Origin of the sequence: Bacillus cereus group sp. N31 (assembly GCF_016483245.1) — a bacterium.
Lineage (GTDB): Bacteria > Bacillota > Bacilli > Bacillales > Bacillaceae_G > Bacillus_A > Bacillus_A toyonensis.
In genome coordinates, this window is record NZ_JAEHCH010000001.1 from 573,230 (window position 1) to 629,909 (window position 56,680).

Sequence of the window (56,680 nt, forward strand, 5' to 3'; positions counted from 1 at the left end):
ACATGAGAAGATGGTGGCGTTCGTAAATGGGTATCTAAAATAACGCGAATAGAATGTTTCCCGCCATTTGGAATTCTTGTTGTTAAATGTGGATTGTCGGCTATAACTGTATTCACTCCAACAAGAATTGCATCATGTGTATGGCGATATTGGTGAACGTCAGCGCGTGCTTCTGCACCAGTAATCCACTTACTTTCACCAGTTACAGTGGCTGTTTTGCCATCTAAGCTCATCGCGGTCTTTATCGTGACAAATGGGCGTTTCGTTTTCATGTAGTGAAAAAAGTAGCGATTTAATAAAACTGCTTCCGTTTCAAGAACACCCGTAGTTACTTCGATTCCTGCCTCTTCTAATTTCTTTTTTCCATTACCAGAAACGAGCGGGTTGCAATCAAGGGTAGCAATGACAATGCGCTTAACTCCCTTTTCGATGAGTAATTCACAGCAAGGTGGTGTTTTTCCAAAGTGGCTACACGGCTCAAGTGTTACATAGACGGTAGCGTTTTTGGCTTTCTCACCAGCCATATGAAGGGCATGAACTTCCGCGTGTTCTTCACCAGCACGTAAATGAGCGCCCATTCCGACGATGTTTCCATCTTTTACAACAACAGCACCAACCATAGGATTCGGACTCGTTTGTCCTGATGTCCCCTTAGCTAATTGCAAGGCAATCCTCATATATTCTTGATCAGTCATTCTCTTCACCTCTCCTAAAAAAATCAAAAAACCCCAAGGATTTAATATCCTTGGGGTTTGGGAGACGTGATTTCTAGAATTATAGTTCGAATACGAAAGTACAGGAAAGAAACCTAGCGATGATTGACATTTTTGCATAAGGAAAAAACCTAGCAAAATATCGAATTTTTTAAACGCTAGTTGTCTCTTTTTTATTTCAGTATAAAAAATGAGTATAGAAAACTAAACATATATATAAATTCAAAATGAATGTATAAAAATATGCATACTGAAATAAAAGTGTATTCACTATATAAAAAACTAGAAACATATCCTTCTCCCATCCAGACTATACTGTCGGCCCTAGAGTTTCACTAGATCCACCGTTTTCGAGTTGAAAACGGGTCACGGACTTAGAAGTTTTCACTTCATCACCGCCGGTTGGGAATTTCACCCGACCCCGAAGGATGCTGTTTGGTCAAATTATAGCACAAAAAAGAAAAAAGGCTAGCAAAAAATATTTGAATGTGAAGAATTGTGTGAAAATACATGGAGATTGAAATGGAGACAAAAGTGTTAGAAATGTTGTTAGGAAAAGGAATATCCAGACTTTGATTAAAAGAAAAAACATGCACAAAAAATGTGCATGTCACATACAAAATTACTTTGCCTCTGGTGCTCTAACAACAGATTCGAATTTACCTTTATGCGAAGCATCGCAATAAGGCATATTTTTTGATAAACCACAACGGCATAAAGAAAATGCTGGTTTTGCTGGGAATACATTCCCTTGTGAGTCGACTAATTCCACGTCCCCTGTAACGCGAAAAGAGCCATTATCATTTACTTTAATTTGTACTTTTGCCAACGCTATCCCTCCTTCCCAAACGCTTAATTTCATCATATAATCAAGGGAAGCACTTGACAATATAAAGTGAAACTTTAATTAGTGGAGGGGGTTCATTCCACTGATTATTAGCCTTCACCAATCGGGCGATTACGGGCAGTTAATCTCCCGCCTAACTTCTTTGCTTCAGCTGAATTTTGAGATGGGAGTCTCACTGCCCGTTAACGCGGGATAAAAAGAGCACTTTCTTTGGGAGAGAAGAGAGTGTTATAATGTTTTTTATAACTGACTAGAGTAAGGTGACGAAAGATGGATAAACAATTACTTACATTACGAAATATTGCAAATGAGCGCACGTGGGCATCATTTTTGAATGATAATCATCCATATAGTTTATTGCACTGGTCGATTGCCGGTGTAGGACAAGAAGCGAAGGATGTTTGGTTACTTCAAGATGAGGTAACGTTTCAAACGACAGAATTTCCAACGCTAGATGAAGCTGTGCAATGGATTTCTGAAAACATGGAACAAGTTACAGACGTTTTATCGCAATGAAAAAAACAGGCTTATGCAAGCCTGTTTTTTGTTTCTTTTACGTATGTGTTCAAAAATTGATCAAGAGCTGCTTCATACTCCTCTTTATTTTCGTTATAAGAGCAAGCGTGTGCACCGTGTTCTGCAATATAAAGTTGTTTATTATTTTCTTTTGCTTCATATAGAGCTTTTGTCATATCGGCTAAAATATAATCGTCATCTTTACTATGAATAAAGAGAACGGGATTGTTAATGTTTTTTATACAGTCGATTGGTGAAACTTCACGAATTGTATACCCGTCACGAACTTTTAAAAAAGCATTTGCTAATGGTAATAAAGGCCATTTGGGTAAATGGAATTCAACCTTTAAGCGGTGCTGTAATTGCCCATAGAAATCAGAAAAAGGACAATCTGCAATATAGAAATCAGCACCATCTTCTACAAGTCCTGCGTATTGAAGTAGTGTTGCAGCGCCCATAGATTCACCATGAATACCGAGTATTATATTTGTGCCAAAACGACTTTTTAGCCAGTCAACTACTGATTTTAAATCATGTTTTTCATAGTATCCATAGCTTGTTGTTTTTCCTCCGGTTTTACCATGACGACGATGATCATAAATAAGGACATTATATCCTCTGCTTAAAAATAAGTTTGCATATTTTACAGAGTTCATTTTGTTTACAGTTACGCCGTGACAAAAAACCATAAACTTGTTGGAATGACCTGCAGGAATGTAATATCCATGAAGATTATATCCGAATTGCGAAGGGATATGAATTTCTTCTTTATGAAGAGCGTCAAAATCTTCTATACGAAAATGTTTTTTCGATTCTCTTTCTAGAACTTCTTCCTCTGTTTTTTTCTTCAAGTACATCACTTTATTTGTAAAGAAAATCCCAAGGGCAGTTATCGCACCTAGTATAGTAAACAATGCTGCAAAAAAACGTTTCATACTTTACCTCATCCTCCAAATACCGTTACATGTGATACACTTACATTGTATCACAAGGATAGAAAAGGAGAGAAATAGGAAATGGTGCATATAAAAAAAATTACATCAACAATGAAAGAAAAAATCCGAATGTTCATGTGTGAAAACTGGGGGAGCTCATTGATGGTTTCGCGTGGTAAGGGGCATCAGTTAGAAGAGCTACCAGGATTTGTTGCGTTTTTAGATGACAGAATAATCGGAATTATAACGTATGAAGTGACTGGGAATTTGTGTGAAATTGTATCGTTAGATAGTTTTGAAGAAAGGAAGGGGATCGGGACGAAGCTTGTGGATTGCGTATTGCAAGTTGCTCAAGAAGCACAGTGCCAAGGAGTTTGGCTCATTACAACAAATGATAATATGAACGCGTTACGCTTTTATCAAAAACGTAATTTCATGATGACAAATTTATATGTAAATGCAGTAGAAGAGGCGCGAAAAATAAAGCAAGAAATTCCGCGCATTGGATATGATAATATCCCGATTTTACATGAAATTCAGATGGAGTATCGTTTATTGAAATGATGTAACAATTTTCAGAAATATAAGTTATTAATCTTGACGAATACTGTAATTTAAGTTACCTTAAAATTGTAATCTATTACCATATTAAGGGGTGACGATGTGGCAACTATACGTGATGTTGCAAAATTGGCAGGTGTTTCAGTCGCAACCGTTTCACGAGTTATTAATGAAAAAGGATACGTTCATGACGAAACAGTAAAACAAGTAAAGGAAGCAATTGAGGAATTACGTTATAGGCCAAACAGTGCAGCAAAGCCATTATTTAAAGAGAATTCAACAATCATTGCATTACTTGTAGAGAATTTATGTAACCCATTAAACATCACTTTGCTACATTGTATTGAGGAAATAGCATATAAAGAAGGCTATCAAATAATCGTTTGTAATATAGAGAATAAAGATAGATACATACATATGTTGAAGCAAAATAACGTTGCAGGTGTTATTTTGACAAAATCAGTTTTTAAAAGTCTAGGGAAAATCGAATTCCCATTTGTTGTGATGGAGGAAAAACAACCTCTTACAAATCATTATGAAAGTGGACAGAGGGCTGTTTCTTTATTAAAAGAGAAAGCATGTCACTTTCTTGCTTATTTCGGTGAGGGGGAAGAAAGTGAAGAAATGGAAGAGCGTATATCAGGATTTTTAGACGCTGTTTGGGATGAAGGGATCTCTTATCGAGAAGCATGTGTACAAAGGTATACGAATAAACAGTTTATTACATTATTGCAAACTCATCCGTATATAGATGGAATTGTAGCTTCAAGTGATAAGGTTACTACCGAGTTAATTCGAGCAGCCAAATTTCTAAATATACATATACCAGAAAAATTAAAAATTATTGGACCGAATGGGAGTATCGAGAGTGAATGGATAGGTCCATCACTACCAGCAATTGAAAATTACGTCGAAGAAGAAGCGAAAATAGCTTTTCAACAATTAAAAGGGAAAATGAAAAAGTAAAAGGTGCGTTTTATACGCACCTTTTACAATGTAATTGCGGCAATAAAGCCAAATATAAGTAACGGTATATTATAATGCAGAAAAGTCGGTACACATGTATCCCATATATGATGGTGTTGACCGTCAGCGTTTAAACCTGATGTTGGTCCAAGTGTACTATCAGATGCTGGAGATCCTGCATCACCTAGCGCTCCTGCTGTACCGATAATTGCAATTGTAGCCATTGGACTAAATCCAAGCTGAATGCAAAGGGGTACAAAAATTGTTGTTAAGATAGGGATGGTTGAAAAGGATGAACCAATTCCCATCGTAACGAGAAGTCCGATAACGAGCATAAGAAATGCAGCAAGCGGTTTGTTATTTCCGATGAAATGTGCACTCGTTTGCACAAGTGATTCAACATGTCCTGTTTTTCGAAGAACAGCGCCAAATCCAGCGGCAGAAATCATAACAAATCCGATAAAGGACATCATACGCATTCCACTTGTTAATATTGCATCTGCTTCTTTAAGGGGGAGACTACCACTAATTGATAAGACAATAATCCCCGCTAAGGCACCGAAAATCATTGATTCTGTTGCTAATTGAACAGTTAATGTAGCTGTGATAGATAATAATCCGAAAGTGATGCTTCGCTTTGTATAGGGAACGATTTCACTTTCGGCGGTATGAATTTGTTCTGTTTCATATGTACGAGGTTTTCGGTACGTAATGAATACCGCTACACATAATCCGATAATCATTCCGATTGCTGGAATAGTCATCGCTTTTGGGATAAGCGCGACATCAAATGTAAGGCCGCTTTGGGCAGCATTTGTTTGCAATACGTCATGATAAATTTTTCCGAATCCTGCAGGGATCCACATATAAGGTGTAATTAACCCGAATGTAATAATACATGTGACAAGTCTACGATCTACTTTCAGCTCGTTTAATACTTTTAAAAGTGCAGGAATTAAGATTGGGATGAAAGCGATATGAACAGGGATAACATTTTGTGAGAAACAAGCCATTGTTAAAATGATGAATAAAATCAGTATTTTAGAATAAACTTGTTTTTTTGTGTCTTGTTCGTTGCCAATCCATTTTAATGCGGTTTGAATCATGGCATCTGGAAGTCCTGTTTTAGAAAGAGAAATAGCGAAACCGCCAAGCATTGCATAGCTTAATGCGATAGGGGCACTGTTTCCAAGACCAGTTGTAAAAGTGTTAATTGTTTCTGAAATACCGAGTCCGCCGATAAGTCCGCCTGTTAGAGCTCCAATAATAATGGCGACAATGACTTGGACACGTAACAAACTAAGCAATAGCATGACTGCTACTGCGACGAGTACAGCGTTCATAATAGATATAATCTCCCTAATTTTTATTCTGTTAAGGCAAGTGAATATGAAGCAGTTTGCTATATTTATACATAATACTTGCGACATATTATTATAAAATGTTTTCTATGAAATGTAAAAGAGCCTTTTGTATTTAATGATGAAAAGATAGCTCTTGTTTGATGGATTGTAAAGAATTAGCAAATAGTTCTGGTTCTTCTAGATCAGGAGAATGTGCTGAATTTGGAAACCAAATCATTTTCTTTATGGGTGCTTCAATAACATCACAATATTCTTGAACGAGTGCATACGGAGTTTGATAATCATAGCGACCAGAACAAAAATATACCGGAATAGATAAACTTGAAATAGACGAAAAGAAATCGATTGTCAGCATTTCTTCCCATAAAACGCCAGATTTTAAATTTCCTGCGAGAAACTTGAACCAATCTAATAGCGTATACTCAGGAGAAAAGAAACCTTTTCGTATGAAAGAAAAGGAAGATCCGTTTTGGATTGCGCCTCCAAATGTGCCAAGCCACTTTCTTTGAATAATAAGACGTCTCGTATCTAAAAATGGTGGTTTGCCTAATTTTAAAAGGGAAGCTAATGCTTTTTTATGATCATGTTTTTTGGCAGAATGAATTAAATGTTGATATAGCAATTCTTCATTTTGTTTCATATGTACAATTTGCCCTATACCGATGTAAGCCTCGATATATTTTGGATATTGATGTGCTATGTTAAGCCCAATAATACTTCCCCAAGAATGACCAGCGAGAAATAGTTTTTGTTTGTTGAACCTTTTAAGTACATATTGAATCACTTCTTTTGCATCGGAAACGAATTGTTCGATTGTGAAATTTGCTCCGAAATCTTTCATTGAAAAGGATTTACCTGCCCCGCGTTGATCCCAATTAATAACGATAAAGTGCTTCTCTAATTCTTTTTGGAAATGGCGAATAAATCCGATTTGTGCCATGCCAGGTCCGCCGTGACAGCATAATAAAATAGGCTGTTCTACGTTTTGACCACGCATGAGGAGGAATTGTTTTCGGTTGTTAATCATAACGCTTTCCATCGTAGCAATACTATTAGGAATGAGTTGTTTATTTTCATTATAGAACTGTGGGGTACAGCTACGAAAAAGCATATTGAAAACCTCCTTTTCTGAAATCGTATGAATCGCACAGGCTATTTATTTTGCATATACTGTTAGAAAATCATTGTAACATACCATGCTAGTGTCATTTCAACATGGGAGGAGGGGAAATTGTGACGATTGGAGAAATTATAGATTGTTTAAATAGGCGTGAATCCATCGCTATTATAGCAAAGCGCCTTGAAATAAGTCCGTATACATTATCGAAGAAATTAAGGTGGATTGGATACGAGTATGATGGAGAACGGAAGAAACGTATTTTTGTAGGAGATGGAGAAGAACCACGTCACTTACAACTCCAAGAAGCGACCGCCCTTCAATATGCGAAAACAGATTATCAAGTATTAATTTATGAGCAATTACAAAGCATTTATGAATTATTAAGAAAGAGAGAAGAAGTAAGTGCACCAATTATGAGTAAAAGTACAGAAAAAAAGAAACGTACCTTCTCTATTAATAAAGAAATATTAGCAAGATTAGACATCATATCAGAATCAAAAGGGATTCAAAAATCTAAACTTGTAGAAGAGGCATTACAACAATTTTTACAGCAATATGACTTTAACAACACATCACATTTTGATAATTGAAGAAAAGGATACTGTGTTCATTATAAGAACGAGTATCCTTTTCTTTGTTTCATGTATATTACGGCTAGAATAAAGGATAAGTGCATATCCTTTGCAATGAAAAGTACAGAGTGCTTATTTGGAGCGTACTTAATTTATTTTTTGAATTCTACCATCAATAGTTGGTTGAATTGGCTCTTTTACTTGTTTTACATAATCAACTAGTGCTTCAAAGTCATTTGGACCAGTCTCTGCATTTTTACCATTTTTAAATGATACGAATCCATCACCACCAGAAGCTAAGAAAGCATTTGCAACTACGCTATACGTTTTAGATGGAGATAATTCTTCTCCATTTGTTAAGCGTATATTCGTAACCTTTTCACCGTTTGGTTTGCTTGCATCCCAAGTATATTGAATACCTGAAATTTGCAGCATTCTCGTTGTTCCTTTTTGCCATTGTTGATTTAAAATATCACGAATATCTTGACCTGTTAAATCTGCTTTAATTAACTGATTTCCAAAAGGTTGAATGCCGTACAATTCGCCCCATGTAATATCACCAGCGTCTAAGTCATTACGAATCCCACCAGGATTCATAAGTGCGATTTGAGTTTGCATCGTTTGGCGCTGTGCATCGGCAACTAAATTTCCAAGTGTAGATTCACCAGCATCGTTTTGTTTACGGTCAATAGGTGCTGTAGATTTTCCGACTACTTCATTTACAAGAGGTGCGATTTTTTCTTTATATTGATCTAACTTTTGTTTTACTTGTTTATCAGGTTCGACACCTTCATGGTATGTTGTAACAACTTCAGCTTTTTTCTTTACGATATCTTTTGTTTTACGGTCAATTGTTACATCTACGTCTGAGAAAGCCATCCCGTAAGAGTTCGCTTGTACGATAAGTTTATTATTAACAGTACCATTTACATACGTATGACTATGCCCACCGAAAATAACATCAACTTCTGGATCAGCTTCATTTGCAATTCGGTTAAGGTCGCCATTTGTTATACCAGACTCATCTGTCGTTCCGCCAACATGTGCAAGGACGACGATGGATTTAACACCGAGACGCTTTAATTGTTGCGTTGATTTATTAATCGCTTCCACTTCGTCAGTGATCTGTACATTTTTAAGCATAGTAGGCATAACGACATTTGGTGTATCAGTTGTAACGACACCGATGAATCCTACAGGAACACCATCTACCATTTTTACAGTAAATGGTGGTAAGAATAAGCGACCAGTTGATTTGTTATAGAAGTTTGCAGCGACATAAGGGAAGTTTGCTCCATTGAAATTCCCTGTTTTTTCGTGGTAACCACCGTAAATGAGTCGTTTCATTTCATCGATGCCTTCATCAAATTCATGGTTTCCGATTGTACCTACATCAAATTTTAAGTCATTTAAAAATTCAATCGTTGGTTCGTCTTGTAACAATGCTGAAACTGGTGGACTAGCTCCGACAATATCGCCAGCATGTACGAGAAGTGTATTAGGGTTTTGTTTTTTACGTTCTTTTAAATAAGTGGCTAAGTAATCAGCGCCACCGGCTTCTTTATTATTAATTTTTTTAACAGTATCTAGTTGTCCATGGAAATCATTAATGCCAAGCATTTGTACGTCTATGTAACGGTGTTGTTCGGCTGGAGTCTGAGATGGGGGAGCGGCGAATACACTTGAAAAAGTAATGGTGCTTAAAACTGCGACAGCGGGAATAATTTTTTTCCACATAATTCATTTCTCCTTTTTTTATAATCTGACATCATACGACATAATTTTAATAGATTCATAGGATTATATCTATATAAAAATTTAGTTTTTTTAAAAAATTAACAAATTTACAAATAATGAATAATAGAGTAATGAACCTTTTTTATTGTCGATTTCAGCATGTATCCTCTATAATGGAGAAAAAAGTAAAAGGTGAGCGGTATGAAGAAAAAGAAACAAAGGCAAGTGCAAAGACAATCTCAAATGAACCAACCGAAGAAAGAATCACTTACATTAGGTGATCAATTAAATGATTCACTTATGCAGCAATTAAAGAATAAGAAGAAAGAGTTGCAAGTGAGAGAAGAGAAAAAAGAGGCAGCAGAACTGGAAAGAAAGCGTCAAGAGCAAAAAGAACGTGAAAAGAATAAATCATTTGAAGAACTGTTAAGTGAAAGTAATCTTACTTGGAAAGACTTTAAATAATAACGAAAATGATCAGTGTATATCGCTGGTCATTTTTTTGACGAGCTTGTAAGAAAAGGGGAGTTAAAATGAGAAAAATTGTAGTCGTACCATATGAAAATCATTGGATTGAAAAATTTCAAATGGAAGCCGAAAGATTGAAGTCTGTGCTGCCAGAAACAGTGGAGATTCATCATATTGGCAGTACATCAGTGCCAGGACTAGCAGCTAAACCTATTATCGATATGATTATGGAGGTAGAAAGTATCGATCGTGTAGATCGTTGGAATGAAAGATTTAAAGAGCTTGGTTACATCGTAAAAGGAGAAAATGGTATTTCAAGACGCCGTTATTTTATTCATGGAACGGAGGAAAAACGCTCGTATCACTTACACGTGTTTGAAAAAGGAAATCCTGAGATAGTAAGGCATTTAGCGTTTCGTGATTATATGATGGCGCATTGTGAAGAAGCAAAGGCGTATGCAGTTTTAAAGAGAGAACTAGCCGAAAAATATACATATGATGGCACGTTATATACGGAAGGGAAAAACGAGTTTGTACGTAATATTGATGAAAAAGCAAAAGAATGGAGAAAAGGAAACGTAAATAATTGAGTTCGTATTTTTAGTGTATAAAATTATTATGTCAACTATACGTATATTTTGACTTTTTGGATGAATCTTGTTGAAATAAAGTAGTGGTTTATAAAATGTAACAATGAAAGGGAGAACGACTGTGCATATTCCAACAACTACACTTCATAATGGCGTGAAAATGCCGATGATTGGTCTAGGCGTCTATAAAGCGAAAGAAGGCGACGAAGTAAAGCAAGCAGTAAAAACAGCGTTAGAAGTTGGATACCGTTCGATTGATACAGCAGCTGTATATGAAAATGAAAGCGGTGTCGGTGAGGCAGTTCGTGAATCAGGAATTCCGAGAGAAGACATATTTATTACAACAAAAGTTTGGAACGACGATCAAGGATACGAGGAGACACTCGAAGCATTTGAAAACAGCTTAAAGAAATTACAGATGGACTATGTAGATTTATATTTAATCCACTGGCCAATTAGAGGGAAGTATATTGAAACGTACCGAGCTTTAGAAAAATTGTATGAAGAAGGTAAAGTACGCGCGATTGGTGTTTCTAATTTTCATAAACATCATTTAGAACTGTTATTACCAAATTGTAAAGTGAAGCCTATGGTAAACCAAGTGGAACTTCACCCGATGTTAACACAATTTGAATTGCGTAATTTCTGTGAAGGTGAGCAAATTCAAATGGAAGCGTGGAGTCCGTTAATGAGGGGCGGCGAAGTATTCGAGCACCCAATTATTCAGGGGATTGCTAACAAATATGAAAAAACACCCGCACAAGTTATATTACGATGGGATATTCAAAGTGGGATAGTAACGATTCCTAAATCTGTGACACCATCTCGTATTCAGGAGAATTTTACTATCTTTGATTTCTCATTAACTGAAGAAGAGATGAATCAAATTAATACGTTAAATCGCAATTTACATGTAGGAACGAATCCGGACAAATATGATACGTTATAAAAAAGACTGCCTCCTAATGTTTAATGTTGGGGGCAGTCATCTGTTTTTATCAGTAAATCGATATTTTAACGGTGCAAGGCATATGAATCATGCTTAACGATTTTTTGAAGTTGTATATATTCTTCTTTTGTTACAGGTAACTGTTGGCAAGCGTGTACATTTATCTGTAATTGTTGAATAGAGCTTGCACCAGGTATAACAGCTGCAACAGTTTCGTTATGTAAGCAATAGTGAATAGCTGTTCCTGTTAAAGATTTTTCTCCGATAACTTCTTTTACACTCCCGAGTGCAGTGTTTAATTCATCGTAAGAATAAGAGAGATAGTCCGTTTCTTTTACTCTTTCTATCTTTCTTGCATTGTTGTCAGTTAAAATTCCTTTCGCAAGTGGTCCGCGGGCAATGACACTAATTTGGTGTTCATTAAGAAGTGGGAACCATTCTTCTGGACGACGATTTAAAAGGCTATATTCCATTAGTACACTAACGATATTTGAGCGTTTTGCATACTCACGGATGACATTTGGACGTATAGAAGAAATACCGTAATGGCGAATAATACCTTCTTTTTTCAATTCTTCAAAAGCTTCAATAGTTTCATCTATCGGATCTTCCAGCGTTCCGCCATGAAGTTGATAAAGGTCAATATAATCAGTTTGAAGTCTACGTAAACTTTCTTTTACTTCGGCTTTTATGTAGGCTTTAGAAGGGTCCCAAGCCCAGCCGTTTTTTTCTTCTGTCCATCGATTTCCAACCTTTGTTGTAAGAACAATTTGGTCTCGTTTTCCCTTCAATGCTTTTCCAACAAATTCTTCGTTTAATCCATAATCATATAAATCCGCTGTGTCAAAAAAATTGATTCCTAAATCGATTGCTTCATCGATAATGCGCATAGCTTCTGTTTCAGATGTGCCGAGAGACATACAGCCAAGTCCCATTTCTGTCACAAATAAATCTGAGTTTCCTAATTGACGTTTTTTCATAAGTCAACCTCCTTTCCTTTATTGTACGAAAGGGAAAAGAGGTTGACAAACGTTTACTTTTTATTCGCTGTAATCCACTCTTGTACGGTTGTATACTCTTTGCCATATTGTTTTAGTTTATGGCGAATTTGCCATGCTTTGCCGACTAACGTGATGCGATTTGGTAAAATATAAACTTTCATTTCTATCACGCTCCTTTCAATGTGGTAAAATGTATGAAGAAAGAATAGGAAATAGAACAGGGAGATGAAATAGTATGAGTAATCTTGCAGAGAGAACGGTAAAAACTGAGCCGATTTTTGATGGTAGAGTTATAAAAGTTCGTGTTGATGATGTAGTATTACCAAATGGAGAAATGAGTAAACGTGAAATCGTAAATCACCCTGGTGCAGTTGCTATTATTGCTATTACTGATGAGGGGGAAATTGTGCTTGTTGAGCAGTACCGTAAAGCGCTTGAGAAGGCGATTATTGAAATTCCTGCTGGGAAATTAGAACCTGGGGAAAAGCCAGAGGTGACAGCAGTTCGTGAATTAGAAGAAGAAACAGGATATGTATGTGAAAATATGGAGCTCATTACTTCTTTCTATACATCTCCAGGATTTGCAGATGAAATTTTATATGTATATAAAGCGACAGGTTTGACAAAAAAAGAAAATAAAGCAGCATTAGATGAAGATGAGTTTGTGGAATTAATGGAAGTATCATTAGAAGAAGCGATTGATCTTATGAAAGACCTTCGTATCCATGATGCGAAGACGATGTTCGCTGTGCAATATTTACAATTACAAAAATAAAACACTCGCCAAAGGCGAGTGTTTTTTAATTGATTTTTGCATATACACGTGCATCACGTAAGCTACCATCTGGCGCAAGGAAATCATTTTCCATTGTACCTTCTAGAATAAATTCTAAACGTTCTGCTAAGTTACATGCATTGGCATTTGTTGCATCAGTACGAATTTCAATCCTTCTAGCACCTAGCTTATCAAAGGCAAATTGAATGGCACCTTTAACAGCTTCAGTCATATAGCCTTGTTTTGTATAAGCACTATGGAGCCAAAAATGAAGTGAAAACTTTGGAATATCCCAGTTTTCAGGCTTGAGCGTAATAGCTCCGATGAATGTACCGGATACTTTATCGTATAAGTGAAAATCAAGTGTTTCACGAAGTAAAAACTGCCCGTGAGCGTTACGAACGATTTCTTCAGCACTCTCTTCTGTTTCAGCGTCAATTGGCATCCATGGTACTAAGTCTTCTAGAGAAGCTTGGATTGCTTCATATACTTCTGCACCATCACCTGGAAACGGCTTGCGAACTTGTAAGCGTTCAGTTTGAAATAATGTTGGAAAATCTAATAATAATGGTTTCAAGAGAAATCCCTCCTATTCTCTACTTTTTAGTTTAGCAAAGTAGAGCGGAATTTCAATGTTAATTCGTCATACTTTTTTTCTTTCTTTCATACATTTTTAGTAAGAGTGTGAACGGAGGGAAGAAAAATGTGGCGAAAAACTTGGCAAAACCGCGTAATGTCTCACATACAGGAAAACTCTTCATTATATATATTTAATGCTGTTTTATTATTGATGGGAGTAATATTTGGAGCTATTCTTGTGAATAGTTTACAAATGAATCAAAAGCAAGATTTATCATTTTATTTACAACGTTTTTTTGGACAAGTTTCTAAAGGAGAATTTGCTATTGCAGGCGAAATGTTTCGAGAAAGTTACTTTTCGCAATTAAAATATATCGGCTTTATTTGGATTTTAGGGATTTCAATTATTGGGTTGCCCCTCATTTTTATTTTATTATTTGTAAAAGGAGTAGTTGTTGGATTTACAGTAGGTTTTTTAGTAAGTCAGCACGGATGGAATGGATTATTATTAGCATTTGTATCTGTATTGCCGCAAAATTTAATTATCATTCCAGTCTTTCTCGTTATGACAACAATTGCTGCAAGCTTTTCCTTACGTATGATTAGGCATCAGTTTATTAGGAAAATAACCGAGCCACTATTACCATTATTAATTCGTTATACATGCTTCTTTCTAGTGATCGGAGTGGTGTTAGCTCTTGCTTCTAGCGTTGAAGCATATGCATCACCAGTTTTAATGAAAGAAGTTGTTGAGGCTATTAACAAAAAATAAATACTTTTTGAGAATAATTATCAATTTGTTTTTATTGTTTTTCTTTTGACAGAAGCCCTTCTTCTGATATAATGGTGTAAGAGTGGCGAGGAGGGAGTAGTACCGAATGGAAGAAAGAATTGAACGAATTAAGAAGCAATTACATGCAGCGAGCTATAAATTAACACCGCAACGTGAAGCAACAGTTCGTGTGCTGCTAGAAAATGAAGAAGATCATTTAAGCGCAGAAGATGTTTACCTCCTTGTAAAAGAAAAGTCGCCAGAGATCGGATTAGCAACCGTCTATCGAACTTTAGAGTTATTATCTGAGTTAAAAGTTGTCGATAAGATTAACTTCGGAGACGGTGTTTCACGCTATGACTTACGCCAAGAAGGTGCGCAGCGTTTCCACCATCATTTGATTTGTACACAATGTGGTGCTGTACAAGAAATACAAGAAGATTTACTTGGTGAAGTGGAAAGGAAAGTAGAACGAGATTGGAGCTTTAAGGTGAAAGATCATCGTTTAACATTCCATGGGATTTGTAAAAACTGTCAAGAAAATGAAACGGATGAAAAATAACCTTTTCCTATTTATCTAGGAAGAGGTTTTTTATTTGAATAAGGTATAAATTGGTGAAAGCTTGGCATATGTTGTAATAACTTATATTTTGGAGGAATTTACAATGCGCCGAGCTTTAAAATTAACTTTTGATGGAATAAAAGTATTTTTATTATTTACAAGTTGTACGATTTTGTTTTATTTCGCTATACTATGGATAAATGAAGAATACGAAAGCTATCATCGTTATGAAAAGCCAAAAGAAGAGACTGTAGAAAAAGTATCAGGGAATGAAGAACCGGCAAAGGATGCTTTCGTAAATAGAATGATGTTTTTCTATGAAAATGGGGAGTAGTGTAGATTGGAAGATCAATTAAAAGATTTTATTCATTATATGATTGTCGAAAAGGGACTAGCGAAAAATACAGTAGTATCTTATGAACGTGATTTAAAAAGCTATGTAAAGTATTTGCAAAATGTAGAACAGATGAAAACCTTTCATGAAGTGACACGTTTGCATATTGTTAACTTTTTGCAGTATTTAAAAGAAAACGGAAAATCTTCGAAAACATTAGCACGTCATATTGCATCAATTCGTTCATTTCACCAATTTTTACTTCGTGAAAGAGCGGTAGAGCACGACCCATCAGTACATATCGAAACGCCGCAAGGAGAACGAAAGTTGCCAAAAGTATTATCAATCGATGAAGTAGAGGCGTTACTGCAGACACCAAAAATGACAAGTGCTTTTGGGATTCGTGATAAGGCAATGCTAGAGTTATTGTATGCAACAGGACTTCGTGTTTCAGAATTAATTGCTTTAAATTTAGAAGATGTACATTTAACGATGGGATTTGTTCGCTGCATTGGGAAAGGGAATAAAGAAAGAATTATTCCATTAGGAAGTTTAGCGACAGAAGCGATTCAAAAGTACATTGAAAAAGGAAGAAGAGAATTGATGGGTAAAAAAGTAGTAGATGCACTATTTTTAAACCATCACGGTAATCGATTATCAAGGCAAGGTTTTTGGAAAATATTAAAACGATTAGCGAAAGAAGCGAATATTGAAAAAGAACTTACACCTCATACGTTACGTCATTCTTTTGCTACGCATTTATTAGAAAATGGGGCAGATTTACGTGCGGTACAAGAAATGCTTGGACATGCAGATATTTCAACGACGCAAATTTATACGCACGTTTCAAAAGCTAGATTAAAAGATGTATATAAACAGTTTCATCCGAGAGCATAGTTACTATGCTCTTTTTTCATAGATTAAGAAGAGTAAGCCGTTTCACAGAAACTTCACAAACATTTCGTATATTGTTTTCAGCAGAAGACTGGAATATTACAATGTATTTCCTCTATACTAAATAAAGTATAAAGGAGGAAATGATGATGAAAAAACTGATTATAACTTTATTTATCGCGATGCTAGCGTTGGCTGGCTGTAATACAAACAAAGAAGAACCGAAAAAAGAACAGAAACTTGAAGCTGTAAAAGTAGCAGTCCAAACAAATCCGAAAGAAATTAAACCAGGTGAAAAAACAGAAGTACAAGCACTTGTTACACAAGGAAAAGAAAAAGTAACAGATGCTGATGACGTAAAGTTTGAAATTTGGAAAACTGGTGACGAAAAACACGAGATGTTAAATGGTAAGCATAAAGGAAAAGGTGTTTATGCAGTAGAGAAAACATTCGAAACGGATGGCGTATATCATATTATCGCTCATACAAATGCACGTGAAATGCATGTAATGCCAGAAGTAAAAGTCGCTGTAGGAAACGCAAAAGTAGAAGATGCGAAAAAAGAAGAGGCACATGGTGATCATAAAAGTGACACAATGATTCATCTTATGGCTGGTGACATAAAAGCAAATGCTGAATCAACGATGAAAGTTCATTTAAAGCAAAAAGAAGAAGCGTTAACTGGTGCTGAAGTGCAGCTTGAGATTTGGAAAGATGGCGTTGAAAAGCACGAATTTATTCCAGCAAAAGAAGGGAATAAAGGAGAGTATGAAAGTAAACATACTTTCAAAGAAAACGGTGCTTACAAAGTGAAAGTACATGTAAGAAAAGGCGAACTGCATGAACATAAAGAAGAAACAGTAGAAGTAAAATAAAAAGTAGCTCTTTAGAGCTGCTTTTTATTTTTATATGAAGAAATAAATCATAAAATAATTAGCACTTCTTCGCCGAATGGATTACAATAGAAGTGTGAATAAAATAAGAAATTCTACGAAAATGTATTAAAAAGAAAGCGTAAACATGTTATGATATCAATATCAGATGTCTGACATCTGACTTAGAAAAAACTAGAAATGTTTTTGAGTCGTTTCAAGTAAAACGAAATAGGTTAGAGAATGATTTAAAGAAGTACTGTTTGACAATGAGAAGGAAAGAGAATTCTTATGAATAACAGTTTCACTTTATAGCGTTTTGAACATACTACAAGAAGTAGAACTGAACTTATAGGAGGTCGCAGTTATGAATAAATATAAACGTATATTCCTAGTCGTAATGGACTCTGTAGGAATCGGTGAAGCACCAGATGCTGAACAATTTGGTGATCTAGGTTCTGACACAATTGGTCACATTGCTGAACATATGAATGGATTACAAATGCCAAACATGGTGAAATTAGGTCTTGGTAACATTCGTGAAATGAAAGGTATTTCTAAAGTAGAGAAACCACTTGGATATTACACAAAGATGCAAGAAAAATCTACTGGTAAAGATACAATGACAGGACACTGGGAAATCATGGGCCTTTACATTGATACACCATTCCAAGTGTTCCCTGAAGGATTCCCGAAAGAATTACTTGATGAATTAGAAGAAAAAACAGGCCGTAAAATTATCGGTAATAAGCCAGCTTCTGGAACTGAGATTCTTGATGAACTTGGTCAAGAGCAAATGGAAACAGGCTCTTTAATTGTTTACACTTCTGCAGATAGCGTACTACAAATTGCAGCACACGAAGAAGTAGTACCACTTGATGAGTTATATGAAATTTGCAAAATTGCACGTGAATTAACACTAGATGAGAAGTACATGGTAGGTCGTGTTATCGCTCGTCCATTCGTTGGAGAACCAGGGAAATTCACACGTACACCAAATCGTCATGACTATGCATTAAAACCATTTGGTCGCACAGTAATGAATGAATTAAAAGATAGCAACTATGATGTTATTGCTATCGGTAAAATCTCTGATATTTATGATGGTGAAGGGGTAACGGAATCACTTCGTACGAAGTCTAATATGGATGGAATGGATAAGCTTGTAGATACATTAAACATGGACTTTACAGGTCTTAGCTTCTTAAACTTAGTTGACTTTGATGCATTATTTGGTCACCGCCGTGATCCACAAGGATATGGAGAAGCACTGCAAGAATATGATGCACGTCTTCCAGAAGTATTCGAAAAACTAAAAGAAGATGATTTATTATTAATTACAGCAGACCATGGTAATGATCCAGTACATCCTGGTACTGATCATACACGTGAATATGTACCGTTATTAGCATATAGCCCAAGCATGAAAGAAGGCGGACAAGAATTACCACTTCGTCAAACATTTGCTGATATTGGTGCAACTGTAGCAGAAAACTTCGGTGTGAAAATGCCAGAATACGGAACAAGCTTCTTAAACGAGCTAAAGAAATAGGGGGATAAACAAATGAATCGTGAACTTATTACAAAATCAGCTTCATACTTAAAAGAGAAATTTCAAGAAACACCACAAGTAGGACTAATCCTTGGATCTGGACTAGGCGTATTAGCAGATGAAATCGAAAATGCGGTAACAGTGCCTTACAGCGAAATTCCTGAATTCCCAGTATCAACTGTAGAAGGACATGCAGGTCAATTAGTATTCGGTACACTTCAAGGTGTAACAGTAGTAGCAATGCAAGGACGTTTCCATTTCTACGAAGGATATGACATGCAAAAAGTAACATTCCCAGTTCGTGTTATGAAAGAGTTAGGTGTAGAAACTGTTGTTGTAACGAACGCGGCTGGTGGTGTAAATACATCGTTCGAGCCAGGTGACCTTATGTTAATTTCAGATCACATTAACTTCATGGGTACGAATCCATTAATCGGACCAAATGATTCTGAAATGGGTGTACGTTTCCCTGATATGTCTACATCATATACGACAGAACTTCGCGAAATGGCGAAACAAGTTGCAGCAGACTTAAACATTAAAGTACAAGAAGGTGTATACGTTGGAATGACAGGTCCTGTATATGAAACACCTGCTGAAATTCGTATGCTTCGTACACTTGGCGGAGATGCAGTTGGTATGTCAACAGTACCTGAAGTAATTGTAGCTCGTCATGCTGGTATGAAAGTACTAGGTATTTCTTGTATTTCAAACATGGCAGCTGGTATTTTAGATCAGCCACTTCACCATGATGAAGTAATTGAAACGACAGAACGTGTTAAAGCAAACTTCTTAGCATTAGTAAAAGCTATCGTAAAACAAATGAAGGGGTGACCTCACAATGAGAATGGTGGACCTAATTGCAAAAAAACGTGATGGACAAGCATTAACGACAGAAGAAATTAACTTTATTGTTGAAGGATATACAAATGGTGATATTCCTGATTATCAAGTAAGTTCACTTGCAATGGCAATTTTCTTCCAAGATATGAATGATCAAGAACGTGCAGATTTAACGATGGCAATGGTAAATAGCGGTGATACAATTGACTTATCAGCCATTGAAGGGGTAAAAGTAGATAAGCATTCAACAGGTGGAGTTGGTGATACAACGACACTTGTATTAGGTCCATTAGTAGCTGCTTTAGGTGTACCAGTTGCGAAAATGTCTGGGCGTGGTTTAGGACATACTGGTGGCACAATTGATAAATTAGAAGCAGTTCCAGGATTCCATGTGGAAATTGAAAATGATGAATTCATGCGTCTTGTAAATGAAAATAAAATTGCTGTTATCGGTCAAAGTGGAAACTTAACACCTGCTGATAAAAAATTGTATGCACTTCGTGATGTAACAGCAACAGTAAACTCAATTCCGCTTATTGCAAGCTCGATTATGAGTAAAAAAATTGCTGCTGGTGCAGATGCAATTGTTCTTGATGTGAAAACTGGAGCAGGTGCATTTATGAAAACAGATGAAGATGCAAAACGTTTAGCAGAAGCAATGGTACGTATCGGTAATAACGTTGGCCGTAATACGATGGCTGTTATTTCTGATATGAGTCAACCACTTGGTGAGGCTATTGGTAACGCATTAGAAGTACAAGAAGCAATTGATACATTACAAGGTAAGGGACCGAAAGATTTAGAAGAGTTATGTTTAACACTTGGAAGTCAAATGGTATACCTTGCTGGGCAAGCTTCATCTTTAGAAGATGCGCGTGAAAAGTTAATTGAAGTGATGAACAACGGTAAAGCGTTAGAATCTTTTAAAACGTTTTTATCAGCACAAGGCGGAGATGCATCTGTTGTTGATGATCCTTCTAAATTGCCACAAGCACAATTTAAAATTGAAGTAGAAGCGAAAGAAGACGGTTATGTATCGGAAATCGTTGCAGATGAAATCGGAACAGCAGCAATGCTTTTAGGAGCAGGACGTGCAACGAAAGAATCTGAAATTGATTTAGCAGTTGGCTTAATGCTTCGTAAAAAAGTAGGGGATAGCGTGAAAAAAGGTGACTCCCTTGTTACGATTTACGCAAACCGTGAAAATGTTGAAGATGTAAAAGCGAAAATTTATGAGAACATGAAAATCTCTAAAGAACACGTAGATGCACCAACTTTAGTACACGGAATTGTAACGAAGTAATAAAGTGAAACTTTAATCAGCGTGGGCTTTATCCCCACTGATTATTACCCTTCACTAACCGGGCGTTTATGAGCAGTTGATCCCAGACCTAACTTCTTTGCTTTCGCTGAATGTTGAGGTAGGGGTCTTACTGTACGTTAATACGGGATAAAAAAAGGCTGAGGAGATTTCTCCTTGGCTTTTTTTACTATTTTTTGTTTATAATAATAATGGGTGAAATTATGATTAGAATATGTGCAGTAACAAAAACAGATGAAGTATTATATGACGTTTCGCTAGAAGAAACAACGAAAGGCCATATTGTATGGTATTGGCTAGATTTATATAAGCCAACGAAAGAAGAGTATACATATATTTTGCAAGACCATTTTAAGTTCCATCCCCTTGCAATTGAAGACTGTATAGAATATGTACAGAGGCCAAAGGTTGATTTTTATGATGGATATAATTTTTTAGTTCTCCATGGATTTGGTGAGGATGGATTAGAACCGCATGAAATCGATTTATTTATTAGTGATCGTTATATTGTTTCTTTCCATTTTTCTCATAACAATGCAATCGAAAGAGTATGGAAAACACTTGGCGAAAAAAAACGTATTAAGAAAGGTCCTTTGCATGTGGCACATACAATTATTGACCAAATTGTAGATGACTATTTCGCACCTGTTTATTACATTGAAGACCATTTAAATGCGATTGATGATAATTTAACGGGTGAGACAGCAGGAAGCGTGTTAGAAGAGGTATTTGATATACGTGCGGATTTATCTAAGCTAAGGCGGACAATTATTCCGATGCGTGATTTATTGTATCGTATTTTAAATTCAACTCGTTTTTACGGCATAAGTGATCATGAGATTTACTTTAAAGATATACATGACCATTTGCTTAAATTAACTGAAATGATTGAAGCGAGCCGAGAGTTGACGGCAGATATTCGGGATAGCTACTTTTCATTAAACTCACATCATATGAATAACATTATGAAAACATTAACTGTTTTCTCTACTATTTTCATGCCACTAACATTTATTGCAGGAGTATATGGAATGAACTTTTCACATATGCCAGAGCTTGGTGGGAAGTATAGTTATTTTATTTGTTTGTTGTTAATGGCGTTAATTGGTGGCGGAATGATGGCCTGGTTTTATAAAAAAGGATGGTTTAAATAAAAAAACACCGAGGTATTCACCTCGGTGTTTTTTTATTTAACCAATAGCATGTAATACAAACATGGCTAAGAATAGGCATGTAACGATATACATAGATGGTGCGACTTCTTTACGCTTTCCAAGTGCAACTTTTAAGATAGGGTAAGCAATAAATCCGAACGCAATGCCATCAGCGATACTATATGTGAGCGGGATCATAACGATAATTAAAAACGCTGGAAATCCTTCTGAAAAGTCGTTCAGAGGAATTTGTTGAATGCTTGTAATCATCAGACCGCCAATAATAATTAAGATTGGTGCAATGGCACTATCAGGAATTAATTTGACAAACGGAAGAGCGAACAGTGATGCAAAGAATAACATCCCAGTAACGATAGACGTCAGACCTGTCTTTCCGCCTGCTGTAATACCTGCGGCACTCTCTACTGTTGAAACGGTAGGACTTGTGCCAAATAGACCACATGTCATTGCTGAAATCGCATTGGCTTGGTAAGCACGTGGGAATTTGCGGTCATCTTCTAATAAACCGTGCAGAAGTCCCATGTTCTCAAAAATAAGCACCATGCTTAAGGAGAATGTTGCAATCCAAAACGGTAAGGAAGAAAGTTTCCCAAATGACATAGCTCCAAACACATCGCCGTAATTAGCGAATGAGAATGAACTATTTCCCATTTGACTCGTATCAACAAGACCAAATAGCCATGCAATACCAGTTCCTATTGCAATCGTCCATAAAAAGTTTCCACGTACGTTACGAATAAATAATACAAGTGCAACGATAAGAGTAAGCAATGTCGCAAGAACGACAGGATTACTTAATTTCCCCATTGCAACAGCAGTATTTGGATTCGAAACGACTAAACCACCTTTTTGCAATCCGATAAATGCTAAAAACAATCCGATACCGACAGTAATAGCTTCCTTTAATGACTTTGGAATCGATACTGAAAGCACGCGAGCAATTGGTGTAAACGCAGCAATTGCAAAAATAATACCAGAGATAAAGACAGCTGCTAATGCTTCTTGCCAAGTTAAACCGAGCGTATGCACAGCTGTGTACGTGAAGAATGCATTTACACCCATACCTGGGACAAGAATAGCAGGTGCATTTGCCCAAAATGCCATGAGCAGACATCCGACAAATGAACTGAAAACAGTTGCTAAAATTCCAGCTTCAAGTGGAATGCCGGCATCCGATAAGATTGACGCATTTACAATCATAATATATACGATTGTGAAAAATGACGTAACTCCAGCTAAAACTTCTTGTTTTGGTGATGTTTCGTGTAAGCCTAATTTAAATGTTCTTTCAAGTATTCCTTTCATGTTAAACCTTCTTTTTCATATCCCTCTCCCACCCGTGATATCTCTTTTGTAAGAGCTCACCGTCCTTTATTATATCAGAACATCATGTTTTTACAACAAAGAAAATGATAACGTTTACTTATAAACGAAATTATTTATAAATACGTAAAAATAGCCCGTATAGTTGAAATGATTTCTAATTCTCCCGATTGAATAGGTGGAGCTGTTTGTGCATGCAAAGTAGCATAGGAAGCAATCTCCCGTGGTAATTGAGCAGATTCTTCAACGAGTGAGAGGGGGACAGGATTAATATTTAAATTGTATGTACTCGCAATAGCACGAGCTTTTTCTACCGCTTGATGCAGAGCCTGAATAAGAGCTTGCTCATAATATTTATTTGGATGAGATATTCGAAAACGTAAACCTTTTGCTACGTTTGCTCCATTTGAAACGGCTATATCATATACTTCCCCTGCTTTTTGTACATTTAAAACGGTAATTTCATACAAATGTTCCACACGATATCCTTGTAGTAACGCTTTATCATTTACATACTCGTATTGAGGAGTGATCGTATAAGAAATCGTTTCTATATCTTTATCAGCAATACCAAGCTGTTTAAGTGCATCCAGCAATTGTTTTGATTGTACTGCATTTTCTTCTTGCGCTTGTTTCACATTTTTACTATCAGTTCGAATGCCAAGTGTTAATAGAACAACATTTGGTTTCGCTTTGACAACACCTTCACCTTGTACAGTAATAGTCGCTTCTTTACCAGTATTAGCTGTGCGTACGTTGTGTAAATAAGGATTCATTCCACCCTGCATTTTCCATCACCATCCTTTTTATATGTATATGTGTGAACAAAAAAGAAATTTATATGAAAAAAGTTACATAAATGAGAATGTTGAGGAAAGAAAGCATATACAACATAGGTATTTATAGATTATAATATGTGTAAATATGATAAAAAAGGGACGAGGCTAGTGAACGAAAAAAGAGAAACACTGATTTTAGATTTATCCGCATCATTTCGAAAGATGATACGTTTATTACAAAATGATATTAATACACGCTTTGCAGAACATATGCCATATAATGAATTTTCTGTATTACGTGCGTTATTTTTAAACAGTCCACAGATGGCTTCGCAAATTGCGAGTGAAGTAAACGTAACCTCCAGTCATATTACAGCTGTTACAGATCGTCTCGTACGAAAAGGGTTTGTAGAAAGAAAGCGTTCAAATTCAGACCGTCGTATCGTGTACTTAGAAATTACAGAACACGGAAGAGAAGTAACTGAAAAACTTGAAGCTGTGCGTAAGGAATACTATAAAGAGAGATTTAAAGGTTGGAGCGACCAAGAAATAGAAATGGTATTAGAATTATTTGGCCGCGTATTATAATAAATGAGGATAGGAAGCGAAAGCTTTCCTATCCTTTTTCTTTTGAATAAAAATATTTTGAAACTCCAATACTTTAATTAAAAAGAATCGGAGTGAAAAATTATGAAACGTATTTTTACGCTTTTCATTATGATTGGAAGTATGTTCTGCTTTAATAAGTTCGTGGATGCCGCAACGCCAATTCATGTCGTTCAAAAAGAATTACAACATATTTCAAATAAGCAACCTGTTTTATATTCAAAACTATGGATTCGTTCTATGCAGAATGCCATTTTATTTCATCATAGTGATAACATGCGGCATGAAGATACGATAAGCAATGTGACAAAGTCTTCTCTTGTAAAAGTAAAACAACTTCCACTTCAGAAAGCATCACAGTACATCCCGAGATTATCACAATATATTGCTAAGTTTGAGGCTGAAAATGTTCAAGTGTATTATGTTGCAGCTCGTTATGAAGTGAAAAAAGAAAATCCGTATCAGTTAAATGGAATGAATTATTTTATGCAAGTGTTTATTCAACAAGGGGGAGAATGGAGAATTGCTGAAAGTATAGTTGCTCCAACAGATCAAATCGTAGCAAATGGTGACGGATTTGGAACGAAGCAAGAAAAAGAGTATGGGAAAAGAAGAGAGAATGTGAAATAACCTCCTCAAGAAGAGGAGGTTATTTTATTTGAAATTCCAAGAGACTTTCCATTTTAATATTTTAGGTAGAAGGAAGTAGGTAATTATGCTCGTCACGAAAAATCCAATGTAAAAATTCAGTAATGATTTGTCTCTCCCCAAGACTAAACCACCAACTATTCCTATAAAGAAAATAGCAAGGCTCATAACTATTTTTTGAAACTTCGGATATAGTAAGAAACTTCCATTTCGCTCGTTGACTGAACGAACATATAAATATAAACTGAGTGGTAACAAAATAATGATATATATAATAGGTGCAATCAATAATTTTGCTGAAGGGATTTTTGTAAAGTTGGGTTCGTTATGACGCACTCCATTTTCATCAATATAAGAACTTTGTGGATCGTAATCAAAGCGAATAGTAAAATTTTCTGCCGGACCAGAAATCCGCATGTTTTCCATAACCCGATGCATATTGCCATTGTTCTCATGAAAGTCAATATTTGAGTGGACAGCGATGACTCCTGAGATAAGTGTTGGAAGTAATAATGGGAATATGAATATAGCTGCAGTGAGAAGTCCTTGCGATATAAGATTCCCAGTTATTGTCCCTATACATAAGGCAAGTGTATAAATAGCAATTAATACAATTAACATGTATATAAAATAAGAATGGAATGGGGAAAATACTTGATATTTATTATGAAAAGTTAACTTTTTCATAATAGCAAATAGTCCCCAGTTTATACTAACAGCTGCTACAATGTTACAAATACCAAACAACCATTTTGTCATAAAAAGGTGTGAACGTTTAAAAGGCATAGACCAAAGAAAATCGATGGAGTTATTTTGCCTTTCCCAACCTATTAACGTACAAGCTAGAATGATAAGTGCACCACCTTGAAAGATGACAGGGTCCATAAGTAATAAACCAAAATTGTAATGATATACATATTCCCCTTCTTTTTGCATCTTTAGAAGGTATTGTTGTTCAATCGATGCCAAATAGTATTTGTATGACAAATTGTATAAGCTAACGAACCAAAAGAGCCATAAAACATATTTACTTTGTTGATACGTTCTTAGCCATAGTGCTTTTTGAAACATAGGATCTCTCCTTTAAAAAACTTTATAATTTGTTAGGCGTGATAACACAATATAAGTAATGATTCCAGCGAGAAACAAACCGATATAGTAGTTAAATAAGAAACTAAATTGATTTATTTTATAGCCACCTAGTAATGCAAAGTAAATGGTTGTTCCCCATATCCATATTCGTAAATGTTTTTGGAAAATAAATATCTTTTGAGTGTTTTCATTAGGCGATCGTGTATATAAAAATAAGCCAAGTAGTAAGTAAAATATTGTATACAAAATAGGGACTAACACTGATTTAGCCGAATAATACGTATAAGATGCTGGATCTCTTAAAGTAGTTGGGTCATTTTCTTTTTTGCGCGATTCAGGATTATATTGGTAATAGATCGCGAAATTATATATTGGTGCAACTATATTTGTTTTTCGATTGATTTCATCAAGCTGGTGATACAAGTTGGTATTTGTAGTATCTGTAGCCTGTAAATGGTTTATTGTAAAATTGTACAATAATGGAGTAAATGTAAGTCCCATTAGTAGCCATGGAATACAAAAAGCGATTTGTGAAACAATGCTCCCAGTAAAAGTACCGATACATAATGCAGCTGTATAGACTGCAACATAAGAAACAATTGCATAAAGAAAGTATCGATGAAATGGACTGAATGTTTGATACTCAAAATGAATGGTTGTTCTATAAATAATGTACATAAGGATCCAGTTTACAAGGAGAGACCCTATAATCCATAGTGAACCGAAAGCCCATTTAGAGAAGAAAATATCTTTTCTTGTAAATGGCATTTCCATAAGTAGGGTAATAGATTGGTTGCTACGTTCCCAACCTATTAATAGACAAGCTAAACAAATAATAAGAATAGTTAGCCAAAAACTATTACCTGTATTTGACAAAAAAGCATAATAGTAATAGAAAGTCCCCTTTTCTGAGAGTTCATAATAATTAGCGAGTTGCTGCTGAGCTGCTTTATAGTATCCGAAAGATAAAAGATAAAGTGTACTCAAGAAAAAGAGTAATACAGCATATTTCCCGCGTTTCCAATTCCACATCCATAGTGCCTTATGAAACATACCCATCCTCCTCAAGTATCGTAACGAAGACATCTTCAAGTGACATTGTTAACTCTTCAATAAGTATTGGTTGCTCTTTATAAAACTTTTCAAGCGTTGTAGCAACATTTCCTTCGATTAAAATCGTAAATACTTTTCCTGTTTGATTTAATATTTCAATATTGCTTAAGTTTTCTAGTTTTTGAGGTAATGACCGTTCATAAGCTACTTGTATTTTTGCAAATCGTGATTTTGCATCATCAAGTGAAGTAATAGATGCCACGGTATGGCCTTTTAACATAATGATTGTATCTGCAATTTGTTCCACTTCATCTAAATGATGAGTTGAGATGAAAATGGTAATCTCTTTTTCTGCAACTTCTCCAACGAGAAACTGCAAAATCTGTCTTTTAACGATAGGATCGAGCCCATTTGTCGGTTCATCTAAAATGATATACTCTGCTTTTGTAGCAACGGCTAAAATGATCGCAAGCAGCGCTTTCATTCCTTTTGAGTAACTACGAATCCGCTTGTTTGGTAAGTTAAAAAGTTCAAGCAGTTCGTAGAAATATGATTCATCAAATGCTGTATAAACTGCTTTATAAAATTTCACGATTTCTTTTACTGTATATCCGTTCAGTATGTTAGTAGAATCTGGGACATATACGACCTTTTGTTTCATTTCAGGATGCATATGAATATCTGTATCTTCATATGTAACCGTGCCTTCATCTGGGTCTAAAATGCCGATCATCGTTCGTAATAAAGTTGTTTTCCCCGCACCGTTTCTTCCGAGTAATCCGACGATACTACCTTTTTGTAATGTGAAAGAAACATCGTCTAAAATCGTTTGATTATCAATTGTTTTCTTCAAACTTGTCACTTTCAGCATCCATATTTCCTCCAATCTCTTTATAGTATGAATCTATCCAATCATGAATTTTATCTTTCGTAATCCCAAGATAAGAGGCTTCTAGTAATAATTGATGAAATTGCTTTTCAACCATAGCGATTTTCCTTTCGTCTAATGTTGGGGTAATCGATTGAGATACAAATGTTCCTTTTCCTCGTAACGGTTCAATAATCCCTTGTCGCTCTAATTCTTGATACGCTTTACTCACTGTATTTGGATTTATAACAAGTAATGAAGCGAGCTCGCGTACAGAAGGAAGTTTATCACTTGGAGCTAACATGTTTTTTAATACGAGTTCTTTTATATTTTGAACAATTTGTTCCCATATCGGAGTGTTGCTTCTTGGATCAAGTTGAATATGCAAGAGCAATGTCTCCTTCCTCATATGTATTAAGTGTACTACTATGCGTAATACACTTAATACAATATAGGGTATGAATGTGTTTGTCAACTGAAAAAAATAGAAGAATATGGTATTAAAAAATAATAAATTGGAAAAAATAGGTCTGATATAGAATGGAGGGTTAGTCATGAAGCGAGTTTTTGGAATACTTGTTTGTTTTATGTTATTGCTTTCTGGTACTTCAGTTAGTTTTGCACAATCTGAGAAAACGAAGCTGGAGAAAACAGAAGAAACCGCGCCGAAGTTAGCGGAGCAAGCATCGTCAGCAATCGTAATTGAGCAAGATACAGGTAAAGTTTTATTTGATAAAAATCCGAATGAAAAGTTACCACCTGCTAGTATGACAAAGATTATGACAATGCTATTAATTATGGAACAAGTTGAAAAAGGAAAACTAAAACTAAACGATAAAGTTAGAGCAAGTGAACATGCAGCTTCAATGGGTGGATCACAAATCTTTTTAGAACCTGGGGAAGAGATGACCGTAAATGAAATGCTAAAAGGTATTGCCATTGCATCTGGAAATGATGCATCTGTTGCAGTAGCAGAGCATATCGCTGGTTCAGAAGAAGGATTTGTAAATATGATGAACAAAAAAGCGAAAGATTTAGGGTTGAAAAATACACATTTTCAAAACCCGACAGGTCTCCCGGCTAAAGATCATTATTCTACAGCAAATGATATGGCTATAATGGCGAGAGAATTGATGAAGTATCCACTTATTCGCAAATACACAGGTAAATACGAAGATTATTTACGAGAAGATACGGATAAGAAGTTTTGGCTCGTCAATACGAATAAGTTAGTGCGTTTTTATCCTGGAGTAGATGGTGTAAAAACGGGCTTTACAACAGAAGCAAAATATTGCTTAACAGCATCGGCTGAAAAAAATGGCATGCGTGTTATTTCAGTTGTTATGGGAGCACCTACATCTAAAGAACGGAACAATCAAGTGACGAAGCTTCTTGATTATGCATTTGGTCAATATATGACGAAGAAAATGTATACGCGCGGTGAAAAAATTAAGACTGTACAAGTAGGAAAAGGTAAAAAAGAAAAAGTAGATTTAGTTGCATCAGATAATGTGTCTCTTCTTATGAAGAAGGGCGAAAATATGGACAAAGTAAAGCAAGAAGTAATTGCTGAAAAGAAAGTGAAAGCACCGATTAAAAAAGGTGATGCACTTGGCACGCTTGTTATTAAAAAAGATAAAGAGGTTTTATTAAAACAAACAATCGTAGCAAAAGAAGATGTTGCTGCAGCAAGCTGGTGGGAGTTATTTAAAAGAAGTTTTGGGATGTTTTCAACATCAAAATAGCGGCAAACATTTTGCCGCTTTTCTATTCGTATGTAAGTAAATAATTGTTGAATGGTTGCACTTTATGGCGAAATAGTTCTTCTTTTGTCAGTAGGAAGGATTCTTATGTTGTATCACGAAAATCTTTATGTATGTAAATGAGTAAAGTTTGAGCATAAGGAGGAAATCGTGTGAGTCTTTCCATGCAATTAGAAGTAAAACGTGACGTCCTATGTGTGAGACTAGCGGGTGAATTAGATCATCATACTGCTGAAGAGTTGCGAACGAAAGTGACAGATATGATTGAGACACATGGTGTTCATCACATTGTTTTGAGCCTAGAGAACTTATCATTTATGGATAGTTCTGGTTTAGGTGTGATATTAGGCCGATATAAGCATGTAAAGGGATTAGGTGGAGAAATGGTTGTTTGTGCAATTTCACCGCCTGTTAAGCGTTTATTTGAAATGTCGGGCTTATTCAAAATTGTTCGCTTAGAAGAAAGTGAAGCGCACGCGCTCGCGACGTTGGGGGTGGCATAAATGAGAAATGAAATGAACCTTCAATTTTCAGCATTAAGTCAAAATGAATCATTCGCTCGCGTTACAGTGGCAGCATTCATTGCGCAACTAGATCCAACGATGGATGAGCTAACGGAGATTAAAACTGTTGTGTCAGAAGCGGTTACAAATGCAATTATTCATGGATACGAAGGAAATGCAGAAGGTACTGTTTATATTTCTGTAATTTTGGAAGAGGCAATGGTGAAACTCACGATTCGAGATGAAGGGATTGGCATTTTTAATTTAGATGAGGCAAGACAACCCCTTTTTACAACTAAACCTGAATTAGAGCGTTCCGGAATGGGATTTACTATCATGGAAAATTTTATGGATGAAGTAGAAGTTATTTCAAACGAATCTTTCGGGACAACAATCCATTTGACAAAATACTTATCAAATAGTAACGCTCTATGCAATTAAGGAGAATAGCCTATGGACATAGAGGTCAAAAATGAGAAGAAGAAACCTCAGTTAAAGGACCACGAGCTAAAAGCGTTAATTCAAAAAAGTCAAGGTGGAGATCAACAAGCAAGAGATACGATTGTTCAAAGTAATATGCGTCTAGTATGGTCGGTTGTACAGCGTTTTTTGAATCGAGGATACGAACCAGACGATCTATTTCAAATTGGATGTATTGGGCTCTTAAAATCGGTAGATAAATTTGATTTATCTTTCGACGTGAAATTTTCAACATATGCAGTTCCAATGATTATTGGAGAAATTCAACGATTTTTACGTGACGATGGATCAGTGAAAGTAAGTAGATCTTTAAAAGAAACAGGCAACAAAATTCGAAAGATGAGAGACGAGCTTTCGAAAGAATTCGGAAGGGCTCCAACGATTAATGAAGTAGCAGAGGCGCTAGAACTAACGCCTGAAGAAGTTGTTCTGGCGCAAGAAGCGAGTCGTCCTCCTTCATCGATACATGAAACCGTGTATGAAAATGATGGAGACCCTATTACTATTTTAGATCAAATTGCAGATCAATCTGAAACGAAATGGTTTGATAAAATAGCTTTAAAAGAAGCAATTAGAGAATTAGATGAACGAGAACGTCTTATTGTATATTTGCGCTATTATAAAGATCAAACCCAATCAGAAGTAGCAGAGCGCATAGGTATTTCGCAAGTACAAGTTTCAAGACTTGAAAAGAAAATATTAAAACAGATGAAAGATCGAATAGATGAATAACTGTCTATTCGATTTTTTTATGACTTTAATAGGAGGGAGTTGTTAATTTTCGCAAAAATTAACAGAATTTATTGATAATTTAGTTAATTTAAAATATAATCCAAGTATGAACTTGTCATAAAGGGGGAAGGAAACATGGAAACGAGGCAACAATGGGGAACGAGGGCTGGATTTATTTTCGCAGCGGTCGGCTCAGCCGTTGGATTAGGAAACATATGGCGTTTTCCTTATACAGCGTATGAAAATGGAGGAGGTGCATTCTTTTTACCGTACTTATTTGCATTATTAACGACTGGTATTTCATTGCTAGCATTCGAATTCGCTCTTGGGCATCGTCATCGTGGTTCTGCACCACTTACATTCTTCCGTATTCATCCACGTGCTGAATTTATTGGATGGTGGCAAATGTGTGTAACGTTTATCGTTTCAACATATTATGCAGTAATTATCGCTTGGTCTATTTCGTATACGTATTTTGCAATTACTGGAGCGTGGGGGAAAGACACGCAATCATTTTTATTTAAAGAATATTTACATGTTGCAGATAAACCAGGGCAATTTGGGGGGCTTGTGCCAGAAGTATTAATTCCGTTAGCTCTCGTTTGGATTATTGTGCTTGGCGTTGCATTCAAAGGCGTTAAAAAAGGAATCGAAGTTGTTAACCGCATTTTTATTCCTTTATTAGTTGTTATGTTTTTAATTATCGTTGTTCGTGCAGTGACGATGGAAGGTGCGATGCAAGGGTTAGATGCATTCTTTAAACCAGACTGGAGTCGTATTTTTGATGGGAAAGTATGGCTTGCTGCTTATGGACAAATTTTCTTTAGTTTATCTCTAGCATTCGGAATTATGATTACGTATTCTAGTTATTTACCGAAAAACTCAGATACAACAAATAATGCTTTTATTACAGGGTTTGCAAATTCAGGATTTGAATTATTAGCCGGAATTGGAGTTTTTGCTGCTCTTGGATTTATGGCAAATAACATGGGGGTACCAGTTGATAAAGTTGCGAGTGCTGGCGTAGGGCTTGCATTTGTAGTATTCCCACAAATTATTAATGAATTACCGATGTCACCGTTATTTGGAGTATTATTTTTCTTATCGTTAACTGTTGCTGGAATTACATCACTCATTTCACTTGCGGAAGTATGCTTTGCGGCTGTATCTGAAAAATTTAGTTTGAGTCGTCAAAAGACGATTGGAATTATGGGAACACTTCTCGTGTTAGTTTCTCTTGTTTTTGCAACACGTGGTGGGCTTATGTTTCTAGATGTTGTTGATTATTTCGCTAATAATTTTGGATTAATTACAATTGCACTAGCTGAAGTGGTTACGATAGGTCTTATCTTGCGCCGTCTACCTATTTACCAAAATCATGCTAACTTTGTATCTGATATAAAATTAGGAACGTTTTGGAGAGTTAGTTTACTCGTTATTACTCCACTCATGTTAGGGTATATGTTAATTGATGGTGTAATCCAAAATATTAAAAAGAACTACGGAGATTATCCGACGGAATTTGTTGTAACATATGGTTGGTCGATAGCGGCAGCATTCCTTCTAGTCGCACTAGTTATTGGTTTGAAAAAATGGAATGCACAAATACATTCAGATTCTGCCCAGCTTGAAAAAGAATGGAAAGATCGAGGTGTTTCATGATGAGTGGATCAGCGATTATGATGATGGTTATTGGTATCGTAGTCATTTGGGGAGGACTTGCATTAAGTATCGCAAATTTATTTAAGAAAAAGGCATAAGCTAAAAACATCTGTACCGAAACGGTACAGATGTTTTTTTATGAAAAAATTGTATTAGAAAAAAATTCAATAACCATACTACAACTACGAGGAAGAGTGAAGGGGTGAATGAAAATTGGAAGGAACGATTTATATTAAAATGCGCAATCGTTTAAAAATTTCTCCTGCGTATGAAATAAAGCTGAGTGATGTCGCTCAACTTGCAGGAGATTCTTTTGTAGTTGAGTCTTTACAAAATGAAATAGTTTACAACGTAACAGCACATGATAAGACGCATGTTGTAATTGATGTTATGAAAGTAATTGAAATTATTCAACAAAAAGCATCTCATGTACAAATTAATTTACTAGGTTCTGGACAAACTCTTGTTGAAATTATATATGAAAAAAAGAAAGTGCCCCCAATTTTCTTTGGGCTTGTATGGTTGTTGTTGTTCATTGGGGCGGCCCTTGCGATCATTTATTTCCATGAGGATGTAAGTATGCAACAAGTACACCAGCGGTTATATTACATGATTACTGGAGAATTTAAGGAGCAACCACTATTATTTCAAGTTCCCTATTCAGTAGGACTTGGATTAGGTATGGTTTTATTTTTTAATCATGTATTTCAAAAGCGAATTAATGAAGAGCCGAGTCCGTTAGAAGTTGAGATGTTTCAATATCAACAGTCGCTTGATCAATATGTAATTGTTAATGAAAACAAGGATAACACGAAACAGCTTGCCGATGATTGAATGTGGGTTTGTTATATTAATTGGTTTAGCTGGCGGGATTGCAGTAGGTAGCGGATATGTTGCCTTTTTAGCTGTACTTGGTATAATCCCTCGTTTAGCTCAATTAACGAGAAGTGGAAAGCATATTCAATATTTTGAGTGGGCTGTCATTGCGGGAACTTTAACTGGGGCTTGGTGTAGTTTGAAAAACATTACATTTCAAACATCGCAATATTGGCTTGTAATATTAGGTTTATTTTGTGGTACATTCATTGGAATGCTTGCTGCGGCATTAACGGAAGTATTAAATGTTTTACCTATTTTAGCGAAACGAGTCGGGGTAGAGGGGAAAATTGTTGTTTTACTCGTTGCTCTTGTACTTGGCAAAGTAATAGGCTCATTGTTTCACTGGATTTATTTCGTAAAGTAGGAGGCAATATATAAATGACAAACCGAAAACTGAAAGATGATTACATAAATAAAGTGAAGGAGTACCACCCAAAGCCAAACTATTTGCTAAATTGTGTGAAGGCATTTCTTGTAGGTGGGCTCATTTGTACAGTCGGAGAAATATTGATGAAATTTTATATACATTATTTTCACTTTAGTGAACAAGAGGCAGGAAATCCGACAGTTGCAACTCTTGTTTTATTGTCGGCGATTTTAACAGGATGTGGTGTATATGATAAAATCGGTCAATTTGCTGGAGCAGGATCGGCAGTACCAGTTACAGGATTTGCAAATTCTATGGCGAGCGCTGCGCTAGAACATAAGAGTGAGGGGATTGTTCTAGGGATTGCTACAAACATGTTTAAGCTTGCAGGAAGTGTTATCGTGTTTGGCGTTGTTGGAGCATATATTATCGGATTAATAAGATATACTTTTAAAATTTTTATGTCTTAAAGGAGGGGCGAGTATGAGGTTGACAGGAAAACAAACGTGGGTATTTCAAAATGATATTTACGTAAATGCAACGGGTACTGCTGTCGGTCCGAAAGAAGCTGAAGGCCCTCTTGGAAAATGTTTTGATATTTCATATAATGACTTGCATTGTGGAGAAGAAAACTGGGAACTTGCTGAACGAAAATTAATGTCAGACTCAATGCAACAAGCAGTGCAAAAAGGGAATATAAAAACATCACAAATTGATTTCTTTTTAGCGGGCGATTTATTAAATCAAACAGTGACAGCGAATTATGTTGCGCGTCAGTGGGGGATTCCTTTTTTAGGAATGTTTAGCGCTTGTGCGACGTCAATGGAAACTTTAGCAGTTGGATCAGCATTTATAGACGGTGGATTTGCGAATCGTGTCTTAGCTACGGTGAGTAGTCATAATGCAACGGCTGAAAGGCAATTTCGTTATCCAACAGAGTATGGGGGACAAAAGCCAGAAACCGCAAATTCAACTGTTACAGGTGCAGGGTCCATATTAATTAGCAAAGAAAAAAGTGCAATTAAAATTACGGCAGCTACGATTGGAAAAGTGCAAGATTTAGGAATTATGAACCCTTTAGATATGGGATCGGCAATGGCACCAGCTGCTGCTCATACAATCCAACAGCATTTTGAAGATTTAGGAAGAAGCGCAGCTGATTATGATTTGATTGTTACTGGTGATTTATCGGCTGTTGGGACACCAATTGCGAAACAACTTTTACTTGAGGAAGGTTATGACCTTGGGCATATATACAATGATTGTGGATTAATGATTTATGATTCAAATCAAGAAGAAGTGTTTGCAGGTGGCAGTGGTTGTGCTTGTTCCGCTGTTGTCACATACGGCCACTTATTACGTGAAATGCAAAAAGGGAATTTACAACGCATTTTTGTCGTTGCAACGGGGGCTTTATTGAGCCCAATGATGATGCAACAAAAGGAAACGATTCCAACAATTGCGCATGGTGTTGTGTTTGAAAGAGTTAAAGGAGAGTGAATTGTGGATTTTGTATATGCATTTCTTGTAGGAGGAGCGATTTGTGTAATTGGACAAGTATTGTTAGATTTTGCAAAGTTAACACCGGCCCATTTAATGGCAAGTTTTGTAGTTGTCGGAGCCATTTTAGACGGATTCGGATTGTATGATAAGCTTATAAAATTTGCAGGTGCTGGAGCAACAGTCCCTATTACAAGTTTTGGACATTCACTATTACACGGAGCAATGCATGCGGCGGAAAAACATGGGTATTTAGGAATTGGTATCGGCATGTTTAGTTTAACGTCTGCGGGCATTTCCGCAGCTATATTATTTTCATTTTTTGTAGCACTTATATGTAAACCGAAAGGATAAATCAAATGAGACGAAGGGTTGTTTTGGTAACAGATGGAGATGAATATGCAAAGCGGACAATTGAGCTGTTAACAAAGGAATTTGGGGGCAGGTGTATTTCAGCATCGCAAAGTAATCCAACCAAATTGACAGGGAAGAAAGTTGTTGAGCTTATTATGCAAACGCCATATGACCCTGTATTTGTCATGTTTGATGACAGTGGATTTATTGGAGAAGGATCTGGTGAAAAGGCTTTAAAATATGTAGCCACACATAAACAAGTTGATGTACTTGGTATTTTAGCGGTAGCATCTAATACACATCATTGGGAATGGGCGCGTGTAGATGTAAGCGTAGATCGGAATGGGAATTTAACAGAATACGGTGTTGATAAATTTGGACTTCCAGATGGTGAAATTGGCAGGATTAGTGGGGATACGATTTATTGTTTAGATGATTTGAATGTTCCAGTCATTGTGGGGGTCGGTGATATTGGCAAGATGTGTGGAAATGATGAATGGGAGCGAGGATCACCTATTACTAGAAAAGCAATTCAATTAATTTTGGAAAGGAGTGGGTTTTATGACGAAGCCTAAAAAAGTGAATATCCCGATTTCGTCTTTTTTAAGTGATAATGAAAATTACTTAAAGCAAACTGTTGGATTGGGTGTCACGTATGATGTTGGTATTCGTAAATTTCAAATTTTAAACAAAGAAATTGGTGTGTTATTTGTAAATGGACTTTGTGATACGAATTATATTATCCCTATTTTAGAAGAAGCGGTGGATACAAATGAAATAAGGGATGTAGAAGAAGATACAGTAAAGCTTTTAGAGAATCGTTTAATTCATCAACAAGTAAGTAAAGTAAAAACGATGGATGAAGTAATGCTCCAAGTATTATCAGGGCTTATTGTTATATTTGTGGAAGGTGAAACGGAAGCTTTTGCAATTGATGTTCGTAGTTATCCGGGGCGGACACCGACAGAACCAGATACAGAAAAGGTAGTACGTGGTGCAAGGGATGGTTTTGTTGAAAATATTGTTGTAAATACAGCGTTAATCCGTAGAAGGATCCGCGACCCACGTCTTCGAAATGAAATGGTTCGAGTAGGGGATAGATCACAAACCGATATTTGTATTACATATGTACAAGATGTTGCAAATCCAGATTTAGTGAAGATTATAAAACAAGAATTAAATAATATTGAAGTAGATGGGATTACGATGGCGGATAAAACGGTGGAAGAATTTGTAGTCAAACAAGGTTATAATCCATTCCCGCTTATTCGCTACACAGAAAGGCCAGATGTAGCAGCGAACCATTTGTTAGAAGGACATGTGTTAGTACTTGTTGATACATCACCAAGTGCTATGATCACTCCAACAACATATTTCCACCATTTACAGCATGCAGAAGAATTTAGACAAAATCCAGCTGTAGGCACATTTTTACGTTGGGTACGTTTTTTAGGTGTTATTTTCTCGTTATTTTTATTACCATTTTGGTTAGTATTTGTATTTGATCCAACTCTTTTGCCACCGAATCTTGCTTTTATTGGACCGACTAAGATGACGCATTTACCAATTTTATTACAAGTGTTAATGGCAGAGGTCGGACTTGAGTTTTTAAGAATGGCTGCCATTCACACTCCGACGTCGTTATCGTCTGCGGCGGGGTTAATTTCTGCTATATTAATTGGTCAAATTGCCATTGATGTAGGGTTGTTTGTACCAGAAGTTATTTTATATGTAGCTGTTTCGATGATTGGGGCATATGCAACACCGAGCTATGAATTAGGACTAGGAAATAAGGTTGGGAAATTGTTTGTAATTATTTTAACAGGTCTCTTCCATGAGATAGGGTTTGTAATTGGAATGACGATATTGATTTTATTTTTAACGTCTATAAAAAGTTTACAAACACCGTATTTATGGCCGTTTCTACCATTTGATTGGGGCGCGTTAACGAAAATTTTACTCCGACCAACTATGTCTAGTTTAAAAGTGCGTCCTAGTATTGTGCGACCTCAAAATGTAAGAAGACAAAAATAAACGGGATTATGCTCCCGTTTATTTTTTTATTGAAAATTTATTTTTTTTAACAAAAACCAAACATTTTTTGTGTACACTTAGAGTAGATATTGTGTATGAAAGGGGAAGAGGACATGATTAAATTATTTGTAAGTGATTTAGATGACACGCTCGTTTACAATGTGAATGATATGCAAAAAGAAGATGAACGTGCACTTTGTTGGCTAGCTGAAAAAGGGACAAATATTTGTTTTGCCTCTGGCCGCTTTACTCACCGAATTGATGAAGTCGTAAAAAAGTTTTCATTCCCGTATTACACAACAGGTTTAAATGGGGCGACAATGTTACTGCCGGACGGTAAAATATTTCATGAATCAAGTTTTGAAGATAGTGTTGCCCAGGAAATATATCGATATATACATAACAAAGGACTAGCAGATATTGTTTGTGCAAATGAGCAGCGATATACAAAAAGAAAAAATGAAAATCATCATACTTTTGAAGAGTATATGGGGGTACATATTGCTGAAATAGAAGCGTTAGAAGAAGAATTTGGTAAGACTGTACATCCAGCGAAATTATTTGTATTTGGAGAAGAAGAGAAAATTGTAGCATTAGATCAAGAGTTACGAAATACGTTTCACAGTGAAGCGGAAGTTTTTATATCAGGTAAACGTTATGTTGATATTATGCCAAGGGGTGTAAGTAAGGGGAGTGCTTTAAGGCGACTAATGGAACATTTAAAAATTGAAGCAAATGAAGTTGCCTGCATTGGAGATTCTTTTAATGACATTTCAATGTTTGAAGTAACCCCGCATTCATTTACTCTTCATCATGCTCATCCATATGTGAAGGAGAAAGCAAATCATGTTGTTCGTTCGGTTGAAGAAGCTGTTATGAAATTACCGTTACTTGTATAAAAAAGAAGCTCGTCACTGACGAGCTTCTTTTTACTTGAATAAAGATTTAACAAAATCAATGATACTTGAGAAGAAATCTTTAACTTTATCTAGGAAACTTTGCCCTTCTTCAGACCCTAAAAAGGCAGAAACGTGTTCTTTTGCTTTATTTAACTGACTGCCAACTTGATTCCAATCGATATTAAGATTTTTCATTTTATCAAATAACGCTACTAAGTTATCCAACTGTTCATCCGTTAATGTAATGCCGAGTTGATCAGCAATTTTTTTAATTAATGAACGTAAATCTTCCGTTGTTTTTGGCTGCTCTTTTGCAATCTCTTCTTTAATTTTTGCAACAAGTTGAACTGCTTTTTCTTCACCAATTTTATCACCGAGCTGGGCCGTTTGCACCATTTCTTCATTGGCTACTTTTTTTACTTCCTCAGGAATTGCTTTGTTCGATGTTGTTTCATAGGCCTTCATTAAACCTGTTAAAGCAGCAGTTCCTGAAACTTTAAATGGTGCAGTAATTTGAATCTCTGCATCTTTCACACCTGCTGTAATAAGTGCGTTTGTGTACATTGCATCTGTTATTGAATTAATGTTTTTTGAACGTACAATGAGACCAGATCCTGGCTTTGTGTATGTAATCATAGAAGAGGAAATTGCTCGCGTACCAATTTGTGCTTTTGGAACAATTCCTTCTAGAAATTTATGTTCTTCCGCATTAGACACAGTAATAATTGTAGCATCTTTCGGTGCTTTCATTTCTTTTAACAGATCTTGTTTTTGTTGTTCAGATAAGTTTTCTCCTAGTGTAACAATTGATTCTCCCTCAATGATGTCTGCAAATGAAGCTGTTGGCATCATAAATACCGTTACAGCTAATAGCAGAGCTAGTAATTTCGTTTTCACGAAAAATCGCTCCCTTTCTCTTTCTAAAATTTTCGGGCAACACAGTTATTATAGTATATATTTCTTATTTGTCACCTAGCTTTGTCCACATTTTGAAAAAGAAGTATGTAGATTGTCGGATTCTTTTTTGTTTCTAGTCATGAATGTGGTAATATAGTGCTGAGATACTTGAAAGGAGACATATACATATGAAAACTTTAGGATACATATTAATGGAAAATGGTGAAAAAATCGAATTGGAATTTTTCCCAGAAGAAGCACCGAAAACAGTAGAAAACTTTAAAAAATTAGCAGAGCAAGGATTTTATGATGGTGTGACATTCCACCGCGTTATTCCTGGCTTCGTAAGCCAAGGTGGAGACCCAACAGGAACAGGTGCAGGTGGCCCAGGTTACTCTATCCCATGTGAGACTGATGGAAATCCTCATAGACACCTTGTAGGATCACTTTCTATGGCACATGCTGGCCGTAACACAGGTGGTAGCCAATTCTTTGTTGTTCATGAGCCACAACCGCATTTAGATGGCGTACATACTGTATTTGGTAAAGCGACAAGCGGTATTGAAACAGTATTAAACATGCGTCAAGGCGATGTAATGAAAGAAGTTAAAGTTTGGGAAGAGTAAGTTATGGAAAAAGGGAGCTTTTGCTCTCTTTTTTATTTTTTAAATAGGAATGAGTATTTTCTTTACAGTACATGATACAAACTGTACTGTAATTGTTGCTAAAATATATGACTTATGAGAACAAACTTTTAACAAATTACATAGAATACACTAGATTATATGTTTCAATAAACATTTTTTATTATATTAATTTTGCTAGAATTAAGTTGCTCTATGGTGACTAATAATGAAGCGGTAATGAGTAGCGGATGTTACTTTTAACTATCATATAGCATTGTCTTTTTTTTAAATCTACTTAGAAAGAAATAGTACTGAAACATATATTTGACTTTCTTCTTTTCGCTTTGTATGATTATCAAGTTGTTTTAGGCTCTTCTCACTCTGTTGAAAATATTGTAAAATGAATGTGATATGAAAAGAGTGATTGAGGGGATTCATAGTTTGTAACTTTTGTAAGAAGGGATAAGGGTTATGTTAATTCGTTTTAAAAAAAGTTATGAAAAAATTGCAATGGGGCTTCTTTCGTTTATGCCAACTGAAAAAGATGTGAAAACATTACAATTGACAATGAAAGAGTATGAAGCGAAAGAGGATTGGCAATTGTATTTGTGGAAGCAAAATGAAGATTTTGTTGGAATAATGGGGATTGTAAAAAAAGAGAATCAAGTATTAGAAATTCAGCATTTGAGTGTGAACCCGTCTCATCGTCATATGGGAATTGGGACGATGATGGTTCAAGAGTTAAAGAGCAAATTTCTTGAGTTTACAATTTGCGGAAATGAGCAAACAGCAAGTTTTTGCGAAAAGTGTAAAGGGCTTGAACAAAATATACATTCATGAAAGCAGGGATAAGTAGTTTATTATCTCTGCTTTCTTTTTTGTAATTGTTCTTTGCGTTCAGTGATGACTTCTGTTCGATCACGTAATGTGTGCTTGTGTAGGATATATTCACTAGGAGTAGCGTTCATATCTTTCCACGGAAGGTTTTGTTTCTGACATAACTGCATACATTTCTTTTCCAATGATGTGTCCGATAATGGTAAAAATAACGGTACAAAACTTTCTTTTTTTTGTATAGATTGCACTCTTTCATTGAGTAAGGGTAGAAGTTGCGCTTGATTGATTCCTAAACGTTGTAAAAGTGCACTGTTTTTTTCTAAAATTGTGATTGCACTTTTCATCATCTTTGTGGCGCCATTCCAGTTAGTGCGTCTTTGGTGGTATAAAGAAACTGCCACTTGAATGAGACCGACTAAGTAATCATCACGATTTCCTCTCGGTTTGGTTTTCCAATACTCTTCCAATATTTCGTGACATTCAAAATAGTCATAGTCTCCGTGAAAATGAATTAAAAATTGTATGTATTCGGTAGGATACATATTTTTCGCCCCTATCTAACGGTTATAAATACAAGTGTATCATAGAAATATGAACAATAAACGACTAGGGATTTTCCCTAGTCGTTTATTGTTCATATTAGCAGAAGCAAGCTGCCCCTACAATAATTAGTAAAATAAACAGTACAACAAGTAATGCGAACCCACCGCTAAAACCGCAATCAACGTGACCCATAGTTTTTTGACCTCCTACATTGTTCTTACTACACTGTTATCATATGAAGCTGTGGGCATGATGACATAGGCATAGGTCTATTTTTAATTAAATTTCTTAAAAAGGTTGGATAGAACATGAGTATGCTCTATACTTATGTTGTTATAGAAAAAATGTGGTGGGATGCTTTGTGCAGTATAATTTTAAAGTAGAGGCTTTTGAAGGGCCTTTAGATCTATTGTTACATTTAATACATCGTTATGAAATTGATATATATAATATTCCTGTAGCGGATATTACAGAACAATATTTGTCTTATGTCCATACGATGAAAGAACTACAATTAGATGTTGCAAGTGAGTATTTAGTAATGGCTGCAACGTTATTGCAAATTAAAAGTAAAATGTTGTTGCCGAAACATGAAGAAGATGTACTTGATAATGGTGATGACTTTATAGATGACCCTCGTCAAGAATTGATGGAGAGGTTAATTGAATATAAGAAATATAAGCAAGTTGCTACTGAGTTAAAAGAAAGAGAACAAGAAAGAGCACAGCTATATACACGTCCGCCAATTGATTTTACATCGTTGCAACAAGAAGAGGAGACAAGCTTACCTCTTGATGTTACGTTATATGATATGCTAGCGGCATTTCAAAAATTAATGCGCCGTAAAAAAGCAAAGAAACCTGTAACAGCACGAGTTACTCGTCAAGAAATACCAATTGAACAACGAATGGCTGATATTCTAAAACAGTTAGAAATAAAAGGTGGCCGTCAAAGTTTTTATGATTTGTTTGCTGATGAAGAACGTGAAATAATGGTTGTAACATTTTTAGCGGTTCTTGAGCTTATGAAAAAACAACAAATTAGCATAGAACAAGAACATAATTTTGATGAAATTTTTGTATCGAGTTCTAATAAATCCGCATAGAGCTTGTATGGGAAATGGGATAGAGAAACAGTTTATCTCATGTTACGTTTTAATGAATCGTTTGGAACAAGAAAAGAAATATTGAACCGAACGCATTGATTGTGATTCGGTTTTTTGATGTGTATTTTTAATGAGAAAATAGGAGGAAGGAGCTCGGACAATGGATAGAAAAGAACAAAAATCAATCATTGAAGGGCTTTTGTTTGTTTCTGGTGATGAAGGGATTTATCCAGAACAAATAGCGAAAGTTCTTGAAATTGAAGTGAATGAAGTAATAGATATTTTAGAAGAAATGCAAAAAGAATATGAAGGTGCACATCGCGGTTTGCAAATTGTACAATATGCAAAAGTATATCGCTTTGCTACAAAGAAAGAACATGCTTCGTACTATCAGAAATTAATAGATATCCCAACAGCTGCCTCACTCTCTCAAGCTGCTCTTGAAACGTTAGCGATCGTTGCATATCGTCAACCGATTACAAGGACAGAAATGGAAGAGATTCGAGGGGTAAAAACGGACAAGGCACTACAAACGTTAGTTTCACACTTACTTATAAAAGAAACTGGCCGAGCAGAAGGTCCAGGGCGTCCCATTTTATATGGAACGACAAAAGAATTTTTGGACACATTTGGATTGAAAACATTAGATGATTTACCGCTACTTTCTGAAGAGAGTGAACAAATGAATGAAGCAGATTTATTCTTCGGTTCTTTACAAGAAATATCAAAATAAAAGCTTAGCATTTTGCTAAGCTTTTTTTGTATATCAATTATATCCCGTGCCATACTAAGTGAAAAAAAGGAGACGAGTTATGAAGGGTATACGAAGTATTTTGTTGTTAATTTCTGTTTTATTATGTTTTTCTTTAAATAGTACCTCGGCTAAAAGATATATGATGTCTATTCATGCTACGTCTCCTTTACATATGCAGCGGCAACATCTTAGTAAAATGCAAGTGAACTTTTTAAAAGTTGGACAAGGTGATGCAACACTTATTGTATTGCCAAATGGACAAACAATGTTAATTGATGGAGGACCTTATGAAGCAGGAGAGGTTATTATTCAAAAACTAATCGAAAAAGGGATAAACCATTTAGATGTTATTGTCAGTACGCATCCTGATATGGATCATATTGGTGGACTAATTCCGATTGTAGAGCAAATGCCGGTCTCACTTATACTAGATAGTGGAAAAACATATAGCTCTTTTACATATCATACGTATCGAAATAATATTAAGAAAAGGGGAATACCTTTTGTTTCGGTAAAGGAAGGACAATATATACCGCTAGATCCACATGTTTCTATACAGGTATTAAACAATGGGAAATCGAAAGATGAAAATAATGAATCCTCAATTGTTTTAAAGGTTCGATATGGAAAGGCTGACTTTTTATTGATGGGCGATGCTGATGTACGGACGGAACATGAGATATTAAAGCAATTTGATGTACATGCAGATATATTAAAAGTTGGGCATCATGGCTCATATACTTCAACAAGTGAAACGTTTATAAAAAAAGTAGAACCACAGTTCGCTATTCTTTCGTATGGGAGTAGCAATCCGTATGGCCATCCTCACCAAAGTGTAGTAAGGAGATTGAAACGGCACGGTATAATGATATATGGAACAAATAAACGCACTGTAGAAGTGAATACAGATGGGGAACATATTATGATAGGGTCTAGTGGATTCATGCCATTATTGAAGTAATTCATACATTAGAGATGGAGACCGTCCCTTTTTGGAAAAAATGAATAACATATATTATAATTACGAGAGACGTAATTATAATATATGTTTCGTTAAACAAAATGGAAATTTCATTAGAATGTATAGACAACTACTCGTGCGTATATTAAGATGGAATTAGGCGAATAAGGTAATAAGAACAAGTAGGAAAGTTTATGGGAAAGGGTCGATGAAAATGAAAACGCAAATTGTCATCAATGCCAAAATTTACACAGGTCAAGAAGTAGTGGAAAACGGATTTATTCGTTACGCAGAAACAATTAAAGAAATTGGTTTGATGGCTCAATATGTACCACAAGAAGATGAAACTGTTATTGATGCTACAGGGAAGATTGTAATTCCAGGTATGATTGATGTTCATATTCATGGTGGATACGATATTGATGCGATGGATGCAAATAGCGATGGATTAGTAACTCTAGGTAAAGAAATGTTAAAAGAAGGGGTTACAACTTACTTCCCGACAACAATGACACAAGCTCCAGATGCGATAGAAGCGGCACTAAGTGCTGCAAAGGAAGCGAAAGAAAAAGGAGCACATTTCGAATATATTCATTTAGAAGGACCGTATGTTTCAAAAAAACGTGCAGGTGCACAACCACTAGAACATATCGTTCCTGCGAATATTGAACAGTTTAAACAATGGCAGGAAGCAAGCGGAAATTTAATTAAGTTAGTAACATATGCACCAGAGGAAGAAGGAGCATTAGAGTTTGAACAGTATCTTGCTGAAACTGGTGTTGTTGGCACAATGGGGCATACAGATGCAATTGATGCGCAACTAAAAAATAGAAACATTACACATGCAACACATTTGTACAATCAAATGCGTGGATTACATCACCGTGAACCAGGAGTTGTTGGTCATGTGTTATTAAATCCAGATGTAATGGTTGAAGTAATTACAGATGGCATTCATATTCACCCTGATATGGTGAAATTAGCATATAAATTAAAAGGACCGAAAAAAGTAAGTGTCATTACTGACGCAATGCGAGCAAAAGGTCTTGAAGATGGATTATATGAACTTGGCGGACAGCCAGTACATGTAAAAGATGGTAGTGCTCGATTAGAAGATGGAACGTTAGCTGGTAGTATTCTAAAAATGGATCAAGCTTTCCGAAATGTAATTGAATTTACAGGATGTTCAATCGAAGACGCAGTACGTATGACATCAGTTAACCAGGCAGAAGAGTTTGGATTAAATAATAAAGGTGCGTTAGCGGTAGGGAAAGATGCAGACTTTGTTGTGATGACTGAAAATTTACATGTATATGATACCGTTCGTTTAGGAATTCATATGAAGGAAGGGAAGTAATTAAATGAATATTCTTGTTGTAAAAACTCCAGAAGAATTAGCAGAAGCAGGTTATAAATTAATTGAAGAAGTTGTAAAATCAAAAGAAAATCCAACATTAGGAATGGCTACAGGAAGCTCTCCATTAGGTATTTATGCAGAAATGCGAAAAAATAAACTTGATACAAGTCATGCAACCACTGTAAACTTAGATGAGTACGTAAATTTACCACACGAAGATAAAAACAGCTATCACTATTTCATGCAAGAACAGTTGTTTGATTATCTTCCATTTAAACAAACTTATGTACCAAACGGGATGGCAAGTGATTTAGAGGAAGAGTGCACACGTTACGAGAGCATTCTAGCTGCTAACCCAGTTGACCTACAGATTCTTGGAATCGGTGAAAACGGTCACATCGGATTTAACGAGCCAGGAACAGCATTTAATTCTCCAACTAACATTGTTGAATTAACAGAATCTACACGCCAAGCAAACCTTCGTTTCTTCGAAAAAGAAGATGATGTGCCAACTCATGCGATTACAATGGGAATTGGAAGCATTATGAAAGCAAAACAAATTCTACTTGTTGCTATGGGGCCTAAAAAGGCAGAAGCACTTAATGAGTTATTGCAAGGTGAATATAGTGAAGCGTGTCCTGCTACAGTTTTACAACGTCATCCGAATGTAACCGTAATCGCTGATCAAGAAGCTCTATCTTTATGCAGTGAGGCGATTGCTGATGAACATCGACAAGTATTCACCATTTCCGATCTATTATCAGATTCAAGAGTGGGTGAAACAGCTAATTGAGGACGGCGAATGGAAGCCGGGAGACAAAATCCCATCTGAGAATGAACTTTGTGATAAGTTCGAAGTGAGTCGTATGACAATCAGACAGGCGATTAATAATTTAGTGGAACAAGGCTATTTATATCGGAAACGTGGAATTGGAACGTTTGTCCAACTTCCGAAAGTGGAACAAAAATTGCAAGGAATGACGGGATTCACAGAAGATATGATTTCTCGCGGGATGAACCCAAGTAGTCAATTACTTAGTTTCCGCCTAGTTCCAGCTACTGCGAAAATAGCAGACCGGTTGAGAATACAGGAGGGGGAGTCGGTTTATGAAGTGAGGCGTATTCGCTTAGCTGATGATGAACCGATTGCTTTTGAGACGACATATTTGTCGCCAGCTCTTGTAAAAGATATTAACGAAGAAATATTGCAACAATCTTTATATGAACATTTAGAGAAAAAACTGGGCTTTAAGCTTGTTAGCGCTACTCAATCAATTGAAGCTTCCATTGCAACGGATAATGAAGCTGAACATCTGCATATTCCTAAAAAGGCGCCTGTGCTTGTAATGCGCCAATGGTCATATTCAGAAGGTGAGATACCGTTAGAGTATGTGAAATGTATTTATCGTGGGGATCGTTATAAATTTATTACAAACATCGCACGTAACAAATAATATATTTCAGTTTGTAAAGTACAGTAAATTTTAAAGTGTTTAACATGTAAAGAAATAAAAATACGACTCATCCTTATAAGGAGTGAGTCGTATTTTTATTATGAGTAATTACGTGGATAACAGCATCTTTAACCGTATTTACTACATAGTGAGCGTGCTCTTTTACTGCGTCATCTGCTTGAGACATAGCAAAACTGTGAGGGGTTAAAGAGAACATTGGAATATCATTATAAGAATCCCCTATGCAAGCAATTTCCTCTGGTTGTATTTGAAATTCTTTTAATAAAATAGAAATAGCAGAACCTTTACTAATATTAGGTGGCATTACATCTAAACATTGTTCTGCTGAAATGAAGGTGCTAACTTTCCCATGAAATTTTTCATCAATTTTTTTCTGAAGGAGTTGTAAGCTTTCCTTCGTTCCACCGACAGAAATTTTATTTGGAAAAATTGTATCATCAATTTTCTGTAATAGATTAGGTTCTTCAACAGAAGTCATCGTTACTTGTTGTTCAAGTTCATGAATAAACGGTGTTTTTTCTTCAATGTAGTAGTTATGTTCATCACTTACATAACGGAAATAAGGGTCTTCATTTGTCATAGCTAACAAATCTGGAAGAATGCTGGAATCGAAAGTTGCAGATAATAGCTTCTTATTTTCATGTGTATATACAAAAACACCATTTACACTAATGCGATGGAAATTTGTATTAACCGCTCTCATTAAGTCTGCAATTTCATTATCAAGTCTTCCAGAAGCGAAACAAAGAATTACATTTTGTTCAGCTAAGCTGCGCAAAGCGATAATATCTTGTTCGTCGATAAAACCTCCGTGTTGCATCATTGTTCCATCAATATCACTTACAAACATTTTAATCATGTTGCAATCTCCTTTCTATGTACAGTTGCCCTTACATTATACGCATCATATATAAACATGTCTAAAAAATGAATTTTTATTAAATGGTAGATGTTTTACATTGACGACAAAGAAGAATATTCTGTAACATAAAAGCAGGCTATTTAAGTACGAGGGTGGTGTTATATGAGTAATTATCTAGAAATTAAAAAAGTTTTAAATAATAATGTCATCATTGCTAGCCATCCTGAACACGAGGAAGTAGTAGTGATTGGTAAAGGAATTGGATTTGGAAAAAAAGCGAAAGATGTATTGGAGCAAGAACAAATTGAAAAAATGTTTGTTTTAAAAAATGAACGTGATCGAGAACAATACAAACTGTTAGTGCCGCATGTGAGTGAAAAATTAATTGAATTAATGAATGACATTATGTTCTACATTCAAGAAAAGGCAAAATCGCCATTAAATGAACATATTCACATCGCTTTAACAGATCATATTTCTTTTGCAGTTAAGCGGTTAAAACAAGGACTTACAATAGATAATCCTTTTCTGGTTGAAACGAAAATGCTGTATCCAGAAGAATACGAAATTGCTGAAGGTGTTGTAGACCTTTTAAATTCTCGTTTGCAAATTACATTGCCAGAAGGAGAAATTGGTTTTATTGCACTCCATATTTACAGTTCACTTACAAATTCAGATTTATCTTCAGTTAATCAAAACTCCCGTCTCATTGCACAACTTGTATCTTTAATTGAAACAAGCTTACAAATTACATTAGACCAAGAAAGTATTCACTATTTGCGCCTTATTCGTCATTTACAATATGCTATTGAACGGGTGAAAAAGGGAGAAAAAGTTGAGGAATCACAAAGCTTTGCTGATTTATTAAAGGCAGAATATCCCGTCTGTTATAATTTAGCCTGGAAGCTGGTTAAGGTCATGCAAAAAGAATTGCAATTGCCTGTATATGAAGCTGAAAGTATTTATTTAACAATGCACTTGCAACGATTAGTGAAAGCGGAGCATGTGTAAAAAGACATATATTTTTGTCTAAAATGAAAACGTTAAAAAAAATCATTGAATCGCTTACAATAGTTATGTATAATAACTATTGCAAAGTTATACAAATTTCGACAAACACATTAAGGTAAGTAACGAAAACGTTTGCCTTAATTATAGTGAACTTATACGTAAACCTATTTTTGACACGTGTTACTGATTCGATCAGGCATGAGTGGAGAAAAGCCAGGAATGTAAGCTAGAGAAAGGGATATACTACCCTTTGTATAGCTATCGTTCTATCTTTTTTTCCTCATGCCTTTTTGGCGTTTGTCGGAAGGTATCAATATAGATAAGAGAGGAAGGGTTTCCATGTTTAAGAAGATCTTTGGTGTTCTTCAAAAAGTCGGGAAAGCGTTAATGCTTCCAGTAGCGATTTTACCGGCAGCAGGTATTTTACTTGGATTTGGTAATGCATTTCAAAATCCACAGTTAACAAATGTTATTCCTGCTTTAAAAGCAGATTGGTTCGTAATGGTTGCAAAAATTATGGAACAATCTGGTGATATTATTTTCGCTAACCTTGCATTATTATTCGCAGTTGGGGTAGCAATTGGTTTAGCAGGTGGAGACGGAGTAGCTGGTTTAGCAGCATTCGTTGGCTACCTAATTATGAACAAAACGATGAGTGTGTTCTTAGAAGTAGATAAGTTAGTAAAAGTAACAAGTTCTGGAGCAGACCCAGTGAAAATTGGATTTGCAGATCCAGCATATGCGAATGTATTAGGAATTCCAACGCTACAAACAGGAGTATTTGGTGGTATTATCGTCGGTATAGTAGCGGCATATTGCTATAATAAATACTTCAATATTGAATTACCTTCATACCTAGGTTTCTTTGCAGGTAAGCGTTTCGTACCGATCGCAACTGCAACATTCTCTTTAGTAGTAGGTATTATCATGTGCTTCATTTGGCCATACATTCAAGGTGGCTTAAATACGTTCTCACATCAAATGATTGATGCGAATAGAACGTTAGCAGCATTTATTTTTGGTTTAATTGAACGTTCATTAATTCCATTTGGATTACATCACATTTTCTATTCACCGTTCTGGTTCGAATTTGGTCAGTACACAAATGCAGCTGGCGAATTAATCCGCGGTGACCAAAAAATCTTTATGGCACAGTTAAAAGATGGTGTAGAATTAACAGCAGGTACATTTACAACTGGTAAGTATCCGTTCATGATGTTTGGTCTTCCAGCAGCAGCTTTAGCAATGTACCATGAAGCACGTCCAGAAAATAAAAAATTAGCAGCTGGTATTTTAGGTTCTGCTGCATTAACATCTTTCTTAACAGGTATTACAGAACCACTTGAATTTTCATTCTTATTCGTAGCACCAGTATTATTCGGAATTCACGCTGTATTTGCTGGTCTATCATTTATGACAATGCAAATTTTAGGTGTTAAAATTGGTATGACATTCTCTGGTGGTTTAATCGACTTTATGTTATTCGGTGTATTACCAGGCCGTACAGCATGGTGGTGGGTAATTATTGTTGGTCTTGTACTAGCAGTTATTTACTACTTCGGATTCCGCTTTGCAATCCGTAAATGGAATTTAAAAACACCTGGTCGTGAAGTAGCAAATGCGAATGACGGCGCAGGAAAAACAGAAGCAGGTGAACTTCCTCGAGAAGTATTAGTAGCACTTGGTGGTAAAGAAAACATTGCTTCTTTAGATGCTTGTATTACTCGTTTACGTGTTCAAGTTAACGAACAAAAGAATGTAAACAAAGACCGCTTAAAAGAACTTGGAGCGGCTGGTGTACTTGAAGTTGGAAATAACATTCAAGCTATTTTCGGACCAAAATCTGACACATTAAAATCACAAATTCATGATATTATGTCAGGTCGTACACCTCATGTTGAAAAAGAAGAGCCTGTAAAGGTAGAAGAAACTCCTCAAAAAGTTGATGAAAATGAAACAATCGTATCACCAATTGAAGGGAAAATCTTACCGATTACAGAAGTACCTGATCAAGTATTCTCAGGAAAAATGATGGGAGACGGATTTGCAATCGAGCCAACAGAAGGAACAGTAGTTTCTCCAGTTAATGGTGAGATCGTCAATGTATTCCCTACAAAGCATGCGATTGGTATTCAATCTGAGGGTGGAAAAGAGATATTAATTCACTTTGGTATTGATACTGTAAAATTAAATGGTGAAGGATTTGAGGCACTTGTAGCGCAAGGCGACAAAGTGAAACAAGGACAACCATTATTAAAAGTAGATCTTGCATTCGTAAAAGAAAATGCACCATCTATTATTACGCCAATTGTATTTACAAATTTACAACAAGGGCAACAAGTCGAATTGAAAAAAGATGGAAATGTTAAGAAGGGCGAAAACGCTATTATTGACATTCAGTAGGAATTTGACGCAAAATGTTTATAATTATAATAGGCGATGTGGTTGACCGAACATCGCCTATTATATACAATAGATGATGTAGTACTCACGTCTATACAACTAAAAAAAACTGTAATTTAAAGGAGATAAATTATCATGGAAAAAATCTTTAAAGTAACTAGCGACTCAGGAATTCATGCACGTCCAGCAACTCTACTTGTAAACACTGCAAGCAAATTTGGTTCTGACATTAACTTAGAGTATAACGGAAAAAACGTTAACTTAAAATCAATCATGGGCGTTATGTCTTTAGGCATTCAACAAAACGCAGAAATTAAAATCACTGCAAATGGTGATGATGCAGCTCAAGCACTAGCAGCTATCGAAGAAACTATGAAAAACGAAGGATTAGGAGAATAATGACTCTTAATATTCAAGGGATCGCTGCATCAAGTGGGATTGCTATTGCAAAGGCTTTCAGACTTGAGAATCCTGAATTTAACATTGAAAAGAAATCAATTACAAACGAAGCTGCTGAAATTGCACGCTTAGACGCTGCGCTTGAGAAAGCAAAAACTGAATTAGAAGCAATTAAGGACCACGCTTTTGCTGAGCTGGGTGCTGATAAAGCTGCGATCTTTGAAGCACATTTATTAGTATTAAATGATCCAGAACTAGTAAACCCGGTAAAAGATAAAGTAAATAGCGAAAAAGTAAATGCTGAATTTGCAATGGATGAAGTTGCATCAATGTTTATTTCTATGTTTGAAAACATGGATAACGAATATATGAAAGAACGTGCTGCGGACATTCGTGACGTAACAAAACGCGTTCTTGCACATTTACTAGGAATTAACTTCTCAAACCCTGGTACAATTTCTGAAGAAGTAATCATTATTGCTGAAGATTTAACACCATCTGATACAGCTCAGTTAAACCGTAAGTATGCAAAAGGTTTCACGACTGATATCGGTGGACGTACATCTCACTCTGCAATTATGGCTCGTTCTATGGAAATTCCTGCAGTTGTTGGTACGAAAGTTGTTATGGAGAAAATCCAAGATGGCGATATCGTAATCATTGACGGTTTAGATGGAGAAGTAATTGTAAACCCATCGGAAGAAACTCTTCGTTCTTTTGAAGAAAAGAAAGCGAAATTTGAAGAGCAAAAAGCAATATGGGCAAAATTAAAAGACCAAGCTACTGTAACGAGCGATGGACATCACGTTGAGCTTGTTGCTAATATCGGAACACCAAATGATGTACAAGGTATTATCGATAATGGCGGAGAAGGCGTTGGTTTATACCGTACAGAATTCTTATACATGGGCCGTGACAATCTTCCAACAGAAGAAGAGCAGTTCGAGGCGTATAAAGCAGTTCTTGAAGGTGTAAAAGAAGGTCAACCTGTTGTTGTTCGTACACTTGACATCGGTGGAGATAAAGAGCTTCCATACTTACATTTACCAAAAGAAATGAACCCATTCTTAGGATACCGTGCAATTCGCTTATGTCTTGATGAGCAAGATGTGTTCCGTACACAACTTCGTGCATTACTTCGTGCTAGCGTATACGGTAACTTAAAAATTATGTTCCCAATGATTGCAACTCTTGATGAGTTCCGTCAAGCGAAAGCGATTTTATTAGAAGAGAAAGCAAAACTTGTAGAAGCGGGTACAACTGTTTCTGATTCTATTGAAGTGGGTATGATGGTTGAAATTCCAGCTTCAGCAGTATTAGCAGATCAATTCGCAAAAGAAGTTGATTTCTTCTCTATTGGAACAAATGACTTAATCCAATACACAATGGCTGCAGACCGTATGAACGAACGTGTAGCTTACTTATATCAACCATATAACCCATCTATTTTACGTCTTGTAAAAATGGTTATCGATGCTGCTCATAAAGAGGGCAAATGGGCTGGTATGTGTGGTGAGATGGCGGGAGATTCACTTGCTATCCCATTATTATTAGGATTAGGCTTAGATGAGTTCAGTATGAGTGCAACATCTATCCTTCCTGCAAGAACACAACTAAGCAAGTTGTCAAAAGCAGAAATGGAAACATTAGCAGAAAAGGCATTAACAATGTCAACTGCTGAAGAAGTTGTTGAATTAGTTAAAAGCATATAATCAATAAAAAAACCTGAGTCGATTTGAAATCGGTCTCAGGTTTTTTCTATGAGAAAAGTATATCTTATTTGCTTACTATCGAGGATAAGAGACAGAATTAGATAGCGATTGCAACGATATCAGTTGGGCATACACGTAAAATACCAGTAAAAGTATTTCGATTTTGATTGTTCTTATCGTCTTTATTGTTATCTTTGTCGTCTTTGTTATTACGAGCTAAAGCAGAGAAAAGAGCAACACCGTTAGCGAAACCTTCAAAAATTACATTGTTGAAAGTACCATTACCTCTAATGCTTAAAAGAGAAAGCTCTGTTCCAACTGAAATGTTAGCAAGTACGTTACATACAGCAGTTCGTTGTGGTCTAACTTCTTCTCTCTCTTTCTCGCGATGTTCGCGATGGTCACACTCTCTTTCACGATGATGACAGTCTCTAAAGTTATCACAGCATCCAAATGATCCAAACATAATCCTCATCACCCCCTTCACACTTATAATCTATGTAAGTTCGGTAGTTAGTGACTGGACAGAGCGTGGAATTTTTTCTAGGGTATTTTCTCATTTTAAAAGACTAGCTGGGTGTTTAGTACGGAATGATGTTTAAAATAGGGGAAATATCACAAAAAAGTGTAAAGACCACCAAAATGAATGAAATAGGTAGGCTTTACACTTTTTTACTTTTATATAAAACAATGATATATACTGGGAGAGCTAAGAGTAATGGTGCAATGGATCGTGCAGTATGTTTTTCTGCGTCTAATTGGAACGCTTCTTCTTTTGGGAATTGTAACACTGATATGTTTGCAGCATCGCCAATAAAATATAGAAGTAGTACAGTTACTATGTAACTTAAAAGTGCGATAAAGCTTCCGTATGAACTCAATGAAAATCCCTCTCTTGTTATCTATTTGTTATCATTGTATCATAATTGTAACAAAAACACACGGTTATATTTCGATACTTTAACAAATTTCGACATAAAACGTCATATTCGTTTACGGAATTAACTTAAACTGTACTGTTTATCTATCTGTAGATGTCGAATAACACATTGTAATATTACGGATGTGTGACAGAGTATAAAAAAACGAAGGTAATGAAATTACCTTCGTTTTTACTATTTTGCCCATTCACTCACTTGCTCTACGCTCATTCGTGGTGCAGGGTGGCCTTTTAAAGTTGATTCACCAATTGTAATAAGCATAATTGGTACGTATCGAGATGAAACATTGAATTCTTCTGTAAGTGCTTGTGGATTGAAACCACCGATAGCGCAAGTGTCCCAGCCAGTTGCTTTAGCTGCAAGCATAAGTTGCATTGCTGCTAAAGATGCATTTGAAAAAGCAGCATCTCTTGGGAATTGTTCACGAGTATATGCAGATTCAATATTTTTAGCTAAACGCTCTTTTGCTTCTTCTTTCATAAAGCCCTGTTCAACAATTGGACCATAAACGGGTGCAACATTTTTATAAGCTTCTAAATCACCTAAAACAGCGACTACTGCAGAAGCATCGAGAATTTGTTGTTGGTTATAAGCAATTGGATGTAATCGTTTTTGTACATCTTCTCCTTGGAAAACAAGGAATTTCCAGTGTTGCAGGTTCCAAGCAGAAGGTGCTTGTGCAGCTGCTTTTAAAATTTCATGTAATTCTGTCGATGAAATTTCTTTGTCTGGGTTGAATGCACGTGTAGACGTGCGTTCATATAGAACGTTAAAAAAGTTATCGTTTGTCATTATATATCCTCCAAATTACATATCAAATTATTTAAAAATAAATGTAATATCTTCTACTTACATTTTGTAAGTTGTCGAGTTTAAGAATATAATATCTTTATTTTAATTGTCAAGTTTTAAAGAGTAAGCTAGGGCATTCATACAAACGATACAATTCCTATAATCATACACTAAAAAAGGAATTTATAGAGTGAAAAAGCGAAGATTACATTCTCAATTAGCTTGTTGCTATGTATCCCTCACGCATTAAAGTTTTTGGGAATAGCTATTTATAAAACGTTTGTGAGGAATTCTGTAGAACAAGATATATGAAGTGAGTGAAGACTAGTGATGAACATACTACATTTTTTATTAGAGAATACGGTTTTCCAAAATGTACTACAAGATCTTAAGTTAAATGTCCTTTATATAGAAAATGGATGCACACATCAACAAACGATTGAAA

68 protein-coding genes and 1 riboswitch (2 of these 69 cut by a window edge) are annotated in these 56,680 nt (G+C 35.9%); of the genes, 46 read left to right on the forward strand and 22 right to left on the reverse strand.

What is annotated here, in order from left to right:
• Both ribD and JDS81_RS03100 read right to left on the reverse strand, forming a co-directional pair.
• Positions 1–695 carry the 5' portion of a bifunctional diaminohydroxyphosphoribosylaminopyrimidine deaminase/5-amino-6-(5-phosphoribosylamino)uracil reductase RibD gene (gene ribD, locus JDS81_RS03095; protein ID WP_000132003.1) on the reverse strand. It extends 418 nt beyond the left edge of the window, so only the first 695 of its 1,113 coding nucleotides appear in the window; its start codon is at positions 693–695; the stop codon falls past the left edge of the window.
• Positions 696–1,002: 307 nt separating this feature from the next.
• A riboswitch (FMN riboswitch) is annotated at positions 1,003–1,146 on the reverse strand.
• Between the two features lie 189 nt (positions 1,147–1,335).
• On the reverse strand, positions 1,336–1,578 hold the full coding sequence (locus tag JDS81_RS03100; RefSeq protein ID WP_002039507.1) for a CDGSH iron-sulfur domain-containing protein: 243 nt from the start codon (positions 1,576–1,578) through the stop codon (positions 1,336–1,338).
• Between the two features lie 252 nt (positions 1,579–1,830).
• Here JDS81_RS03100 and JDS81_RS03105 point away from each other — a divergent pair, with 252 nt between their 5' ends.
• Positions 1,831–2,076, forward strand: a complete 246-nt coding sequence (locus tag JDS81_RS03105; protein ID WP_000360799.1) for a DUF2552 family protein — start codon at positions 1,831–1,833, stop codon at positions 2,074–2,076.
• An 11-nt stretch (positions 2,077–2,087) separates the two neighbouring features.
• Here the strand turns inward: JDS81_RS03105 and JDS81_RS03110 are convergent, their stop codons facing one another.
• The gene (locus JDS81_RS03110; RefSeq protein WP_097953007.1) at positions 2,088–3,011 is read right to left on the reverse strand and encodes an alpha/beta hydrolase; all 924 of its coding nucleotides are present in this window, start codon (positions 3,009–3,011) and stop codon (positions 2,088–2,090) included.
• A gap of 81 nt (positions 3,012–3,092) precedes the next feature.
• On the opposite strand from JDS81_RS03110, the gene JDS81_RS03115 reads away from it, so the two are divergent.
• A complete protein-coding gene (locus JDS81_RS03115; RefSeq protein WP_000233394.1) occupies positions 3,093–3,575 on the forward strand; it encodes a GNAT family N-acetyltransferase in 483 nt (160 codons plus the stop codon).
• A 99-nt stretch (positions 3,576–3,674) separates the two neighbouring features.
• Positions 3,675–4,538 carry a LacI family DNA-binding transcriptional regulator gene (locus JDS81_RS03120; RefSeq protein WP_097953008.1) on the forward strand — a complete coding sequence of 288 codons (864 nt, stop codon included), beginning with the start codon at positions 3,675–3,677 and terminating at the stop codon, positions 4,536–4,538.
• Between the two features lie 23 nt (positions 4,539–4,561).
• Here JDS81_RS03120 and JDS81_RS03125 read toward each other — a convergent pair whose 3' ends face one another.
• Together JDS81_RS03125 and JDS81_RS03130 are read right to left on the reverse strand one after the other, a co-directional pair.
• Positions 4,562–5,881, reverse strand: a complete 1,320-nt coding sequence (locus JDS81_RS03125) for a Na+/H+ antiporter family protein (RefSeq protein WP_000994821.1) — start codon at positions 5,879–5,881, stop codon at positions 4,562–4,564.
• A gap of 133 nt (positions 5,882–6,014) precedes the next feature.
• Positions 6,015–7,013, reverse strand: coding sequence for an alpha/beta fold hydrolase (locus JDS81_RS03130; RefSeq protein WP_000898945.1), 999 nt, complete (start codon positions 7,011–7,013; stop codon positions 6,015–6,017).
• 122 nt (positions 7,014–7,135) lie between these two features.
• Here JDS81_RS03130 and JDS81_RS03135 point away from each other — a divergent pair, with 122 nt between their 5' ends.
• Positions 7,136–7,612 carry a ribbon-helix-helix domain-containing protein gene (locus JDS81_RS03135; RefSeq protein WP_000151924.1) on the forward strand — a complete coding sequence of 159 codons (477 nt, stop codon included), beginning with the start codon at positions 7,136–7,138 and terminating at the stop codon, positions 7,610–7,612.
• Between the two features lie 129 nt (positions 7,613–7,741).
• On the opposite strand, the gene JDS81_RS03140 is transcribed toward JDS81_RS03135, so the two are convergent.
• Complete coding sequence (locus JDS81_RS03140) at positions 7,742–9,331, reverse strand: bifunctional metallophosphatase/5'-nucleotidase (RefSeq protein WP_097953009.1); 1,590 nt, start codon at positions 9,329–9,331, stop codon at positions 7,742–7,744.
• Between the two features lie 201 nt (positions 9,332–9,532).
• Here JDS81_RS03140 and JDS81_RS03145 point away from each other — a divergent pair, with 201 nt between their 5' ends.
• The 3 genes from JDS81_RS03145 to JDS81_RS03155 all read left to right on the forward strand — a co-directional run bounded on the left by JDS81_RS03145 (position 9,533) and on the right by JDS81_RS03155 (position 11,338).
• Positions 9,533–9,796, forward strand: coding sequence for a YqkE family protein (locus tag JDS81_RS03145; protein WP_000727568.1), 264 nt, complete (start codon positions 9,533–9,535; stop codon positions 9,794–9,796).
• Positions 9,797–9,864: 68 nt separating this feature from the next.
• Positions 9,865–10,389, forward strand: a complete 525-nt coding sequence (locus JDS81_RS03150) for a GrpB family protein (RefSeq protein WP_001227193.1) — start codon at positions 9,865–9,867, stop codon at positions 10,387–10,389.
• A 121-nt stretch (positions 10,390–10,510) separates the two neighbouring features.
• Complete coding sequence (locus JDS81_RS03155; protein ID WP_000547983.1) at positions 10,511–11,338, forward strand: aldo/keto reductase; 828 nt, start codon at positions 10,511–10,513, stop codon at positions 11,336–11,338.
• Positions 11,339–11,403: 65 nt separating this feature from the next.
• Here the strand turns inward: JDS81_RS03155 and JDS81_RS03160 are convergent, their stop codons facing one another.
• Both JDS81_RS03160 and mciZ read right to left on the reverse strand, forming a co-directional pair.
• Positions 11,404–12,318 (reverse strand): aldo/keto reductase, encoded by a 915-nt coding sequence (locus JDS81_RS03160; protein ID WP_097953010.1) that lies wholly within the window; start codon positions 12,316–12,318, stop codon positions 11,404–11,406.
• Positions 12,319–12,371: 53 nt separating this feature from the next.
• Positions 12,372–12,500 carry a Z-ring formation inhibitor MciZ gene (gene mciZ / locus JDS81_RS03165; RefSeq protein WP_000870289.1) on the reverse strand — a complete coding sequence of 43 codons (129 nt, stop codon included), beginning with the start codon at positions 12,498–12,500 and terminating at the stop codon, positions 12,372–12,374.
• A gap of 74 nt (positions 12,501–12,574) precedes the next feature.
• On the opposite strand from mciZ, the gene JDS81_RS03170 reads away from it, so the two are divergent.
• The gene (locus JDS81_RS03170) at positions 12,575–13,114 is read left to right on the forward strand and encodes an NUDIX domain-containing protein (protein ID WP_097953011.1); all 540 of its coding nucleotides are present in this window, start codon (positions 12,575–12,577) and stop codon (positions 13,112–13,114) included.
• A 25-nt stretch (positions 13,115–13,139) separates the two neighbouring features.
• Here the strand turns inward: JDS81_RS03170 and JDS81_RS03175 are convergent, their stop codons facing one another.
• Positions 13,140–13,691, reverse strand: coding sequence for a GNAT family N-acetyltransferase (locus JDS81_RS03175; RefSeq protein ID WP_000803486.1), 552 nt, complete (start codon positions 13,689–13,691; stop codon positions 13,140–13,142).
• A 126-nt stretch (positions 13,692–13,817) separates the two neighbouring features.
• On the opposite strand from JDS81_RS03175, the gene spoIIM reads away from it, so the two are divergent.
• The 9 genes from spoIIM to corA all read left to right on the forward strand — a co-directional run bounded on the left by spoIIM (position 13,818) and on the right by corA (position 21,997).
• Entirely contained in the window at positions 13,818–14,465 is a 648-nt protein-coding gene (gene spoIIM / locus JDS81_RS03180) for a stage II sporulation protein M (protein ID WP_000269108.1), read from the forward strand.
• A gap of 106 nt (positions 14,466–14,571) precedes the next feature.
• On the forward strand, positions 14,572–15,027 hold the full coding sequence (fur, locus tag JDS81_RS03185; RefSeq protein WP_000392657.1) for a ferric iron uptake transcriptional regulator: 456 nt from the start codon (positions 14,572–14,574) through the stop codon (positions 15,025–15,027).
• Between the two features lie 103 nt (positions 15,028–15,130).
• The gene (locus JDS81_RS03190) at positions 15,131–15,361 is read left to right on the forward strand and encodes a YqzK family protein (protein WP_001250432.1); all 231 of its coding nucleotides are present in this window, start codon (positions 15,131–15,133) and stop codon (positions 15,359–15,361) included.
• 6 nt (positions 15,362–15,367) lie between these two features.
• The gene (gene xerD, locus JDS81_RS03195) at positions 15,368–16,258 is read left to right on the forward strand and encodes a site-specific tyrosine recombinase XerD (protein WP_000390076.1); all 891 of its coding nucleotides are present in this window, start codon (positions 15,368–15,370) and stop codon (positions 16,256–16,258) included.
• Positions 16,259–16,401: 143 nt separating this feature from the next.
• The gene (locus JDS81_RS03200) at positions 16,402–17,130 is read left to right on the forward strand and encodes a FixH family protein (RefSeq protein WP_016109062.1); all 729 of its coding nucleotides are present in this window, start codon (positions 16,402–16,404) and stop codon (positions 17,128–17,130) included.
• A gap of 364 nt (positions 17,131–17,494) precedes the next feature.
• Positions 17,495–18,679 carry a phosphopentomutase gene (gene deoB, locus JDS81_RS03205; RefSeq protein ID WP_097953012.1) on the forward strand — a complete coding sequence of 395 codons (1,185 nt, stop codon included), beginning with the start codon at positions 17,495–17,497 and terminating at the stop codon, positions 18,677–18,679.
• 12 nt (positions 18,680–18,691) lie between these two features.
• A complete protein-coding gene (locus tag JDS81_RS03210) occupies positions 18,692–19,513 on the forward strand; it encodes a purine-nucleoside phosphorylase (protein WP_001078444.1) in 822 nt (273 codons plus the stop codon).
• Between the two features lie 7 nt (positions 19,514–19,520).
• Positions 19,521–20,825: a pyrimidine-nucleoside phosphorylase gene (locus JDS81_RS03215; RefSeq protein ID WP_001243091.1), complete on the forward strand. Its 1,305-nt coding sequence runs from the start codon at positions 19,521–19,523 to the stop codon at positions 20,823–20,825.
• A gap of 209 nt (positions 20,826–21,034) precedes the next feature.
• The gene (corA, locus tag JDS81_RS03220; RefSeq protein ID WP_142316301.1) at positions 21,035–21,997 is read left to right on the forward strand and encodes a magnesium/cobalt transporter CorA; all 963 of its coding nucleotides are present in this window, start codon (positions 21,035–21,037) and stop codon (positions 21,995–21,997) included.
• A 36-nt stretch (positions 21,998–22,033) separates the two neighbouring features.
• Here the strand turns inward: corA and JDS81_RS03225 are convergent, their stop codons facing one another.
• Both JDS81_RS03225 and JDS81_RS03230 read right to left on the reverse strand, forming a co-directional pair.
• Complete coding sequence (locus JDS81_RS03225; protein WP_000676245.1) at positions 22,034–23,323, reverse strand: NCS2 family permease; 1,290 nt, start codon at positions 23,321–23,323, stop codon at positions 22,034–22,036.
• 134 nt (positions 23,324–23,457) lie between these two features.
• Entirely contained in the window at positions 23,458–24,129 is a 672-nt protein-coding gene (locus JDS81_RS03230) for an SIMPL domain-containing protein (protein ID WP_001161464.1), read from the reverse strand.
• Positions 24,130–24,288: 159 nt separating this feature from the next.
• On the opposite strand from JDS81_RS03230, the gene JDS81_RS03235 reads away from it, so the two are divergent.
• Complete coding sequence (locus JDS81_RS03235) at positions 24,289–24,708, forward strand: MarR family winged helix-turn-helix transcriptional regulator (RefSeq protein ID WP_001003306.1); 420 nt, start codon at positions 24,289–24,291, stop codon at positions 24,706–24,708.
• Positions 24,709–24,810: 102 nt separating this feature from the next.
• Positions 24,811–25,356, forward strand: a complete 546-nt coding sequence (locus JDS81_RS03240; protein ID WP_000821091.1) for a hypothetical protein — start codon at positions 24,811–24,813, stop codon at positions 25,354–25,356.
• Between the two features lie 24 nt (positions 25,357–25,380).
• Here JDS81_RS03240 and JDS81_RS03245 read toward each other — a convergent pair whose 3' ends face one another.
• The 4 genes from JDS81_RS03245 to JDS81_RS03260 are packed head-to-tail and all read right to left on the reverse strand — an operon-like array spanning position 25,381 to position 28,775.
• The gene (locus JDS81_RS03245) at positions 25,381–26,445 is read right to left on the reverse strand and encodes an ABC transporter permease subunit (protein ID WP_097953014.1); all 1,065 of its coding nucleotides are present in this window, start codon (positions 26,443–26,445) and stop codon (positions 25,381–25,383) included.
• A 12-nt stretch (positions 26,446–26,457) separates the two neighbouring features.
• Entirely contained in the window at positions 26,458–27,519 is a 1,062-nt protein-coding gene (locus JDS81_RS03250; RefSeq protein ID WP_097953015.1) for an ABC transporter permease subunit, read from the reverse strand.
• Positions 27,509–28,390: an ABC transporter ATP-binding protein gene (locus tag JDS81_RS03255; RefSeq protein WP_097953016.1), complete on the reverse strand. Its 882-nt coding sequence runs from the start codon at positions 28,388–28,390 to the stop codon at positions 27,509–27,511. Before JDS81_RS03255 ends, JDS81_RS03250 begins: the two co-directional genes overlap by 11 nt.
• Entirely contained in the window at positions 28,356–28,775 is a 420-nt protein-coding gene (locus JDS81_RS03260) for a GntR family transcriptional regulator (RefSeq protein ID WP_097953017.1), read from the reverse strand. The genes JDS81_RS03255 and JDS81_RS03260 overlap by 35 nt, the downstream gene beginning before the upstream one ends.
• A 166-nt stretch (positions 28,776–28,941) precedes the next feature.
• Between JDS81_RS03260 and dacF the strand changes: the two genes are divergently transcribed.
• From dacF to JDS81_RS03330, 14 genes are all read left to right on the forward strand, one after another.
• Positions 28,942–30,132 (forward strand): serine-type D-Ala-D-Ala carboxypeptidase DacF, encoded by a 1,191-nt coding sequence (gene dacF, locus JDS81_RS03265; protein WP_097953018.1) that lies wholly within the window; start codon positions 28,942–28,944, stop codon positions 30,130–30,132.
• Between the two features lie 170 nt (positions 30,133–30,302).
• Entirely contained in the window at positions 30,303–30,653 is a 351-nt protein-coding gene (spoIIAA, locus tag JDS81_RS03270) for an anti-sigma F factor antagonist (protein ID WP_000059133.1), read from the forward strand.
• On the forward strand, positions 30,654–31,094 hold the full coding sequence (gene spoIIAB, locus JDS81_RS03275; RefSeq protein WP_001243394.1) for an anti-sigma F factor: 441 nt from the start codon (positions 30,654–30,656) through the stop codon (positions 31,092–31,094). It abuts the gene before it with no gap.
• A gap of 12 nt (positions 31,095–31,106) precedes the next feature.
• Complete coding sequence (sigF, locus tag JDS81_RS03280) at positions 31,107–31,865, forward strand: RNA polymerase sporulation sigma factor SigF (protein WP_000350732.1); 759 nt, start codon at positions 31,107–31,109, stop codon at positions 31,863–31,865.
• A gap of 135 nt (positions 31,866–32,000) precedes the next feature.
• Entirely contained in the window at positions 32,001–33,527 is a 1,527-nt protein-coding gene (locus JDS81_RS03285) for a sodium-dependent transporter (protein ID WP_000450075.1), read from the forward strand.
• A complete protein-coding gene (locus JDS81_RS03290; RefSeq protein WP_000016826.1) occupies positions 33,527–33,625 on the forward strand; it encodes a methionine/alanine import family NSS transporter small subunit in 99 nt (32 codons plus the stop codon). Before JDS81_RS03285 ends, JDS81_RS03290 begins: the two co-directional genes overlap by 1 nt.
• A 115-nt stretch (positions 33,626–33,740) precedes the next feature.
• Positions 33,741–34,361 carry a stage V sporulation protein AA gene (locus tag JDS81_RS03295; protein ID WP_000399262.1) on the forward strand — a complete coding sequence of 207 codons (621 nt, stop codon included), beginning with the start codon at positions 33,741–33,743 and terminating at the stop codon, positions 34,359–34,361.
• Positions 34,354–34,770, forward strand: coding sequence for a stage V sporulation protein SpoVAB (spoVAB, locus tag JDS81_RS03300; RefSeq protein WP_000568664.1), 417 nt, complete (start codon positions 34,354–34,356; stop codon positions 34,768–34,770). The genes JDS81_RS03295 and spoVAB overlap by 8 nt, the downstream gene beginning before the upstream one ends.
• Positions 34,771–34,784: 14 nt before the next feature.
• The gene (gene spoVAC / locus JDS81_RS03305; protein ID WP_000184907.1) at positions 34,785–35,243 is read left to right on the forward strand and encodes a stage V sporulation protein AC; all 459 of its coding nucleotides are present in this window, start codon (positions 34,785–34,787) and stop codon (positions 35,241–35,243) included.
• A gap of 13 nt (positions 35,244–35,256) precedes the next feature.
• A complete protein-coding gene (gene spoVAD / locus JDS81_RS03310; RefSeq protein WP_001241136.1) occupies positions 35,257–36,273 on the forward strand; it encodes a stage V sporulation protein AD in 1,017 nt (338 codons plus the stop codon).
• 3 nt (positions 36,274–36,276) lie between these two features.
• The gene (gene spoVAE / locus JDS81_RS03315; protein ID WP_000348322.1) at positions 36,277–36,627 is read left to right on the forward strand and encodes a stage V sporulation protein AE; all 351 of its coding nucleotides are present in this window, start codon (positions 36,277–36,279) and stop codon (positions 36,625–36,627) included.
• A gap of 5 nt (positions 36,628–36,632) precedes the next feature.
• Complete coding sequence (gene spoVAEA / locus JDS81_RS03320) at positions 36,633–37,202, forward strand: stage V sporulation protein SpoVABEA (protein WP_001254419.1); 570 nt, start codon at positions 36,633–36,635, stop codon at positions 37,200–37,202.
• Positions 37,189–38,661, forward strand: a complete 1,473-nt coding sequence (gene spoVAF / locus JDS81_RS03325; protein ID WP_000165603.1) for a spore germination protein SpoVAF — start codon at positions 37,189–37,191, stop codon at positions 38,659–38,661. Before spoVAEA ends, spoVAF begins: the two co-directional genes overlap by 14 nt.
• Positions 38,662–38,756: 95 nt before the next feature.
• On the forward strand, positions 38,757–39,560 hold the full coding sequence (locus JDS81_RS03330) for a Cof-type HAD-IIB family hydrolase (protein WP_002059967.1): 804 nt from the start codon (positions 38,757–38,759) through the stop codon (positions 39,558–39,560).
• 30 nt (positions 39,561–39,590) lie between these two features.
• Here JDS81_RS03330 and JDS81_RS03335 read toward each other — a convergent pair whose 3' ends face one another.
• Positions 39,591–40,457 (reverse strand): DUF1002 domain-containing protein, encoded by an 867-nt coding sequence (locus JDS81_RS03335; RefSeq protein ID WP_000850510.1) that lies wholly within the window; start codon positions 40,455–40,457, stop codon positions 39,591–39,593.
• A gap of 188 nt (positions 40,458–40,645) precedes the next feature.
• On the opposite strand from JDS81_RS03335, the gene JDS81_RS03340 reads away from it, so the two are divergent.
• Together JDS81_RS03340 and ribT are read left to right on the forward strand one after the other, a co-directional pair.
• A complete protein-coding gene (locus JDS81_RS03340) occupies positions 40,646–41,083 on the forward strand; it encodes a peptidylprolyl isomerase (RefSeq protein WP_000853789.1) in 438 nt (145 codons plus the stop codon).
• Between the two features lie 471 nt (positions 41,084–41,554).
• Complete coding sequence (gene ribT / locus JDS81_RS03345) at positions 41,555–41,923, forward strand: GNAT family N-acetyltransferase RibT (protein WP_000908405.1); 369 nt, start codon at positions 41,555–41,557, stop codon at positions 41,921–41,923.
• Positions 41,924–41,943: 20 nt separating this feature from the next.
• On the opposite strand, the gene JDS81_RS03350 is transcribed toward ribT, so the two are convergent.
• Entirely contained in the window at positions 41,944–42,462 is a 519-nt protein-coding gene (locus JDS81_RS03350; RefSeq protein WP_000283583.1) for a DUF309 domain-containing protein, read from the reverse strand.
• A gap of 97 nt (positions 42,463–42,559) precedes the next feature.
• Complete coding sequence (locus tag JDS81_RS03355; RefSeq protein WP_000510194.1) at positions 42,560–42,655, reverse strand: YjcZ family sporulation protein; 96 nt, start codon at positions 42,653–42,655, stop codon at positions 42,560–42,562.
• Between the two features lie 169 nt (positions 42,656–42,824).
• Here JDS81_RS03355 and scpA point away from each other — a divergent pair, with 169 nt between their 5' ends.
• The 6 genes from scpA (at position 42,825) to phnF (ending at position 48,094) form a co-directional block, all read left to right on the forward strand.
• On the forward strand, positions 42,825–43,568 hold the full coding sequence (gene scpA, locus JDS81_RS03360) for a segregation/condensation protein A (protein WP_001199749.1): 744 nt from the start codon (positions 42,825–42,827) through the stop codon (positions 43,566–43,568).
• A 160-nt stretch (positions 43,569–43,728) separates the two neighbouring features.
• Positions 43,729–44,301: a segregation/condensation protein ScpB gene (scpB, locus tag JDS81_RS03365; protein ID WP_000375175.1), complete on the forward strand. Its 573-nt coding sequence runs from the start codon at positions 43,729–43,731 to the stop codon at positions 44,299–44,301.
• A gap of 79 nt (positions 44,302–44,380) precedes the next feature.
• Entirely contained in the window at positions 44,381–45,283 is a 903-nt protein-coding gene (locus JDS81_RS03370) for a ComEC/Rec2 family competence protein (protein WP_000676376.1), read from the forward strand.
• Positions 45,284–45,497: 214 nt separating this feature from the next.
• Positions 45,498–46,640: an N-acetylglucosamine-6-phosphate deacetylase gene (gene nagA / locus JDS81_RS03375; RefSeq protein ID WP_097953019.1), complete on the forward strand. Its 1,143-nt coding sequence runs from the start codon at positions 45,498–45,500 to the stop codon at positions 46,638–46,640.
• 4 nt (positions 46,641–46,644) lie between these two features.
• Entirely contained in the window at positions 46,645–47,433 is a 789-nt protein-coding gene (gene nagB / locus JDS81_RS03380) for a glucosamine-6-phosphate deaminase (protein ID WP_097953020.1), read from the forward strand.
• Positions 47,363–48,094 (forward strand): phosphonate metabolism transcriptional regulator PhnF, encoded by a 732-nt coding sequence (gene phnF, locus JDS81_RS03385; RefSeq protein ID WP_073990542.1) that lies wholly within the window; start codon positions 47,363–47,365, stop codon positions 48,092–48,094. The genes nagB and phnF overlap by 71 nt, the downstream gene beginning before the upstream one ends.
• Before the next feature lie 73 nt (positions 48,095–48,167).
• Here the strand turns inward: phnF and JDS81_RS03390 are convergent, their stop codons facing one another.
• On the reverse strand, positions 48,168–48,974 hold the full coding sequence (locus tag JDS81_RS03390; protein ID WP_097953021.1) for an HAD family hydrolase: 807 nt from the start codon (positions 48,972–48,974) through the stop codon (positions 48,168–48,170).
• Between the two features lie 165 nt (positions 48,975–49,139).
• Between JDS81_RS03390 and glcT the strand changes: the two genes are divergently transcribed.
• From glcT to ptsP, 4 genes are all read left to right on the forward strand, one after another.
• Positions 49,140–49,988, forward strand: a complete 849-nt coding sequence (glcT, locus tag JDS81_RS03395) for a glucose PTS transporter transcription antiterminator GlcT (protein WP_000073868.1) — start codon at positions 49,140–49,142, stop codon at positions 49,986–49,988.
• Between the two features lie 339 nt (positions 49,989–50,327).
• Positions 50,328–52,391: a PTS glucose transporter subunit IIABC gene (gene ptsG, locus JDS81_RS03400; protein ID WP_000473187.1), complete on the forward strand. Its 2,064-nt coding sequence runs from the start codon at positions 50,328–50,330 to the stop codon at positions 52,389–52,391.
• Between the two features lie 135 nt (positions 52,392–52,526).
• Entirely contained in the window at positions 52,527–52,790 is a 264-nt protein-coding gene (gene ptsH / locus JDS81_RS03405; protein WP_000411080.1) for a phosphocarrier protein HPr, read from the forward strand.
• The gene (gene ptsP / locus JDS81_RS03410) at positions 52,790–54,502 is read left to right on the forward strand and encodes a phosphoenolpyruvate--protein phosphotransferase (RefSeq protein ID WP_097953022.1); all 1,713 of its coding nucleotides are present in this window, start codon (positions 52,790–52,792) and stop codon (positions 54,500–54,502) included. The genes ptsH and ptsP overlap by 1 nt, the downstream gene beginning before the upstream one ends.
• Positions 54,503–54,599: 97 nt before the next feature.
• On the opposite strand, the gene JDS81_RS03415 is transcribed toward ptsP, so the two are convergent.
• The 3 genes from JDS81_RS03415 to JDS81_RS03425 form a co-directional block, all read right to left on the reverse strand.
• Positions 54,600–54,968 carry a DUF3915 domain-containing protein gene (locus tag JDS81_RS03415; protein ID WP_097953023.1) on the reverse strand — a complete coding sequence of 123 codons (369 nt, stop codon included), beginning with the start codon at positions 54,966–54,968 and terminating at the stop codon, positions 54,600–54,602.
• A gap of 196 nt (positions 54,969–55,164) precedes the next feature.
• On the reverse strand, positions 55,165–55,383 hold the full coding sequence (locus tag JDS81_RS03420) for a hypothetical protein (protein WP_000100489.1): 219 nt from the start codon (positions 55,381–55,383) through the stop codon (positions 55,165–55,167).
• A gap of 234 nt (positions 55,384–55,617) precedes the next feature.
• Positions 55,618–56,235: a nitroreductase family protein gene (locus JDS81_RS03425; RefSeq protein WP_000180373.1), complete on the reverse strand. Its 618-nt coding sequence runs from the start codon at positions 56,233–56,235 to the stop codon at positions 55,618–55,620.
• Between the two features lie 330 nt (positions 56,236–56,565).
• Here JDS81_RS03425 and JDS81_RS03430 point away from each other — a divergent pair, with 330 nt between their 5' ends.
• Positions 56,566–56,680: the 5' portion of a GGDEF domain-containing protein gene (locus tag JDS81_RS03430; RefSeq protein WP_142316302.1), read on the forward strand. 1,178 nt of this gene lie beyond the right edge of the window; 115 of the gene's 1,293 nt are visible here — the first part of the coding sequence; the start codon lies at positions 56,566–56,568; its stop codon lies beyond the right edge, outside the window.

Bases quoted from the DNA above. Each gene is read 5' to 3' on its own strand.
- JDS81_RS03100 (WP_002039507.1), bottom strand. From the start codon at position 1,578: ATGATGAAATTAAGCGTTTGGGAAGGAGGGATAGCGTTGGCAAAAGTA.
- JDS81_RS03105 (WP_000360799.1), top strand. From the start codon at position 1,831: ATGGATAAACAATTACTTACATTACGAAATATTGCAAATGAGCGCACG.
- JDS81_RS03110 (WP_097953007.1), bottom strand. From the start codon at position 3,011: ATGAAACGTTTTTTTGCAGCATTGTTTACTATACTAGGTGCGATAACT.
- JDS81_RS03115 (WP_000233394.1), top strand. From the start codon at position 3,093: ATGGTGCATATAAAAAAAATTACATCAACAATGAAAGAAAAAATCCGA.
- JDS81_RS03125 (WP_000994821.1), bottom strand. From the start codon at position 5,881: ATGAACGCTGTACTCGTCGCAGTAGCAGTCATGCTATTGCTTAGTTTG.
- JDS81_RS03130 (WP_000898945.1), bottom strand. From the start codon at position 7,013: ATGCTTTTTCGTAGCTGTACCCCACAGTTCTATAATGAAAATAAACAA.
- JDS81_RS03140 (WP_097953009.1), bottom strand. From the start codon at position 9,331: ATGTGGAAAAAAATTATTCCCGCTGTCGCAGTTTTAAGCACCATTACT.
- JDS81_RS03145 (WP_000727568.1), top strand. From the start codon at position 9,533: ATGAAGAAAAAGAAACAAAGGCAAGTGCAAAGACAATCTCAAATGAAC.
- JDS81_RS03150 (WP_001227193.1), top strand. From the start codon at position 9,865: ATGAGAAAAATTGTAGTCGTACCATATGAAAATCATTGGATTGAAAAA.
- JDS81_RS03160 (WP_097953010.1), bottom strand. From the start codon at position 12,318: ATGAAAAAACGTCAATTAGGAAACTCAGATTTATTTGTGACAGAAATG.
- mciZ (WP_000870289.1), bottom strand. From the start codon at position 12,500: ATGAAAGTTTATATTTTACCAAATCGCATCACGTTAGTCGGCAAAGCA.
- JDS81_RS03170 (WP_097953011.1), top strand. From the start codon at position 12,575: ATGAGTAATCTTGCAGAGAGAACGGTAAAAACTGAGCCGATTTTTGAT.
- spoIIM (WP_000269108.1), top strand. From the start codon at position 13,818: ATGTGGCGAAAAACTTGGCAAAACCGCGTAATGTCTCACATACAGGAA.
- fur (WP_000392657.1), top strand. From the start codon at position 14,572: ATGGAAGAAAGAATTGAACGAATTAAGAAGCAATTACATGCAGCGAGC.
- JDS81_RS03190 (WP_001250432.1), top strand. From the start codon at position 15,131: ATGCGCCGAGCTTTAAAATTAACTTTTGATGGAATAAAAGTATTTTTA.
- JDS81_RS03200 (WP_016109062.1), top strand. From the start codon at position 16,402: ATGATGAAAAAACTGATTATAACTTTATTTATCGCGATGCTAGCGTTG.
- deoB (WP_097953012.1), top strand. From the start codon at position 17,495: ATGAATAAATATAAACGTATATTCCTAGTCGTAATGGACTCTGTAGGA.
- JDS81_RS03210 (WP_001078444.1), top strand. From the start codon at position 18,692: ATGAATCGTGAACTTATTACAAAATCAGCTTCATACTTAAAAGAGAAA.
- JDS81_RS03215 (WP_001243091.1), top strand. From the start codon at position 19,521: ATGAGAATGGTGGACCTAATTGCAAAAAAACGTGATGGACAAGCATTA.
- corA (WP_142316301.1), top strand. From the start codon at position 21,035: ATGGGTGAAATTATGATTAGAATATGTGCAGTAACAAAAACAGATGAA.
- JDS81_RS03225 (WP_000676245.1), bottom strand. From the start codon at position 23,323: ATGAAAGGAATACTTGAAAGAACATTTAAATTAGGCTTACACGAAACA.
- JDS81_RS03230 (WP_001161464.1), bottom strand. From the start codon at position 24,129: ATGCAGGGTGGAATGAATCCTTATTTACACAACGTACGCACAGCTAAT.
- JDS81_RS03240 (WP_000821091.1), top strand. From the start codon at position 24,811: ATGAAACGTATTTTTACGCTTTTCATTATGATTGGAAGTATGTTCTGC.
- JDS81_RS03245 (WP_097953014.1), bottom strand. From the start codon at position 26,445: ATGTTTCAAAAAGCACTATGGCTAAGAACGTATCAACAAAGTAAATAT.
- JDS81_RS03250 (WP_097953015.1), bottom strand. From the start codon at position 27,519: ATGTTTCATAAGGCACTATGGATGTGGAATTGGAAACGCGGGAAATAT.
- JDS81_RS03255 (WP_097953016.1), bottom strand. From the start codon at position 28,390: ATGCTGAAAGTGACAAGTTTGAAGAAAACAATTGATAATCAAACGATT.
- dacF (WP_097953018.1), top strand. From the start codon at position 28,942: ATGAAGCGAGTTTTTGGAATACTTGTTTGTTTTATGTTATTGCTTTCT.
- spoIIAB (WP_001243394.1), top strand. From the start codon at position 30,654: ATGAGAAATGAAATGAACCTTCAATTTTCAGCATTAAGTCAAAATGAA.
- sigF (WP_000350732.1), top strand. From the start codon at position 31,107: ATGGACATAGAGGTCAAAAATGAGAAGAAGAAACCTCAGTTAAAGGAC.
- JDS81_RS03285 (WP_000450075.1), top strand. From the start codon at position 32,001: ATGGAAACGAGGCAACAATGGGGAACGAGGGCTGGATTTATTTTCGCA.
- JDS81_RS03290 (WP_000016826.1), top strand. From the start codon at position 33,527: ATGAGTGGATCAGCGATTATGATGATGGTTATTGGTATCGTAGTCATT.
- spoVAB (WP_000568664.1), top strand. From the start codon at position 34,354: ATGATTGAATGTGGGTTTGTTATATTAATTGGTTTAGCTGGCGGGATT.
- spoVAC (WP_000184907.1), top strand. From the start codon at position 34,785: ATGACAAACCGAAAACTGAAAGATGATTACATAAATAAAGTGAAGGAG.
- spoVAD (WP_001241136.1), top strand. From the start codon at position 35,257: ATGAGGTTGACAGGAAAACAAACGTGGGTATTTCAAAATGATATTTAC.
- spoVAEA (WP_001254419.1), top strand. From the start codon at position 36,633: ATGAGACGAAGGGTTGTTTTGGTAACAGATGGAGATGAATATGCAAAG.
- spoVAF (WP_000165603.1), top strand. From the start codon at position 37,189: ATGACGAAGCCTAAAAAAGTGAATATCCCGATTTCGTCTTTTTTAAGT.
- JDS81_RS03330 (WP_002059967.1), top strand. From the start codon at position 38,757: ATGAAAGGGGAAGAGGACATGATTAAATTATTTGTAAGTGATTTAGAT.
- JDS81_RS03340 (WP_000853789.1), top strand. From the start codon at position 40,646: ATGAAAACTTTAGGATACATATTAATGGAAAATGGTGAAAAAATCGAA.
- ribT (WP_000908405.1), top strand. From the start codon at position 41,555: ATGTTAATTCGTTTTAAAAAAAGTTATGAAAAAATTGCAATGGGGCTT.
- JDS81_RS03350 (WP_000283583.1), bottom strand. From the start codon at position 42,462: ATGTATCCTACCGAATACATACAATTTTTAATTCATTTTCACGGAGAC.
- JDS81_RS03355 (WP_000510194.1), bottom strand. From the start codon at position 42,655: ATGGGTCACGTTGATTGCGGTTTTAGCGGTGGGTTCGCATTACTTGTT.
- scpB (WP_000375175.1), top strand. From the start codon at position 43,729: ATGGATAGAAAAGAACAAAAATCAATCATTGAAGGGCTTTTGTTTGTT.
- JDS81_RS03370 (WP_000676376.1), top strand. From the start codon at position 44,381: ATGAAGGGTATACGAAGTATTTTGTTGTTAATTTCTGTTTTATTATGT.
- nagA (WP_097953019.1), top strand. From the start codon at position 45,498: ATGAAAACGCAAATTGTCATCAATGCCAAAATTTACACAGGTCAAGAA.
- nagB (WP_097953020.1), top strand. From the start codon at position 46,645: ATGAATATTCTTGTTGTAAAAACTCCAGAAGAATTAGCAGAAGCAGGT.
- phnF (WP_073990542.1), top strand. From the start codon at position 47,363: ATGAACATCGACAAGTATTCACCATTTCCGATCTATTATCAGATTCAA.
- JDS81_RS03390 (WP_097953021.1), bottom strand. From the start codon at position 48,974: ATGATTAAAATGTTTGTAAGTGATATTGATGGAACAATGATGCAACAC.
- glcT (WP_000073868.1), top strand. From the start codon at position 49,140: ATGAGTAATTATCTAGAAATTAAAAAAGTTTTAAATAATAATGTCATC.
- ptsG (WP_000473187.1), top strand. From the start codon at position 50,328: ATGTTTAAGAAGATCTTTGGTGTTCTTCAAAAAGTCGGGAAAGCGTTA.
- ptsH (WP_000411080.1), top strand. From the start codon at position 52,527: ATGGAAAAAATCTTTAAAGTAACTAGCGACTCAGGAATTCATGCACGT.
- ptsP (WP_097953022.1), top strand. From the start codon at position 52,790: ATGACTCTTAATATTCAAGGGATCGCTGCATCAAGTGGGATTGCTATT.
- JDS81_RS03415 (WP_097953023.1), bottom strand. From the start codon at position 54,968: ATGTTTGGATCATTTGGATGCTGTGATAACTTTAGAGACTGTCATCAT.
- JDS81_RS03425 (WP_000180373.1), bottom strand. From the start codon at position 56,235: ATGACAAACGATAACTTTTTTAACGTTCTATATGAACGCACGTCTACA.